This window comes from methane-oxidizing endosymbiont of Gigantopelta aegis (assembly GCF_016097405.1).
Classification (GTDB): domain Bacteria; phylum Pseudomonadota; class Gammaproteobacteria; order Methylococcales; family Methylomonadaceae; genus Methylomarinum.
Genome location: NZ_JAEHGD010000001.1, coordinates 115344 through 171312 on the forward strand (window position 1 = coordinate 115344; position 55969 = coordinate 171312).

The following is a 55969-nucleotide window of genomic DNA, read 5'->3' on the forward strand; positions in this document are numbered from 1 at the left end:
TTGATAATGTTGTTGTAAAAACCGAGCTATCCGATCGGGGACTTCAATGCCCATCGACTGGGCTTTCAGCCGAAATGCAGCGATCATTTCAGCATCTGACAGGATTTTTAGTTTCAGGGTCAGACCCCAGCTCATGCGGGTTTTCAGATCATGCAGCATAAAAGGTAGGTAGCGCGGTGGACAGCTGGCTGTGAGCAGCAATTGGTGTTCACGTTCACGCAGACGGTTATAAAAATTGAACAGGGCGTGTTCCCAGTCGGCGTTGCCGGCAATCTGATCGACATTATCCAGGCAAACCAGTTCGATGGCGTCCAGGCCTTCTAGAATTTCAGGGTTGGCATCAATAAGGTTTAAATAGAATGCCTGGCGGCCGATGTGTTGCGCCTGTTGGCAGCAGGCCTGTAATAAATGGGTTTTACCCAGACCGGTTTCGCCCCATAAATAAAGCTGTAATTCCTGTTTATCGTGGATAAAACGCTGCAAATGTTCCAATAGTTCCTGATTGCTGGCCGGAAAAAAGCTGTCGAAATTATTTTCGCTTTGAAGATCAAATTGCAGCGGAAGTTGGACGGCCATGCTTAGTTTTTAGGTGCGGTGTACACATAAAATCCGGCGCTGAAACACAATATCAGGCTGAAAACGACTTCGGCCAGTCCTAAATGGCGTTCGAGCGGATTGGCGTAGGCTTCGATGACGCCATGGACAAAATAGAATAGACTGAGGTAGCTAAGCCAAGTGCAGCTTTTCAGGCGGCCATCGAGCAAGCCACGAAAGGGGAGCAGCAATGGCGTGATGCTGACCAGCAGCACCAGGGCGACCGGAAAGCGGGTAGAAGGGGCTAGCACGGTATTCCAGGCCATCAACAAGGCAAACAGGCCAAAAAAACTGAAAATAGCGAGTGCTAATAAAAATTTTCGATTCATGATAGGCGAGAAGCGGTGTACGCCAGTCGTTTGCCAAGCGTGTGGCACAGTGTTTTTTCGTGATCGCTCAAGGTTTGCGTGTCATTCGCCAGATGACTGGCACCATAAGGTGTGCCGCCACTACGGGTTTGTTGCAGGGCGGGTTCATCGGGTGGAATGCCGACAATCAACATACCATGATGCATCAACGGATAAATCATCGACAGCAGGGTGCTTTCCTGGCCACCGTGCATGCTGCTGGTGGAGGTAAAAACGGCTGCTGGCTTGCCGGACAGGTCGGCTGAAAACCACAGACCGGTCGTGCTGTCGATAAAATATTTCAATGGGCTGGCCATGTTGCCAAAATGTGTCGGGCTGCCCAGTGCCAAGCCATCACATTGGCGTAAATCATCCAGCGTAACATAAGGTGCGCCACGTTCGGGGATAGTGTCGGCAGTTTTTTCGCAAACCGTGGAGATTTCCGGGACAGTACGCAATTTGGCTTCACAGCCGGGTGCCATTTCCACGCCACGGGCAATGTGTTGTGCCATCTTTTCGGTACTGCCATTGCGGCTGTAATAAAGCACCAGAATGGTCGTCATGACAAAATCGCCAGCACATTTTCCGGTGGACGGCCAATGGCTGCTTTATTATTAGCCAGGACAATCGGGCGCTCGATCAAGCGTGGAAACTCGACCATGGCGGCAATCAGTTGTTCTCGGCTGAGAGAGGTGTCGTCCAGGTTGTTTTCTTTGTATTCCTTTTCTTTTTTGCGCATCAGCGCGCGTGGATCATCCAGACCCAGTTTATCCAGAATATCAGTTAATTCTTCGGCGGAAGGCGGGGTTTTTAGGTATTCGATAATTTCGGGTTCGATACCTTGTGTCTGTAATAACTTCAGCGTTTCGCGTGACTTGCTGCAACGCGGGTTATGATAAATTTTTACAGTCATGATGTGATTCGATAGCTAAAAAGTGCGATTATAATGTTTTTTTTGTGGCGGGTCTGATTTAATCGCTGAAACTTATGTTACGTCCCGTAGGAACGGCTTTAGCCGCGACTGGAGGCGTTAACGGAGTTTGATCGTGGCTGAAGCTACTCCTACAGCGAGGATCAAAACGAGTAGCAATCTGCTTAAATGATGGGTTTCGCTATCCTACTTGCTGAGTAATTTAAGACGAGAGATAACTGGATAATGATGAATGTGAACACTATAAAAGACAGGCTTTGGCAATATTGGTTATTGTGCCGTTTCGATAAACCGATCGGGATTTTGATTTTGTTATGGCCGGCGCTGTGGGCATTATGGATTGCCAGTCACGGCCAGCCGAACCTGTTGGTGTTCGTGGTGATTTGTGCCGGTGTTGTGCTGATGCGGGCGGCAGGCTGCGTTATCAATGATTATGCCGATCGTGACTTTGATCCCTATGTCGAACGTACCAAACAACGGCCGATTGCGGCAGGAAAGGTCAGTCCTAAAGAAGCTCTGGTTGTTTTTATGGTGTTATGCCTGACTGCGTTCGGGTTGGTTTTGTTGTTGAATATCAAAACCATTTTGTTGTCTTTTATTGCCGCATTTCTAGCCGCCAGCTATCCTTTCATGAAACGCTACACGCATTTGCCGCAAGCTTATCTGGGTATTGCCTTCGGCTTCGCTGTGCCGATGGCGTTTGCGGCACAAACCAACACTATTCCGCCGGTGGCCTGGCTGTTGTATTTAGCCGTGATGCTATGGGCCTTGGTGTATGACACCATGTACGCCATGGTCGATAAGGACGATGATTTGAAAATCGGGGTAAAATCGACCGCGATTTTATTTAGTCCATATGAGCGCGAAATCATGGCCGTATTGCAGATTATTATCTTAGGCTTGTTGATTTGGGTTGGGCAAATTGAGCGATTGGGTGGATTTTATTATGCCGGTGTCGGCGTTGCCGCTGTTTTGTCGGTGTATCAGCAAAAACTGATTTTTCATCGCAATAAGGCCGATTGTTTTAAAGCCTTTTTAAACAGCAATTGGTTTGGCATGGCGGTTTTTATCGGCTTGTTGCTGGATTATGGGTTGCGTTAATCCGTAACCGTTCACAGGGTTAAGCGGTCAAGTAAATTTATATACTCTTCGCAAATGAGAATTTAGCATAAAAAGATGACGTAATGGAGTGAAATATATAAAATAAGGCCATGTCGAATTACACCCTTCCAGAGACTGAATTAGCCGATTTGCGCGAAGCCATGGTGAGCTTCGAGAAAAACGTGATGCAGACCGAGTTAAAGCCATCATTCTTTTAGGTTCAGGCTGGTCAGCAACAAACGTTGCCGAAGCACTTCTCATTGACCGCAATACAATCCGTACCTACTATCGAAAATATAAGAAAGGTGGTCTTGCTAAACTCCTACAAACTCAGCATGTTGGAAGTGCCAGTTTCTTATCGGTTTCAGAAGCGACCGAGTTGGATGAATATCTGCAGAAAAATCTTCACTTAACCGCTAAATCGGTTGCAGCTTACATTAAAGAGCGTTGGCAGGTTCGCTATAGTGAACGCGGTGTGACAGCCTTGCTGCATCGCTTGGGTTATGTCTATAAAAGCCCAAGCTGATACCCGGCAAAGCTAATGCAAAAGCCCAACTGGAGTTCCTTGAGAAATATCAACAACTAAAGGAAGACAAGCAGCCCGAAGACTTGATATTGTTCATGGATGGTGTTCATCCACAACATAATCCTGTAATGGCTTGTGGTTGGATTAAGCGTGGTGTGGAATTCACGATTCAGAGTAATACCGGGCGTCAACGTCTCAATGTCAACGGTGCAGTCAATATCGATTCTCTGGATACTGTCTGCCGCTTCTATGACACCATCAATGGCGAGGCAACGATTGATCTTTGTAAGGCGATTGAAGAACGTTACCCGAAGGCTGGGACTATTTACATCATTTGCGATAATGCACGCTACTACCGATCAAAGGCTGTCAGACAATTTCTTGAAATGTCGCGAATTGAATTAGTGTTTTTACCGCCGTATGCGCCGAATCTTAATTTGATTGAACGGTACTGGCGATATTTCAAGAAAGAAATCTTATATGACCAGTATTATGAAACATTCAAAGAATTCAAAATAGCCTGCGAGACATTCTTTTCTGAGCCAGAAAAGCATGTCGACAATTTGCGCTCACTTTTAACTGAGAATTTTCAAATTATCGGTGCATGATGGTTTGCTCTATTTTCATGTGCGGAGAGTATACCAAGAAAAGGGTAACGGCTCACCCGGTTGTGTTTTAGCCGGAGTAGGTCATTGATTTATCAGGACACGTGAATACATCCATGTAGTTCTGCATAACATCCCTGTTATGCAAGCCTGATAAATCAACAACCTACACCTGCTTTTCAGAGGGGATGAGTAGATACAGAAAAGGTTTTTCAGGCTGATTTTTGCTCAGCCTGGGCGAGTAACATCTGTTGATAATGCCGTTCTCGGCGTGTTGATAGAATGTTTACAGCAATATTTGACCATTACAAGTGGGCTAAAAAGTCATTGAGTTGAATAACGCGAATTGAATGAACAGAGGCCTGTTTTTTATCTTCAGCTGTGTTGTAACCCCAGGCTGCAAAAAAGAGTTGGGTGGTTTTTAATTGCGCGTGTTGTTGTACGTCAAGTAAAGGTGGTAAACGGTCTTCGACAAAATAAAGGGTTTGGTCGGGGTGTTTTTGTTGCAGCATCAGTAAGATGGCGTCTTTTTTCAGTTTGCGTTCCAATCCAAAAATAGCCTGATCGGGAATCTTAATGTCATTCGCCGAAAGAATTTGCTGGACAAAGCGTTCTTGTTTCGTGGTGACGATATAGCAAGGATGGTTTTGCAAGATAACAGCAGAAAGCTTGTCTTTAATACCGGGAAATAAGGGATTGTTTTTGATCCAGTCATCGGCTGCCGATTTGATCCACTGGTCACGGGTTTCGCCAAAGAGCCGTTTCAGTTCATCCTCGTTGAGAGTCAATTGCTTTTGCAGTGTGATTTTAAGCGCTTCAAAATCAGCAAGGATGCTTTTAGCGCTTATATTTTCAAACAGCAGGCGAATGACAAAAATAGCTTCATAGCCGGTTTCCAGTACGGGGCGAGCGCGACAAAATTGCTCGACAATAGCGTCTGGGCAGGACTCTGGCATATCCGGCCAAATTTTCCTTGCACTTTTCCAGCCTGCAACGCCAGTTTCTACGGCGCTATCACAGATTACACCATCAAAATCCAGGGCATAAACGATTGATTGATTCATGGTCGTTACTTCGATAAATTGGGCTGATGATTATATCATTCCAAATTGGCTTATTCTGATGGCTTCTTCAAGCTTTCAATAACTAAGTTCACGACGATAATGAGGTCAGTCGCTGTAGCGCCCAGTGAATATGTTCGGCAACGAGTTCAGTGCAATCGGATAGGCGCTGACTTAAGGCTTGGATGACAGCTTCGCTTTTTTGGCCATTGCCGAGCGCAACGGCAATATTTCTAAGCCAACGTTCGTGGCCGATGCGGCGAATGGCTGAGCCTTCCGTATTTTTTAAAAAGGTTTTTTCATCCCAAGCGAACAATTCAACTAATAGCGCACTATCAAGTCGATGCCGTGGTGAGAAGTCTTTTTCACAGCTCAAATGAGCAAAACGATTCCATGGGCAGACGAGCTGACAATCATCACAACCATAAATACGATTACCGATTAAGGGACGCAGGGACTCTGGAATGGCTGTTTTAAGTTCAATGGTTAAATAGGAGACACAAAGCCTGGCATCGACTTGATAGGGAGCTATGATGGCTTGTGTCGGACAAATATCGATACATGCTGTGCAATGACCGCAATGGTTTGTTGCTGACGAGTCGGTAGGGAGGTTTAAGTCGGTGTAGATTTCACCTAAAAAAAACCAGGATCCGGCTTTGCGATTGATAAGGTTGCTGTGTTTTCCAATCCAGCCTAATCCGGCTTTTTCGGCAATGGCTTTTTCAAGCACGGGGGCGCTGTCAACAAAGGCACGATAGCCAAACGGCCCCACTTCGTGTTCGATTTTATGCGCCAGTTTTTGCAGTCGATTACGCATCAGTTTATGGTAATCCCGACCGAGGGCATAACGCGAAATGAATGCTGTTGCCGGGTCATGCAATCTTTTTTCTATAGTCGGCTGGGGTTCTGGTAGGTAGTCCAGGCGGACAGAAATAATACTGCGTGTGTTTTCAACCAGTAGTGCAGGGCGACTCCGTTTCAGGCCATGTCGGGCCATAAAAGCCATATCCCCATGATAGCCCTTGGTCAGCCAATGCTGTAAGCGTTGTTCAGCCTCATGGAGATTGGTGTCGGTGATGCCCGTTTGCTGGAAGCCCAGTTCTTGGCTCCAGCGGTGAATTTTGTCGGGAAGTCGTGCTATATCTGAAGACATAAAAGGCCGGCGTTACCCGGGCAGTAATGTTGACTAAAAAATCAATAGATGATTTTTTTGGATTTTAACGACTCATAAATGCTATCGAGTTCGAGCTGGTCGGTGTTAAAGCTTAAGTCAGCCTGCTCACCGGCGCAGTTTATGCAAAGCGAGATCAGGCCGGCATTTTTAATGACAGGCAGTAAAATACTCAGCAGATTGTCTTCTATTTGATCCAGAATGGTCGTCGCGTGGCCGGTATCAAATAGTTTGCGTTCCAGTTGTTCGGCGCGGGCGGAGGCTTGCTCGCCTGATAAATGAATAACAGCCGCTTGCTGGCTAAAACGAGCGGCGCGTTCTTCAGGCGATACCGGGTGGCGTTCTTCATTATCCGCCGCGCCGGTAATCATGCCGGCGCCAACAGTCACATTGGTCAGCCGATCAATGATGATAAAGGCACCTGTGCCTTTGATCTTTTTGTATGGATCAAACACCAAGGGAGCATTGACAGAAACTTTACAAGAACCAATTTCATTGAGTTTTAGTTCGCTGGCATCATGATGTTCCAGAGTGTTCACATCGATACGATAATGGATGTTGGATACAGAGCCTGATACGCTGCGTGTCGCCAGTTTTATGATGTATTGGCGACCGGGAACCATAGACTGTTCAGTCATCCAGACGATATTGGCATCAAATTGATCTGACACGATAGGTTGAGAGCCAGCATCGGTTACGATAATATCGCCACGGCTGATGTCGATTTCATCATTTAAGGTCAGGGTGACCGCCATCGGTGGAAATGCTTCCTGCAAGTCACCATCATAGGTCACGATCGATTTGATAGTGCTGTTTTTTCCCGAAGGCAACACGGTGATGGTGTCGCCCGGATGAAAAATACCGGCTGCGACTGTACCACAGAATCCACGAAAATCCAGGTTAGGCCGGTTGACATATTGCACCGGGAAGCGGGTATCGGTCAGATTTTGATCATGGGCAATTTCGATGGTATTGAGTAAATCCATCATGGTTTTGCCGCTATACCAAGGCATGTGTTCACTGGGGCTGACAACATTGTCACCATTTAAAGCGGAAATGGGGACGAAATGAATATCGTCTATATCCAGCGTTTGAACAAAATCCAGATAATCCTGTTTGATTTTATTGAAAACGTCTTCGCTATAATCGACCAGATCCATTTTATTGATGGCGACGATGATATGCTTGATACCCAGCAATGAGGTAATGAAGCTATGTCGTTTGGTTTGTGTCTGAACACCATAACGCGCATCGACCAAAATAACCGCCAGATCGCAGGTTGAAGCACCTGTTGCCATGTTTCGGGTATATTGCTCGTGTCCCGGTGTGTCGGCGATAATGAATTTACGTGTCGATGTGGAAAAATAGCGGTACGCAACATCAATAGTGATGCCTTGTTCGCGTTCCGCTTGTAATCCATCGACCAGCAAGGCCAGGTCTATTTTTCCGGCACCGGTGGTGCCGGATTTGACGCTGTCGGCCTGTACCGCGGCTAATTGATCTTCATAAATCATTTTGGAGTCATGCAACAGTCGCCCGATTAGGGTACTTTTGCCGTCGTCGACATTGCCGCAGGTTAAAAACCTGAGAAGTTCTTTTTGTTCATGTTGTGCCAGATAGGCGTTTATATCGGTGCTGATCAGTTCAGATTGGTGTGACATAGTGGTAATTTACTCAAAAAGTGTGCTGGAAAAACGTGTTAGAAATATCCTTCCCGTTTCTTTTGTTCCATGGAACCTGCCTGATCGTGATCGATCAGTCGGCCTTGTCGTTCCGAGGTTGTCGTCAGCAGCATTTCCTGAATAATTTCAGGCAAGGTTGTTGCCGTTGATTCGACAGCACCTGTCAACGGATAGCAGCCCAAGGTGCGGAAGCGCACCATCTTCATTTCTATCTTGTCATCTGGGCCAAGTGGCATACGATCATCATCCACCATAATCAACATGCCATCTTTATTGACTACAGGGCGTTCTTTGGCAAAATACAGCGGTACGATTGGAATATTTTCCAGATGAATGTATTGCCAGATATCCAGTTCAGTCCAGTTCGATAGCGGGAATACCCGTATGCTTTCACCCTTGTCGATACGACCATTGTAGATATTCCATAATTCAGGTCGCTGATTTTTAGGATCCCAGCGATGGTTTTTGTCGCGGAATGAATAAACCCGTTCTTTTGCGCGTGATTTTTCTTCATCGCGACGCGCGCCACCAAAGGCCGCATCAAATTGATATTTGTTAAGTGCTTGTTTGAGTGAATCAGTCTTCATCACATCGGTATGTTTTTTACTGCCGTGTGTGAAAGGGCCGATGCCTTGTTTTACCCCGTCTTCATTGATATGAACCAACAATTCCAAGCCTAAGTCCTTGACTAATTTGTCTCGAAACTCAATCATTTCCTTGAATTTCCAAGTCGTATCTACGTGTAATAATGGGAAAGGCGGTTTGCCTGGGTAAAATGCCTTCATGGCAAGATGTAACATGACAGCAGAGTCTTTGCCGATTGAATAGAGCATGACGGGTTTTTCGAATTCGGCGGCGACTTCACGAATGATATGAATGCTTTCAGCTTCAAGCTGTTTTAAATGAGTGAGTTTGTAATCTGTCATCAAGGTGTCCAAGGTTGCCAGAGCTTAACAAAAGCTCATATTCTAAAGTGAATTGGGGGCTAAGGCCAGAAAACAATATATATAATAAAATATTAATATAATGAAAAAGTTACACGGAATAGATGTATTATTTAAGCCTTGCCAGCGAGTACTGACTGATCGTCGTATCGCTGATGTGTTATTGAAGGATTTGGCGCATTGTCGTTTTTATATTTATGGCGACTATAAAGGTGAACACATTATCTTGGCCGAACTGGTTTTGCAGGAGGAATCGTTGCAATACGAACCGTTTGATAAACGGATTGATTTGAGTATGGCGGGGGTGATCAAGCGAACGGATAGTGTGCCGCTGACCTATCGTTTGCAAGGAGAGGTATTCGGTGTCAGCGGACGCTGTTCGGTTATCCCGAAAGTGTGTGGTGTCGATTTTTATATGGGGCAAAGCTATTCTGGGAATGTGGGTGAGCGCATTCAGATGAAATTTAAAATCAAGCTGGCGGACATTAAAAAACAGCTTAAAGCTTTGAGAGAGTAGGTTTTAGTTTGGATTGGCTCTCGCTTAACCCAGCTTTGCTAACAAGTACAACAATGGCAAGGCTGGGTTAAGTGTCAACTTAATTTTTGGCGTTTATTTTACGAAACACATTCTTTCGGCATAGGCTTCGGCTTCCTTTAAGCGTTTTTTCAAAGATTTCGATTGCTCAGGGTCGCGAAATGCGGCGCCATTTTCGCCGGGTGTTTTACGCATAAAGCCAAAAGTGGTCGCCGCTTCGTACTCTTTGAAGGTTAATTTCTCGGCAATTTTGTCGATTTTACAGCCGCAGGCATATTGCGTGATATAGGTCAGACCGCCGTGTTTAGCGACACACTGTAAAACATATTCAACCCGGTCACGGGTAGGATACTGATCAATATAGCTTATCGTTTCGTCTTCAACTTTAGTCTGATTGGTTGTGCAGGCAGCACTGAACAATAAAAGGAAAAAACTGATAAGGACTTTGTTATTCATTTTTTTGATGTTCACAAGTTTTGGTAAAAGAGTATTGTAACGAATTGATTTATTCTTCTGCGGCAAAATCGACAATCGCTTTCAATTTTAAATTCATTTTATGGGCAAATTGATTGAATTTCGGGTTGTCGGTATTTTCAGGTAACAAATGGGTTTTAATGAGTGTTTGGTTTTTAAATTGGTAAACCACAACATTGCACGGCATATAATGAACGGCATGCGGGTCCAGTTCTAACAGGATTTTTGCATGGGATAAATTGCAAAACTGGACGGTATCATATTCGGGAAAGTTTTGTGTGCCACGGTCACGAATGACTTTGCCAACCCGACTATGGCCCGTGATTCTGAAATTATGTTCTGCAATTGCGACTTCTAGCTCCGCTAGCACATCATCATACGGTTTATCTGTTCTGGCCTGATAATAATAGACTGTTTCCTTATGAATAGGTTCAGGTCGTATTGCACTACAGCTTGCAATAAAAAATAAGGCTGCGACAATGATTAGTGGCTTCATCTTATTAGCATATCATTATGAATCAGCAAAACAAAGTAACCGGTGTGATATTAGCAGGTGGCTTGGCCAGGCGCATGCAGCAACAGGATAAGGGCTTGATTTTGCTCCATGACAAACCGCTGGTGAGCTATGCTATTGCTGCAATGGCACCAGTAGTCGATGCATTGGTGATTAATGCCAATCGCAATCAAGCTGAATATCAGCAGTTTGGCTATCCTGTTGTTTCAGATCAAAACTTGACATTTGCCGGGCCGCTAGCGGGCATATTGGCCGTCATGACTGTGGTGCCAACCGATTTATTACTGGTGATGCCTTGCGACTCGCCCCTGATAAGGCCTGAACATTTACAGAAAATGCTAAAAACGCAGGCGGAACAGGATGCTGATTGTGCGGTCGCCTCTGATGGCGAACGCTTGCATCCGGTTTTTTTGGTACTGAAAAGTTATCTGAAAACCAGTCTTGAACAGTATTTGGAAGCCGGTGAACGTAAAATTGATCGTTGGTTGATGCAGCATGACTGGGTACAGGTCGACTTTAGTGATCAGCCCGAGGTGTTTCAGAATATTAATACGCCGGAACAGTTGAAACAGGTCGCCGAGGTGATGCATGAAAAATAATAACAGGCCTCTATTAACCCAATCTGGCCTGGCTCATGCGGTGGTGGAAATAGCGGTCGATGAAAATGGACAGAAAAGACCTATTCATTTAGTCATGGAGCGGCCATTAACCCTTTATGTTGATAAGCAGGAAATCGTGACTTTAATGACAATGGGCGCAGAACCTGAGCTGTTGACACTAGGTTATTTAAAAAATCAGGGCTTTTTTGAGGATATTTCCAGCATAAAACAGGTGCAGGTCGATTGGGAAACGGATGCAGTCGCTGTCGTGACATATCAGCAAAACAGTGATTTCAGCCAACAAATGCAGCAGCGCACGGTGACGACAGGTTGCGGACAGGGAACCGTTTATGGTCGATTGATCGATAAGCTGAAAAATATCAAGGTGGCGCAAGCCGGCTTTAAGCAAAGTGAACTTTATGCTTTATTGAACGCATTAAGACAGCATAATGAAATCTATAAAAAAGCCGGGGCTGTTCATGGTTGTGCGTTGTGTTGCAATCAAAATATCGAATTTTTTATCGAAGATGTTGGACGGCATAATGCAGTCGATGCAATTGCAGGCTTTATGTGGCTTAACAATATCAATGGCGCCAATAAAGTTTTTTATACCACTGGACGTTTAACCTCTGAAATGGTTATCAAGGTTGCTCAAATGAATATCCCTGTTTTGGTTTCACGTTCCGGGGCAACTCAGATGGGGCTGGAAATGGCGCGACAGGCCGGCGTAATGTTAATTTCTCGAGCGAAAGGCCGTCATTTTCTGGTATTAACAGAAGCAGACCGGTTTTTATTTGATGATTTGGTTCAGAATAATTAAAAGAATACTTGAATTCACTGGGATTCAGTATTGTAATAACCTTGATCCGATATTTTTCAATAAAGAGGATGGGTATGAAAAAAGAAAAAAAATTATTTGGACCTTTTAGTGTTATTGTCGCTCTCTGTTATAGTAATTTAGCCTGGGCGGCTGAAGATGTCGATTTTGAAATTTCAATATGGCCCTTTGTGTTGCTCATTGCTGTTTTGATTGTCTTCAGAAAAAAAATCATTGCCGAATCAACTGTACACCATGCTGAGGGCGAGGGGGCTGAGGTTGCGAAAGCAGTTGCGCCGTCTCAGGCATCGGTCGCTGACAATACTGTTACATCAACTGTTGAGGCCGACAATATTATTGATTTAACTCAGAATGTGGAACAATGTCAGGGGACAACAGCAAAAGGTACGCGCTGTAGTCGAACTGCAAATTTGGAGACGATTGTGGTTAAAGTCGATAATAAACAATACCGGTTTTTGACCTGTAAGCAACATAATAATGAAGGCTTTACCCCTTTTCATTTTAGATAAACACCAGGAGAATAATGATGGATATTAAAAAAGAATTTGAAGAAATTGCCGAAAAATTAAAACAAGAGCGTGATGAGTTAAAAGTCCAATTACATTTAGCCTCAATGGAGGTTAAAGAAGAATGGGAAAAGGCCGAGAAAAAGTGGGAAAAGGTGGCTGACGTGATTGAAGATGTTGCCGATGACACCAAAGAAACCGCTGAGGACGTGATTGAAGCGGCTAAAGTTATCGGTGATGAATTGAGTGCAGCCTATAAACGGATTACCGAACGATTAAAACACGATTCGTAATGAAAAAAAGGCTGGTATCACCACACCTTTTGCATAATGCCGAAGGCGGGAATGATACCAGCTCATACTATCTCCGTTCGATTTGATCCAGATAAAAACCAGTAAGTTCCCCGCCAAGCTTTTTTCAGATTTAAAAAATGACTTAAATTTTAAGGATCATGCTATGAAAAACTACGAAAGTATTGCACGTCTAATTGGCAATACCGCATTAGTCAAATTAAACAAAGTCGTTCCCAAACACGCCGCCGATGTTTTTGTTAAGCTGGAATCTCGTAATCCGGGCGGTTCAGTTAAAGATCGGATTGGATTGGCGATGATACAAGCGGCCGAAAAATCGGGTCAGCTGAAGATGGGTGGGACAATTATTGAACCGACCTCAGGCAATACCGGTATTGCGTTAGCCATGATCGCCGCGCAAAGAGGGTATCGATGTATATTGACTATGCCGGAAACCATGTCGATTGAAAGGCGGCGCTTATTGGCCTTATTTGGTGCTGAAATCGTGTTAACACCGGGAGCGGATGGGATGAAAGGCGCTATTGCCAAGGCAGAGCAACTCTGTCAACAAACACCTGCAGCGTTTATGCCGCAACAGTTTGAAAATCCGGCTAATCCCGAAATTCATCGCCAAACTACTGCCCAGGAAGTTTGGTCAGGGACGGATGGTAAAGTCGATGCCTTCGTGTGCGGTGTAGGTACGGGCGGAACGATTTCAGGCGTTGCCGATGTCATCAAAAAACGCAAAGCCAGCATTGAAATTGTTGCGGTAGAGCCAGAAGAATCTCCGGTTATTTCAGGGGGTAAACCCGGGCCACATAAAATTCAGGGTATTGGCGCTGGATTTATTCCTGAAAATCTGGATGTTGAGTTGATTGATAAAGTTGAATTGGTTCATACTGAGCAAGCGTTTGCCATGCGAAAACGTTTGTTTGAAGAAGAAGGCATTATGGCTGGCATTTCATCGGGAGCGAGTGTTTTCGCGGCTATTCGGGTGGCGCAGCGCTTAGGTGCAGGGAAAACGGTTGTGACTGTTATTCATGATACAGGGGAACGTTATTTAAGTATGGCTGAAGAAGGTTAACTTCTCACTCGGCTATATCTCCACGTTTGAACAATACCCCATCCCGTAGCTCTCTTGTTTTACCGATGATGGTGTTGAAACGCCATCATCAGCAAAAAATAAACCTCGGCATGCCAAATTTCATTGGCAAAAAGTATAAATCGGCAAGTAGTGCGGCTTCGTTTTTGAATCGTAAATAAGATCGGATTCTGTAAGTACCGGAATTTAAAAAAGACCATCGTTTTTTTGAATAAAGAGAGCGATGGTTTTTTTATATTTTTTTGAATGCATGCAAAAAATACTATATATTGTGTCTACGTTCTCAAAAATACACTATATGTAGATAACATCGTTTTTTTGTTTTGGCGATGTAAAGCTTTGTATTCTCTGAAAAACTCTGGAAAAAAGGATCTAAATCAATGACCGCACAGCTTCATGTGGTAAGAAATACCGTCACTGAAATTCCGTTGCAAGATGCATCTTTGGATATTTGGGATGCAAAATATCGATTGAAAACCAAAGATGGACAACCGGTTGATAAAACGATTGATGATACTTACAAACGCGTTGCCAAAGCGCTTGCCGGTGTTGAAAAAACCAAGGCTGAACAGGAAAAATGGTACAAAGAATTTCTCTGGGCATTGCGACAAGGTGTGATTCCAGCGGGGCGGATTGTATCCAATGCTGGTGCTCAGGAGCATAAGCCTGCAACCTCGACCATCAATTGTACGGTTTCCGGTATCATTCAGGATTCAATGGATGATATTTTAGCTAAGGTACACGAGGCGGGCTTGACCCTGAAAGCCGGTTGCGGCATCGGTTATGAGTTTTCAACGCTGCGTCCGAAAGATGCCTATGTTTCAGGGGCCGGCGCGTACACCTCCGGGCCATTATCGTTTATGGATATTTACGACAAAATGTGTTTTACCGTATCGTCGGCCGGCGGTCGCCGCGGTGCGCAGATGGCAACTTTTGATGTAGCTCATCCAGATGTTGTTGAATTTATTCGAGCTAAACGTGAAGATGGGCGTCTGCGTCAGTTTAACCTGTCCTTGTTGATCACACGGGAGTTCGTTGAAGCTGTCAAAAACGATAAAGACTGGCCGCTGTCTTTTCCGGTGACTGAAAAAGAAGTTAAATTAGACAAACTGGATTTAAATGACGCCCAACAGATTGTTTGGCGCGACCTGCCTAATAAAGCCGGCTACATCGTCAATGACAAGGGCCTGGTGGCTTGCCGTATTACGAAAACACTGCCTGCGCGTCGGTTGTGGGACATCATCATGTCTTCGACCTACGATTATGCTGAGCCCGGCTTTATTTTGATTGATAAAGTCAATGAGATGAATAATAACTGGTTCTGTGAAAATATTCGCGCGACCAATCCCTGTGGTGAACAGCCCTTGCCGCCTTATGGAAGCTGTCTGTTAGGTTCGATCAATCTGACCCGTTTTGTGGAAAAACCATTCACGGCGGAAGCTGGGTTTGATTGGGAAGGTTATCGTAAAGCCGTGCGTATTTTTACCCGCATGCTGGATAATGTCGTCGAAATCAATGGACTACCTTTAGAGAAACAACGTCACGAAATCACTCATAAGCGTCGGCATGGCATGGGCTATTTAGGACTGGGCTCGACCGTCACTATGCTGGGTATGAAATATGGCGATGAATCTTCATTGGAATTCACCGAAGAAGTCACTAAAATCATGGCGATAGAAGGCTGGAAGATGGGGTTGGCTTTAGCGCAGGAAAAAGGCCCTGCACCCATTATGGATGAGGTGTTTACGGTAACCGGTGAAATGTTGCATAAACGGCCGGAAATGGTCAAAGATGGCTATAAAGTCGGCGATAAGGTTCCGGGCAAGGTGCTGCATGCAAAATATAGTCGCTATATGCAGAAACTGGCCGAAGCCGAGCCTGAATTGGTCGAAGCATTAAGCGAAGTCGGCAGTCGTTTTACGCATCACAGCTCGATTGCACCAACCGGTACCATTTCCCTGTCGTTGGCGAATAATGCCAGCAATGGTATCGAACCGAGTTTTGCGCATCATTATTCGCGCAACGTGATTCGGGAAGGGAAAAAATCGAAAGAAAAGATTGACGTATTTTCCTTTGAATTACTGGCGTATAAAGAACTGATCAATCCAGATGCGATGCCATTCAGTGAAGATCCTGCACAGAAACTGCCGGATTATTTTATTTCGGCTGATGATGTTACTCCTAAACAGCATGTCGATATTCAGGCGGCAGCGCAAAAATGGATAGACTCGTCTATCTCTAAAACCGCTAATGTGCCGACCGATTACCCTTATGAAGATTTTAAAGATATTTATCAATATGCCTATGATCAAGGCCTAAAAGGCTGCACCACATTCCGGTTTAATCCAGAAGTATTCCAGGGCGTACTGGTCAAGGAGAAGGATTTGGAAAATACCACCTATCAATTTACTCTAGAAGATGGGCATGTGGTTGAACTGAAAGGCAATGAGGAAGTGGAATATGATGGCGAAGTGCATACCGCCGCGAATTTGTTCGATGCTTTGAAAGAGGGTTATTATGGAAAGTTCTAAGGCAGATATAAAGCAGGATGAAGAAGCCATGACACATAAGATCACTAAAAAAATCGTTAGCTATAAAGTTTTGACCGACGAGTCGAAAGCAAATGCGGCGAACAATGAAGTACTGCAGCCTGAATTGGAAAGCATGCATGAAAAAATGGAACGGCCTGAAGTATTACTTGGCTCGACCTACAAAATTAAAACCCCCCAGTCTGAGCACGCTTTGTATATCACGATAAATGATATGATTTTGAATGCAGGTTCGGAACATGAAGAGCGAAGACCTTATGAAGTGTTTATTAATTCCAAAAATATGGAGCATTTTCAATGGGTTCTAGCCTTGACGCGGGTTATTTCTGCCGTCTTTCGCAAGGGTGGTGATGTGTGCTTTCTAGTGGAAGAGCTGAAAGCTGTATTCGACCCGAAAGGCGGCTATTTTAAAAAAGGTGGCGTTTTTATGCCTTCACTGGTGGCTGAAATCGGTTGTGCGATTGAATCGCACATGAAACATATCGGTATGATTAAGCCCGATGAACTGTCCTCCAGCCAAAAAAAGTTTTTGGCCGAAAAACGGAAAGAATTCGAAGCCAAACATGGCACAAGCGGAGGGGAAGACAATAGTTTTCCAGAGCAGGCTGTACTTTGCGCAAAATGTAATACCAAAGCGATGGTATTGATGGATGGCTGTATGACCTGTTTGAATTGTGGCGACAGTAAATGCGGATAATGTGATGGTGGCTGGCATTATCTTGCAACAGATGTTTGTTTATCCTGTGAAATCGCTGGCCGGTATCGAAGTATCGACCTGGCCAGTCGATAAAACGGGCTTTCGGCATGATCGACAATGGATGCTTATCGACCAGGAAAACCGTTTTTTGAGTCAGCGCCGTTTGCCAAAAATGGTTCTGATTAAACCGGAGTTGTCTGATGCTGCCTTGCAATTATCCGCGCCTGGAATGACGCCGATTCAGATTCCGTTACAACCTGAAACGGCTGACACAGTGGCGGTGGAAATATGGCATGATCACTGTCAGGCTGTTCTGCTGGAGCAAAAGGTCAACCAATGGTTTAGTGATTTTTTAAAAATCGACTGCCGGCTGGTTTTCCATCCACAGCAGGCCGTACGGCCGGTGGACCCGGCTTATGCAGCGCCTACAGATCAAGTCGCCTTTGCCGATGGCTTTCCGTTTCTTCTATTGTCACAGGCCTCATTAGATACCTTGAATCACGCCATGGGATTATCGTTACCCATGATCCGGTTCCGACCTAACTTAGTTATATCCGGTTGCAGCGCCTATGCTGAGGACAGCTGGCGTAAAATTCAGATTGGTGATATTAGTTTTCGTTTACCTAAGCCGTGTTCGCGTTGCGCTGTTCCCACCATTGATCCAGCCACGGCAGAACGTAGCTCGGAGCCGATGCAAACTTTACAAAAGACTAGAAAATGGCAAAAGCATGTTTACTTTGGTCAGAATGCGCTGCATGACAAAAGTGGGCGATTGACGGTCGGCATGCCGGTCGATGTGATAAAAACAGGCCCGGTTCAGCCACCGCTGACAATATAAGCACTTAAAATACGCATTATGCTATGCTTTAACGCATGGATAAGTATCGATTATTCCCCCCACTTTTCAAGCAAACGCCGGCCATTAATTATTCGACCGCAATCGGCTTAGCGCTGAGCATTATTTTATTGCTGTTTATTGTCTATTATGCCGCCAATACGCCAGAAATCTTTATCAATATTTCAGGGCTGGTGATTGTCCTCGGGGGGACATTGGCGGCTGTTTTCCTGAGTTATCCCTTGCGTGACATCAAACAGGGCATTAAATCCATTCGGCAGATTATTTTTTATGAAAGCCTGAACCCCCAGCGCGAGGTCGATGAAATCGTCGCTGTCGCTAGAATGTGGTTTCAGCGCGATAAAATCGCCATCGAAAATACCATCGATACGATTCAGAATCCCTATCTGAAAACCAGTTTTCAACTGATTGTCGATAATGCGCCGCTGGATGATATTTTAGCCTTATTGAAATGGCGGATTGCCAGATTGCGTGCGAAAGAAAAAGCCGAAGCCAGCATATTTCATAGCCTGGCCGCCTTCTCGCCGGCCTTTGGTATGTTGGGTACGTTGATTGGGTTGATCAATATGCTGGAAGTTATTGAAGTCAAAGAAATTCATTCCATTACCGCTAATATGGCTATTGCCTTGACGACAACGCTCTATGGGCTGTTGCTGGCTAATCTTGTGTTTAATCCGATTGCAATTAAATTGGAACGGCGTACAGAGCAACGCATCATGATTATGAGCATGATTATGGAAGGTGTCGCCTTAATTGTAGAAGGGCGTACGCCTTCGTTTATTCGAGAAACCCTGAACTCTTTTGTCGCCCAATACGATAACGAATTACATCAGGACAGCTTAGATTTTTATGATGACTGAATCGGACAAACAACATCATCTTGCTTCTGCCTTGGCTTTGGATGACTGGCTGGATGAGCCGGATGGCCGACCTACCCAAAACTGGCTGCTGACCTATATTGATGTGTTTGTGCTGATTGTCATGTTGGTTGTCGTGTTGATTTCCTTAAGCCACTTCGAGACACAAACGAAAAAACCTGAAAAAAAATTTATAAAACAAGGCGCGACGGTTAAAAAACACCCTGAAACGACAATCAAAGGTGTTAAAACTAAATCTCTTGTTGCTAAGAATAGCGTGCAACCGGATCACAAGACGCCGAAACGCGAAACGACAACGCAAAGATCTCCAAAACCGTCGCTAACGATTAAAAAACTGCCTGTAGCTACTGTGCCGGTTGTTAAGCCAATGAAACAGAAGACTGCGCAGGCGATTAAGGCCGTTGAGACACCAAAGCCTGCCAAAAAAGTTAACGCACCAGCACCCATTAAAAAAGCGGATACGGATAAAACTCAAAGGCGTTTGCAGCAAAAACTGAAGAAATTGGGTTTAGAAGATAAAATCCAGATGACGGTGTCGAAAGGGTATGCGCAGTTAAGAATACAAGACAACATCTTGTATCAATCATCCAATGCAGAATTATCGGAATCGGGTAAAGTCGTGTTAAAGCGGCTGACGCCTTTATTGCAACAATCGAAAGGGTTGATTTATATCGAAGGGCATACCGATAACCGGCCGATCAAGACAGCAAAGTTCCCATCAAATTGGGAATTAGGTGCAGCCAGAGCGACCAGTGTGCTGCACTTCTTGGCGAAACAAAATATTGACCCAGCAAGAATGCGGGCGGTTACCTTTGCCGATACACAGCCGATTGCCGATAACAGCACCGAAGAAGGCCGGCAAAAAAATCGGCGGGTGAATATTGTTATCAAGGTTTCAGATGAGGATTAAGCCCGTAATGGCTTATGTGATTGTTGGGCTAATCCAGATCAATAATTGCGTAACCTCTTTCATTCCAGCGTAGATATTGCCCGGATGCAGCTGTCCAGTCGGCCAGCACAAAACGTTGTGCTGTTTCGCCATCAAGCATTATTTCGTGGACTGCGGGGCGATGCGTATGACCATGAATCAGGCGTTGGCAATCGAAGCGTTTAAGTGTTTCTATTACCGTTTGGGGGTTGACATCCATGATGTCGTCGTTTTTTTTTCGTTTATGCCAAAAACTGCGGAGGCGATACCAACGTGCCGCCAGCAATCGAAGCCAGAGCGGCTTGGATAAAACATTGCGTTGCCAATCAGGCTGGCGTGATTTTTGTCGGAATGCCTGGTAAGCCACATCATCGCTGCATAGCAAGTCACCGTGGGTGAGCAATGTTCTGACACCAAACAAATCAATGACATGGTAATCGCCCAGTAATGTCACGCCGGTTTCTCGGGCAAATGCCTGTCCGATTAAAAAATCCCGGTTGCCGGCCTGAAAATACACCGCAACGCCGGTGTCGGTCAGTTTTTTTAAGGCTCTTTTGATAGCTGGGTTGGGAGGAAGATTATCATCATCGCCGATCCAGCTATCAAATAAATCGCCGAGAATATACAACGCATTGGCTTGGCTGGCGGTTTCCTGCAAAAATGACAGAAACCTGCGCGTAATCTCTTTTTTTTCTACGGCAATGTGTAAATCGGAAATAAATAAAATATTCGGGTTCAACGGCTTATCCGGAAATTGGGTGGAAACAAAATAATGCTTGGCACGCCTGCCCGGGAACTGCCATTAAGTCAAGGATGGGTGGTTCGACTGCCTGGGTGCAGAACAACAGGCTGTTGCAGAGAGGCGATAGCTAAAAAACCGTCATTCAAACTCAAAGCCTTCCTTAACAGTATCTACTCACCCCCTCTAAAAAGCAGGTGTAGGTTGTTGATTTATCAGGCTTGCATAACAGGGATGTTATGCAGAACTACATGGATGTATTCACGTGTCCTGATAAATCAATGACCTACTCCGGCTAAAACACAACCGGGTGAGCAGTTACCCTTAACATTAAAAACACTTGACTTAATGGCAAAGTCAAAACGGGAAAAAGCAAAGCTTACTCAACAATTTCAGCTTTCTCAATAATAATGTCTTCAACCGGAACATCCTGATGCATTCCCCGATTGCCGGTTTCAACATCTGCCATTTTATCAACCACTTTCATGCCTTCAACGACTTTACCGAAGACCGCATAGCCCCAGCCATTTGGTGTAGGGCTGCTATAGTTTAAAAAGTCATTATCTTTTAAATTGATAAAAAATTGTGCCGTTGCCGAATCAGGATTCGGTGTGCGCGCCATAGCGATGGTGCCACGTTCGTTTTTTAAGCCATTATCTGCTTCATTTTTAATCGCTTCATGGGTGCTTTTTTGCTCAAAATTCTGGTCAAAGCCGCCGCCTTGCGCCATAAATCCGGGGATGACGCGATGAAAAATAGTGCCGTCATAAAAACCTTCTTTGACGTAACGCAGAAAATTGGCGACGGTTTCCGGCGCTTTTTCCTGGTCTAGTTCGATGACGATTGCACCAAGGTTTGTCGTGAGTTTTACTTTAGGTGTGTTGTCTGACATTTGAATTTCCGTTGCGAATGAAAAGGTTGAAAACAGGCAAAACATTAGAGAAAAAATCAAAATACGCATGCAAATCCTCCAATGAATATGCAAAAGATAAGATTCTATTGGTTTTCTGCTTGAAAGAGAAGCCCGAATCTTGGTAAATTGGTGAATTATTTTCGCTGCAGGTAGTAAAGCTCAGATGCTGAAGATTTATAACACCCTTACGCGTCGTAAAGACGTTTTCACCCCGCGTGTTCCAGGAAAGGTTGGCATGTATGTGTGTGGTATGACCGTTTATGATTATTGCCATATCGGTCATGCTCGGGTCATGGTTGTGTTTGATGTGGTGGCGCGTTATTTTCGCTATAGTGGATATGACTTGACCTATGTGCGTAATATTACCGATATCGACGATAAAATCATTCAGCGCGCGCATGATAATCAGGAGGATTTTACGCAGCTAACCGAACGCTTTATTCAAGCCATGCATGAAGATGAAGCCGCTTTAGCAGTTTTGTCGCCAGATTTAGAACCCCGAGCTACTCAATCCATGGATGATATTATTCGCATGATTATGCAATTGTTCGAGCAAGGTTTGGCTTATATCGGTACGAATGGCGATGTGTTTTATGCCGTGGACAAGTTTAAAGACTATGGTCAACTGTCGGGCAAACGACTGGAAGAATTGCAAGCAGGAGAGCGGGTGGAAGTTGATACCGCTAAACATAATCCATTCGACTTTGTACTGTGGAAAAAAGCCAAGCCTAATGAGCCAGCCTGGAACTCGCCTTGGGGCCGGGGGCGGCCAGGCTGGCATATTGAATGTTCGGCCATGTCCACCTGCTGTTTAGGCAATCATTTCGATATTCATGGTGGTGGTATGGACTTGCAATTTCCGCATCATGAAAACGAAATTGCCCAGTCAGAAGGTGCGACCGGCGAAAAATTTGTCAATGTATGGATGCATAACGGTTTTGTTCGCGTTAATGAAGAAAAAATGTCCAAATCGCTGGGTAATTTTTTCACCGTGCGCGAGGTGCTAAAGCAATATCGCCCCGAAGTCATTCGCTTTTTTATCCTGAGCAGTCATTACCGCAGTCCGCTTAACTATTCCGATGAACAGTTAGACGAAGCGCAAGCTGCATTGACTCGGCTTTATACCGCTTTGCGTGGTATTGACAGCGATGCCAGTACATCATTGGATGATGAAAAAGTTGAACGCTTCAAGCAGGCGATGGATGATGATTTTAATACGCCGGTTGCCTTATCGGTGCTTTTCGATCTGGCACGGGAAATCAATAAATCGCATGATTCAAGCGAAAAACAAAAACTGGCGCATACCTTGAAGCATTTAGCTGGCGTATTGGGAATTTTGCAGGAAGAGGCAGAAGCTTTTCTGCACGGTGGGCAGACAGATTCTGCCTTGAGCGAGCAGGAAATTGAAGCCCTCATTCAACAAAGACTGGAGGCTAAGCAGGCTAAAAATTGGGCCGAGGCCGATAAAATCCGTGATCAGCTTAAAGCGCAAGGTATTGTACTGGAAGATGCACCGGGTGGAAAAACAACCTGGCGACGTGAACGATAATGGAAAACACAAATATGAATGAAATTACGCAACAGACCTTAAGTGAGTTTTTAGACAAACTGGCCAGCCGCGATGCAACGCCAGGCGGTGGTAGTGCGGCGGCCATTATGGGTGCGCAATCAGCGGCATTGACCAGCATGGTTTGTAACCTGACGATTGGAAAGCCGCAATACGCTGAAGTTGAAGCCGATATGCAGGCGTTATTACAAAAATCGGAGCGATTGCGCCAGCAATTGACCGATATGATCCAGGCCGATGTCGATGTGTTCAATGAATTGATGGCATGTTACCGGCTACCAAAAAATACCGAAGCTGAAAAAAACGAACGCAGCCAAAAAATACAGGCTATTTTAAAACAAGCGACACAAGTCCCACTCGATTGCGCTAAGGCCTGTGCCGAGGCTATTGAGATCAGCCAGATCGCTGCTGAAAAAGGTAGTTTAGGGGTCATCAGTGATGCCGGTGTTGCGGTTATGGCCGCCTATGCCGGCCTGAAAAGCGCGGCTTTGAATGTTTATATCAATATTGGCAGTTTAAAAGATCAGGATTTTGCACAACAAAAAAAATCGGAGATGGAAGCTATTCTTGATAGCGCTTCGATTAAAAGTGAAGAAATCTATCAATTGGTCAAAAATAAATTATAAAAGGGTATTGACGATAAAGAGCATATGGCGTATTATAGTCGCTCTTCACAGGGTGGCCTTGGGGCCATCCTCTTTTAGGAAGGTTCATTTCGGGGTATAGCGCAGTTTGGTAGCGCGCCTGCTTTGGGAGCAGGATGTCGGGGGTTCGAATCCCTCTACCCCGACCAAGATTTGCGCTTGTAGCTCAGTTGGATAGAGCAACGGCCTTCTAAGCCGTGGGTCGCAGGTTCGAATCCTGCCAAGCGTGCCAAAAAAATCATTATGGTGAGCGTAGCTCAGTTGGTAGAGCCCCGGATTGTGATTCCGGTTGTCGTGGGTTCGAGCCCCATCGTTCACCCCATCTTTTCCATTATCCTTTTTCTTCTTTTTCATAAAAGTGACAATAAACTATCGAGCTGAATATATTTTAGTTTCGCAATAGTTGTTTGTGTGCCGTCTTGAGCAGTACTGCATATGCGTCGATTATCCTTAGCATCATTGAAGGTGTGGGATATTTATTTCGGCATCTTTCAGCTTAATCTGTAAATTAATCCCATTCTCCAGCTTGATCATCGGCTCTTATTTTAGCCGCTGTGTCTTATGTCCGTTTTCGAGCCTTATGTCGGCTGCGCTGGCGTGACTTTTTGGGATTAAAATCGGTGTACTTGGTTTTGAATGGGCGTGTTTTTTGCGTACGTGACTCACCGGTTTTGGGTTGGAAGGATGGAATCAAATGCTGTTTACCATTGCCAATAAGGTCGGCGCGGCCCATTTTCTTTAAGGCTTCTCGTAATAATGGCCAGTTTTTGGGGTCGTGATAACGTAAAAAGGCCTTGTGTAAACGGCGTTGTTTAATGCCTTTGGGAATACTGATATTTTCCGCATTGTGGCTGACTTTGCGCAGCGTATTTTTCTCGGAATGGTACATTGCCGTCGCAACCGACATGGGAGAGGGCAGAAAGGCTTGGACCTGATCGGCGCGAAAACCATTGCGTTTCAGCCATAAGGCCAGGTTGAGCATGTCTTTGTCTTCGGTGCCAGGGTGGGCGGCGATAAAATACGGAATCAGATATTGTTCTTTACCGGCCTGTTTGGAAAATTTATCAAACATTTGCTTAAAGCGGTCATAGGTACCCATGCCTGGCTTCATCATCTTGGATAATGGGCCTTGTTCTGTATGTTCAGGGGCAATTTTAAGATAGCCGCCGACATGGTGGGTGACCAGTTCCTTGACATATTCCGGTGATTCGACCGCCAGGTCGTAGCGCAGGCCGGAGGCAATAAAAATTTTCTTGATGCCCGGCAGTTTTCGTGCCCGACGGTACAGTTTGATTAGGGCAGAATGGTCGGTGTTCAAGTTTGGACAAATGCCAGGATAAACACAGGATAGCCGACGACAGGATGATTCGATTTCAGGGTCTTTGCAGGCCAGTCGATACATATTAGCTGTCGGTCCGCCCAGGTCAGAAATGTGACCGGTAAAATGGGGGGATGTGTCCCGGATGGCTTCAATTTCACGGATGATTGAGTTTTCCGAGCGGCTTTGAATAATCCGCCCTTCATGTTCCGTAATAGAGCAAAAGGTGCAGCCACCAAAACAGCCGCGCATGATGTTGACCGAATGCTGGATCATTTCAAACGCCGGAATATTCGCTTCGCCATAGTGCGGGTGTGGCAAGCGGGAATAGGGCAGGTCAAACACGCCATCCATTTCCTTAGTAGTCAGCGGTATGGCCGGTGGATTGACCCAGATTTCGCGGCTGCCATGTCGTTGAATCAAGGGGCGTGCATTGCCTGGATTGGTTTCGCCATGCATTACGCGTGAGGCATGGGCATACAGTACAGGGTCCTGTTTGACCTGATCATAATCGGGCAGGCGAATGACTGTTTGTGCCCGCTTCTGATTGGGGATGACGCGGTGAAACTGAATGACTTTTTCACCGTTTTCGACGGCATCCGTTTTTTGGCTGCACGCTGGTTGCGCCTGATACGGGTTGATTTGTGACGACAGCGGACCAGGTTTGTCGATTTGGCTTGAGTCTTTCACAACCCAGCCGGTGGGGATTTTTTTGACAAAATGTACCGTGCCCCGGATCCCTTTCAATTCCGATACGGCTTCACCTTGAGCTAAGCGGTGGGCGATTTCGACAATCTGGCGTTCGGCATTGCCGTAAACCAGTAAATCAGCCTTGGAATCCATTAAAATGGATTTACGCACTTTATCTGACCAGTAATCATAATGCGCAATCCGGCGTAGGCTGGCCTCAATGCCACCAATGATGATGGGGACATCCTTAAACGCTTCACGGCAACGATGTGAATAGGCATTGACCGCACGATCAGGCCGTTTCCCCGCTGCGCCATGGGCGGTATAAGCATCGTTAGAGCGAATTTTTTTATCCGATGTATAGCGGTTGACCATGGAGTCCATGTTGCCGCCGGTGACGCCAAAAAATAGGTTAGGGCGTCCTAAGCGGCGGAAATCATCGGCGCTGTGCCAGTCGGGTTGCGAAATAATACCTACCCGAAATCCCTGGGCTTCCAGTACACGGCCGATAACAGCCATGCCGAAGCTTGGGTGGTCGACATAAGCGTCGCCGGTAACCAAAATAATGTCACAGGCTTCCCAGCCCAGTTCTGCCATTTCATCCTGGCTCATCGGTAAGTGTGGGGCGATACCAAAACGTTCTGCCCAGTATTTACGGTAGCCAAAAAGATAAGGCGCGGTCTGTGTCATGGTGTAAAAACCCGATTAAAAATTTTAGTATTGTTGCGTTTAATATCGTGAATAAAGGTTGGAAACTCCAGTTGATACGTGAGTTCCAATTGCAAGGCTTTTTGTTGGGTCGCCTTAAAGCTGGGCTTGGTCATGCCATCATTGAACGCAAAACCAATGATATTACCGCGTTTGCGGACAGGCAGAAATACAATACGCCAGTCGAATACGCGGCCAAGATTCCAGGCCACTTGCTGGAACAGGTCCTTGTTTGTACCCCATAAATTGATGGCCAGCATACCCTCATGGGTAAGCAATGTTTTGCAGCCATCAAAAAAACGTTCGCTACTGACTTCAGGTGCCATACCTTCATGATCAAAGGCGTCAATCATGATCAGGTCATGCTGTTGCGCATTTTCGAGGCTTTGCCGACAGACATATTCGGCACCACAGCCTATTTTAACTTTAAGGCGTGAATCAAAGGGCAAGCCAAAGTGACTCCGGGCAACTTTCAAAACGCCGCGGCGATATTCCACTACCTTGATTTTGCAGTCGCTAAATTGTTGCAACAGATATTTGGTTAAGGTGCCACCGCCTAAGCCTATCATCAAAATATCGCGAGGCGCATCATTAAACAACAGCAGTCCCATCATGGCACGGGCGTAAAGCGAGTGCAGCCGGTCGGGGTCTGATAATAATTGCGTGCTTTGGCGGGAAGGCGAACCAAAATGCAGAGATCGGATGCCATCAGTATCGACAACTTCTATAACGCCTTCTTCATCGTGTATTTGATACACCAGTTGGCCGTTATATTTATAAGACATAAAACACAATCATTCGTTTCAAAACGGTGTTATACTTTGTTTCCTTAAAACAACGGGGTAAACATTGCAACATCGGTCTATTTTGCGATTAGCTGCGCCGATTATTCTTGCCAATATTTCTACACCTTTGTTAGGGCTAGTGGATACGGCAGTACTGGGGCATTTGGATTCCGCCCGCTTTTTAGCGGCAGTTGCCCTGGCTGGGGTGATTTTCAATTTTATTTATTGGGGATTCGGTTTTTTACGCATGGGTACGACCGGAATAGTGGCGCAAGCGGCCGGTCTTGAGCAAACATCGGAAGTTAAGGCCTGTTTATTGCGCGCCTTGATGACTGCATTGATGCTTGCAGGGATTATACTTTGGTTCCGGCATGATTTGGCGCGATGGGGCTTTTATTTGTTGCATGGTCCGGTGGAAGTTGAAGCGTTGGCCGGGCAATATTACCAAATTCGCATCTGGAGTGCGCCGGCCACCTTAAGTCTTTATGTGTTGACCGGCTGGTTTTTGGGGTTGCAGAATATGCGTGCACCATTATTGATCGTATTGGTCACGAATGGAATTAACATTATGCTGGATTTTATGCTGGTCTATCATTGGCAACTGGGCGTCAAAGGCGTTGCTTTGGCCTCTGTGATTGCAGAGTTTTGTGGTCTGCTGACGGCGCTGGCAATATTATTGTCTTACCGGCATTATTTGGCCATCAGATTGAGCCGGGAAATATTGTTCAATACGCAAAAACTTAAACAATTGCTGCGTATTAATTCTGATTTATTTATTCGCACCTTATGTTTGATTTTTGCCTTTGCATTTTTTATCGCACAATCGACTCGATTGGGTGAAATCGTTCTGGCGGCCAATACGGTGTTGATGAATTTTCAGACCTTTATGGCCTATGCATTGGATGGTTTTGCGCATGCCGCAGAAGCCTTGGTCGGTCGTGCCATAGGGCAGAGAAACAGAGCAGCGTTTCGAGCTGCGGTCAACAGTGCGGCGCTTTGGTCTTGTGCCGTCGCCTTGGGGTTTTGTTTCGTTTATGCCATATTTGGCGATAGCATCATTCAATTATTGACCAGTTTAAGTCCGGTACAACATGCAGCAATGGCTTTCTTGCCTTGGGTGGTGCTCATGCCCTTGCTTGCATTTTTAAGCTATTTGTTTGATGGCGTTTTTGTCGGTGCAACCTGGTCGCGGGCGATGCGGAATATCATGTTGTTTTCGGTGTTTATCGTTTTCTTGCCTGCTTGGTATTTCAGTTGGGATTATGGCAATCAGGGCTTGTGGGGCGCGATGAGTGTTTTTATGTTGAGCCGTTCGCTGCTGATGGCCTTTGTTTATAAACGCTTTGGTTTGAAAACAATACACTGAAATCAAGGCCTGATTATGGCAAAATAGCGCCTTTTTAAAATCTGCATGAGAGAAAATAAATGGAACAGGCAATTGCATTGATCAAACGTTATTATCAAGCTTTCAATGATGGCGATATGGCGACTTTCATCAGTCTTTTAAGTGATGATGTTATTCATGATATCAACCAGGGTGGCCGCGAATGTGGCAAAGAAGCCTTTGCGCGTTTTATGGAAAAAATGAATTATCATTACAAAGAGCAGCTCGTGGATATGGTTATCATGGCAAATGCAGGCGGAAGTCGGGCTGCGGCTGAATTTGTGGTGTTAGGCGAATATTTGAATAGCGATGAAGGCTTACCGGAAGCCCGTGGTCAAAAATACCGCTTACCAGCGGGCGCATTTTTCGACATACGCGACGGTAAAATCGCGCGTGTGACCAATTATTACAATCTGCAAGACTGGATTGCCCAGGTTTCACAATAAGGATTAAACAAATGGCTAAAGTATGGTTTGTCGGCGCCGGCCCTGGAGATCCGGAATTGATCACCTTGAAAGCGCAAAAGCTGATTGCTGATGCTGATGCCATCTTGTATGCCGGCTCCCTGGTTTCACAGGCAGCCACCCAATGGGCGAAAACAGATTGTGATATCGCCGATTCCAAAGGTATGACGTTGGATGAAATTACCACCTGGCTGATTGACAAGGCGCAAGGGGATGCCTGTGTTATTCGGCTGCAAACTGGCGACCCAGCCTTGTATGGTGCTTTGATTGAAATGGTGCAACCTTTAGACAAGGCAGGTGTTGACGTTGGTGTCGTTCCTGGCGTGACTTCGGCGATGGCGTCCGCTGCCGCCGCGGTGGAAACGCTGACACTGCCTGAAGTGACTCAAACCGTTATTTATAGCCGGGTTGAAGGGCGCACACCGATGCCCGAGGGTGAATCCCTGCTTGAATTGGCGAGGCATCATTGCACTTTGTGTCTTTATCTTTCCATTACCTTGCTGAAAAAGGTTCGGCATGCCTTACTCGAAGCCGGTTGGTCTGAGGATGCGCCAGTTTTAGTGGTGCATAAGGCTAGCTGGCCTGGTGAAGAACAGATTGTGCGGGGGACAGTAGCGGACATTCAACAAAAATGCCGGGATGCCAAAATTAATGCTCAGGCCATGATTATTATCAGTCCGACGCTTGGTGCCCGGCACTGGCCTGAGCTGAAAAAATCCAAACTCTATGATGCCGGTTTTTCACATCGTTTCCGCAAAGCGGTACGGTCATGAAATACGCCATTCTGGTTAACGCCAATCCAGATACCAGCGCCAGCGCAATTAGCGCTTATCGGTTTGTAAAAGCTGCGTTGGAAGCCGGGCACAGCATCTCGCGGGTATTTTTTTATAAAGATGGCATTTATCATGCGTTGCATTATCGCACTGCACCCGATGATGAATGTCATCTGACTCAGGCCTGGCAAACATTAGCGCAAGCGTTTGAACTTGATTTAGTGGTGTGTGTTTCAGCCGCACAGCGGCGGGGGTTACTGAATCCTGACGAAGCCAAACGCCAGGGCAAGCAGGATGATGATCTGGCGGCAGGTTTCAGAATTGGTGGCTTGGGGCAATGGCTGGAAGCCATGCTGGCGGCTGACCGAGTGATTGAATTTTAATTGGGTCTTTACCATTATCAAGCCATAAACCTGTTTATTTCTTCTTTACCTGCCGGGTTTAACCATGAAAAAAATACTCTTCGTTCTGGAAAAACCGCCTTTTCAAGGGATTAAATTACAGGAAAATCTGGACATGATTTTAACCGCCGCTGTTTTTGATCAGCAGGTGGCGTTATTGTTTTTAGGGGGTGGCGTACTGAGCATTAAATCCGGACAAAATCCTACCGACTTAGGGCTGAAAGACACTGCCGCAATTTTTAAAGCACTGGAAATCTATGATGTTAAGGATTTTTATGTTGAAGTTGAATCATTACAGGCATTCGGCTTGAAGCCCGGCGACTTAATTTTTCCAGTACAGGAAATTTATCGTAAAGATGTAAATGCGATGATAGTAGAAAGTGATGTCGTGTTATCCGCCGGCTAGATAGATAGCGGCTTTTTTAAGAGCAGGATAATGGCGGAGAGGCAGGGATTCGAACCCTGGGAGGGGATAAACCCTCAACGGTTTTCAAGACCGCCGCTTTCGACCGCTCAGCCACCTCTCCGTAAGAGCCGAATATAATACATCAAGATTTTTTTTATTTCCAGCTTTTTATTGAAAATAGGGCAAAAAAAACCGTCTGACGCCTGTTTTTTTAAAGCAAGCGTCAGACGGTATTACTATCTCCGAGATAGATTATAGGTAAATGCTTACCTTGATTAAAGCGGTAATATGTTTATAAACTATAAACCAATGGGTTTATAAAAGGTGATGCCGATGGATCGATTTTATCAAATACGGGTGTTTTGCAGGATTGTCGAGCTAGGGTCATTTTCGGCCGTTGCCAAGGAGATGGGTGTTTCGAAAATGCAGGTTAGTAAGATTATGGCGCAATTGGAAAAGTCATTGGGCGTGGTGTTATTGAATCGAACAACACGTAGCCTGAACGTTACTGAGGCCGGGCGATTGTATTACGATAAGGGCAAACAGATCTTGGAAACATTGGAATCGTTGGATGAGGAGGCGGCTCAATTAAGTGACAGTGTCAAAGGTATTCTAAAGCTTAGTGCGCCGATTGATTTTGGCAGTTTTTTTATGGTGCCGGCCATTGAGCAATATCGGCGTCAATTTCCCGATGTTAAGGTGTCGTTGATATTGGACAATAAATTCAAGAATCTACGTGAAGGTGTTTATGATATTGCGATCCTCGTGACCGATAAACTGGATCAAGGAGTGGTGGCGCGAAAGATTTATTCGACTCGACTGGGGACTTACGCATCGCCAGATTATCTGGAAAAGCATGGCGAACCGACAACACCGGAGGATTTGTTGACGCATCAATGTTTGCATTATATCGATACGCCACATGCGGAATATTGGATATTTCAGGAGGATGGCAAGACGGTTAAGTATCGAATGGATTGGTGCTTTGCCTGTAATAATGGTCGGGCTCTGTCACATGCGGCCGTTATGGGAATGGGGATTATTCGGGCGCCAGAGCTGTCGGTTGCAGATTATTTACAACAAGGAAAATTGGTAGAGATTCTGACCGAATATCGTTTGACTGACTTGTCGGTTTATGCAACTTATTTGCAAAGAAAATTTTATCCTGCGAAGTTATCGACCTTTATTGATTTCTTGATTCAGTATTTTGCAGAGTACGGCAAAGGAATAAGTGCTGTTTCATGAAATATTCTTTACCTATGCAATTGCGGCTTCTTGACTATACTTGAGTATTACAATTAATCCGAATGCGGTTGTCCTGAGGTTGTATTGAACAGGGCACGCGTTATTGACTCTGATTTAAGCTTATGCAAACAATTCAAATCACAGATTTATCCATTCTGATCATTGAGCCTTCTACGACACAGTTGAAAGTGATGATCAATCATTTGCAGGCCGAAGGTGTTATTAATATTGAGGGTGCTTCAAATGCAGCGGATGCCAAAAAAAGTTTGGCAAATTATGCGCCGGATTTGATTATCAGTGCGATGTATTTGCCCGATATGATGGCGACAGATTTGATTGTCGAACTTAAAAGGAATGAGGCCTTTAAGGATATTCCATTTATGCTGGTGTCTAGTGAATCGAATCCAGAAATTCTTGATATCGTGCGACAGGCTGGGGCTGTGGCCATTTTGTCCAAACCGTTCAGGCATGATGATCTGAAACAGGCTCTGCGTACGACAATCGAATATATCGATCCGGAAGAGCTGGAACTGGAATATTATGATATTGAAAAACTGAAAGTGCTGGTTGTCGATGACAGCGCGTTGGCGCGCAAGCATATTTGTCGAGTGCTGAATAACATGGGCATTACACAGATTGCAACGGCTAAAGATGGTGCCGAAGGGGTGGCCTTGTTTCAAGGCGAGTCGGAAGCCTTCGATTTGATTGTAACCGATTACAATATGCCGGAAATGGATGGCCAGCAGTTGACGCAATATATTCGGGAAGAGCTGAATAATACTTTTATTCCGATTTTAATGGTTACCAGTGAGCATGACGAGGCCCGCCTCAGTAATATTCAAAAAGCGGGCGTGTCGGCTATCTTTGACAAACCATTCGAGCCTCAAACGGTAAAAGAGGTGCTGTATCGGGTATTAGATCAGTAGTCTGGCCCGAATGCTGTCTAGCGTAGACTGATAATCGGCCAGCCTTTTTGCTCGGCAGTTGATTTCAAAATATCGTCAGGATCGACAGCAACCGGCTTATCAACCTTGTTAAGTAATGGTAGATCATTATGGGAGTCGCTGTAAAAACAACTGTTTTCCAGTGTCTCATTCTGTTTTTCAAGCCAGTCATTGAGTAAATGCACTTTACCATCCTGAAAACACGGAGTCCCCAGGAAACGCCCAGTGTATTGGTCGTTGACAAATTCTGGTGTGGTCGCGATCAAGTTATCGATGCCATAGCATTTTACGATGGGCTCGGTGACGAAGCGATTGGTTGCTGTGATCACGAGTAAGGTATCGCCTTGTTGACGGTGTTTGTCCACAAGTGCTTGCGCTTTTTCCAGTAAAATCGGTTTTATTTTTTCTTCCACAAACTGTTGTCGCCAAGCGAATAATTGTTGTGCATCATGTTGCGCCAATGGCGCTAAGGAAAATTCCAAAAAAGCGATAATATCCAGCTTTCCTTGTTTGTAGTCTTCGTAAAATTGGGCATTACTCTGTTCGTAATAATCCTTATCCACAATCCCTTGATCCACTAAAAATTGGCCCCAAAGAAAATCACTGTCTCCGGCAATCAGGGTGTTATCTAAATCAAAAATCGCTAAACTCACTATTAAACCTGTTTTTTAAGAAGAAAAAGACGGATGGTATGGCATCAGTCGTATATTTATGGAACAATGATGGAAATTTTTAATCACTGTTAATTCCCTCTATTTTAACATTGACCGAATAGAGACAACAGACAGTTTGAAGACAGGTTTTTTAACATGATTGATTCAAAAGGATATCGACCCAATGTCGGTATTATCCTTTGTAATGATGAAGGTCGTGTTTTCTGGGCAAAACGAAAAGGTGCCAGTTCGTGGCAATTTCCGCAAGGTGGGATCGATGGGGATGAAGATCCGGAAACAGCCATGTATCGTGAGCTTTATGAGGAAACAGGACTGAAACGAGAGGATGTACAACTGATTGGGCGGACCCGTTATTGGCTACGTTATAAATTGCCGGAGCGTTATATTCGCAAGCATTCGATGCCGTTGTGTATCGGCCAGAAACAGATATGGTTTATTTTGCGTTTGATCGGTGATGAATCCAGGGTGCGATTCGATTGCGGTCACAAACAAGAATTTGATGGCTGGAAATGGGTGGAGTACTGGCATCCACTAAATGATGTGGTGTATTTTAAACGTAAGGTTTATCAAAAGGCGATGACCGAGCTTGGCGCCATGCTAATGGCTGAAGGCGTGCCTATTAGTGCATCCGGATTTTTATCTGGCCAAAACCAAGAGAAGTCTGAATAATTGAGTCAGCTAGTCCTCAAGCGTCAGTAACCGGCTAAGCTGAAATCGAGTCCAGGGTCTTGTTGATCCAACCAGTAAACCTGAGTTTCAAAATGACCATCGGGGTGTAAATTCAGCAGGCGATAACCCGGCGGCAATGCGTCGAGCGCAAATTGTGGGCTATGGGCTTTAAATTGAAAACAACTAGCCGGTGTCCCCAGAATGGCAATGTCTCGATGACGTTTGTCCATGATTTGATGAATATGACCACACAGTACCAGCTTGACTTGCGGGTATTGCGCCAGTAGCGCTAAAAAAGTGTCATTATTTTCAATAATCATCGTATCCATCCAGGCACACTCGGTTGGCAAGCAATGGTGGTGGATGGCAATCAAGGTGGGACGTTGAGGGGCAACATTGAGCTGTTGTTGCAAAAAATCCAGTTCATTTGGCGCGAGTCGTCCTGCCTGGCTGCCTGGGATCTGACTATCAAGGCAAATCAGTTGCCAATGATCAGTGCTCCAGATTTTTTCGCTGGACACCGGTGTTTGATTGAGAATGTGCCGTAGCAATAGTGCATCGTCGTGATTGCCGGGCAGACACAAAGCGGGCGTTGCATAGTCTGACAGAATTGTATGAATGCGCTGATAAGTTGTTTCAGTGGGGTCTTGTGCTAAGTCGCCCGTCAATAAAATCAAGTCGATGCAGTCGTGCTGTGTGAAAGCATGTTCAAGGACACGTTTGAAATTATTTTCAGTGTTCACGCCCATTAATGTTCCCTCAGGGTCTGGGAGAAGATGAAGGTCGCTTATTTGTAGAATATTCAGCATGAAGAAAGATCCTTGCACAAGACTTTGGAATTTCTGTCTTTATTATAGAAGCTTTTCATGGCAGGGGGCAGTTCAGCAAGGGTTACAGGTTTGAAACCACGTTCAATAAACCAATGCATGGTTTGTGAGGATAAGGCGTATAGTTTTCGTAGCTTTTTTTTGCGAGCCTTTTTGACTAAAAAATTCAATAAATGCTCGCCGCGATGGTTTCTGCGGTAATCTGGATGCACGGCGAGGCAGGCGATTTCAGCCGCGTTCTGATCCAGGCAATGCAGGGCGGTACAGCCAATAATCAGACCGTCTCGTTCGATGACAATATAATCATTAATGTCCGTTTCCAGTTTTTCGCGTGAGCGTTTGACCAGAATACCACGTTCTTCCAGCGGTTTGATCAATTCCAAAATACCGCCAATATCCTCCAGCGTGGCGTGTCGGATTTCTTCAAACGGGCTCGCGCTGACCAGGGTGCCAATGCCGTCGCGGCTGAATAATTCCAACAATAATGCGCCATCGGTATGGCGGTTGATTAAATGAACCCGTTCCACGCCGTGTTGACAGCCTTTAATCGCAGCTTCCAGAGAGTGTGCGATAGCCTGGGGCAGGGTGTTTGTCTGCTCAAGTAAGGCTTTAGCCTCTCGCGTTGTCATTTGCCGGATGATCCGGCGGTTTTCGCTTAAACAGTCGTGCTCGGTCAGCAAAATCAGTTTTTCGGCATTCAGGGCGATGGCAACCTCAGTTGCGACCTGTTCTGCTGCCAGATTAAAGACTTCGCCGGTCGGTGAAAAACCGATGGGTGAAATCAATACAATATTATTTTGATCGAGTTGCTGACAGATGGCGTGATGATCGATGCGTCGCACCAGACCTGTGTGGCAATAATCAATGCCATCTATGATCCCTAGTGGTTTCGCTGTCACATAGTTTCCAGAAATGACCCGGATTTTAGCGCCAGCCATTGGCGAATTGGCCACACCCATTGATAAAAGGGCTGATATTTCGAGTTGTAACAACCCTGCGGCTTGTTTAACAAAAGGCAGCGTTTTTTCATCGGTAATCCTAAGATTATGATGATAGCGGGGTTGAATATTGTTTTGTTTTAAATATCGATCAATTTGAGGTCGAATACCATGCACCAGCACCAGACGAATGCCTAGGCTTTTGAGTAAGGCAAAATCATGAACCAGAGTGTCCAGTTTTTCATTGATAACTTCGCCGCTAAAAAAAATGACGAAGGTACGGTTACGGTGCGCATGGATATAGGGAGAGGAGTCTCTGAACCAGCGGACAAATTGGTTATCAGGCGATGAAGAAGCTGAAGTCACAGGTAAGATGATGCCGCCTTTTTAGGCGGCATCGTAGATTGTTTATTCAAAATTATCGGTCACCGCACCTTTGGAGGCAGAGCTGACTAGCTTGGCATATTTAGCCAACACACCACGGGTATAACGTGGTGCAGGTTGCTGCCATTTGTCCAGACGCCGGGCAATTTCATGTTCATTGACATGCAGTGTCAAAGTTTTGTTTTCGGCATCAATGGTGATTTTATCGCCATTTTTGACGATGGCCAATGTTCCGCCAACCTGTGCTTCCGGTGTGATATGGCCGACAACAAAGCCATGCGTACCACCGGAAAAACGGCCATCGGTAATCAAGGCCACATCTTTACCTAGCCCTTTGCCCATAATGGCTGAGGTAGGCGATAACATTTCCCGCATGCCGGGGCCGCCTTTAGGGCCTTCATATCGAATGACAATCACATCGCCCTTGACGATATCGCCATTCAAGATGCTTTGTAGGGCTTCTTCTTCAGCATCAAAAACTTTGGCAGAGCCGGTGAAAACCAGACCTTCCTTGCCGGTAATTTTGGCAACCGCGCCTTCGGTGGCGAGATTGCCGTATAAAATGGCTAGATGACTGTCTTTTTTAATGGGATTGTCCAGAGGGCGAATCATATCTTGATTATCTGGATAGGGTTCGACATCAGCCAGGTTCTTAGCCAGAGTTTTGCCCGTTACGGTCAGGCAGTCACCATGTAACAGACCGGCGTCCAATAACATTTTCATCAAGGGTAAAATGCCACCAATTTCGATCAATTCGGCCATTTGGTAACGGCCGCTCGGTTTCAGATCGGCCAGCATGGGAACACGTTGTCCAATGCGGGTAAAGTCGTCTAGCGACAAATCAACATCACAGGCATGGGCCATAGCCAGTAAATGTAATACGGAATTGGTGGAACCGCCTAGTGCAATAATGACGGTGATAGCATTCTCAAATGCCTCTTTAGTCATGATATCGCGAGGCTTGATGTCGTTTTTCAGCAATTCCAGCACGGCTTCACCCGCACGCTCGCAATCTAGGCGTTTTTCTTCGGACACGGCGGCCTGTGCAGAGCTGCCAGGCAAGCTCATACCCATGGCTTCAATCGCAGAAGCCATGGTATTAGCCGTGTACATGCCGCCGCAGGAGCCAGCCCCAGGAATAGCGCGTTCTTCGATTTCGTGTAGTTCGGCATCATCGATTTTATTGTTCGCACGCGCACCGACCGCTTCAAAAACCGAAACCACATCAAGTTTACGGTTTTTGTAACAGCCGGGTAAAATCGTGCCGCCATAAACGAAAATTCCGGGGCGATTCAGTCGTGCCAATGCAATCATGCAGCCGGGCATGTTTTTATCGCAGCCGCCAATGGCGACGACACCATCAAAGCCTTGGCAGCCGGTGACTGTTTCAATCGAATCGGCGATGACTTCGCGCGAAACAAGCGAATATTTCATCCCTTCGGTGCCCATGGAAATACCGTCGGAAATAGTGATCGTGTTATAGATAACGCCTTTGCCGCCAGCGGCATTCACACCTTGTTCGGCATATTTCGATAAATCGTTTATATGCATATTACAAGGTGTCACCATGCTCCAGGTGGATGCAATGCCGATTTGTGGTTTTTGGAAATCTTCGTCTTTGAAACCGACCGCATGCAGCATAGCGCGGCTAGGCGCGCGCTCCATGCCATCGACGACTTTCGAAGAAAAAAGGCGAGTTTTTGGGTCACCAGTGTTTGCCATATCAGCGATTCCTGTGAGATAGAATGAATTAAAAAAGGTGTGGGATTTAGAAGGTATCCCAGTTACTGACCTTACGGCGCCAACTCAATTTTGGCAAAATAAAGCCCAGAATAACACCAAATAGTGCCAGTAATCCGCCATATAAAAACCAGTCTTGGTTAGCGCTGTCCTGTAAAGCCTGATTCTCGCGCTTAAGTTGTTGTAATTCGCGTTCGACCGTAATGACACGTTCTTGTAATTGATCACGTTGGTGTTTCAATTGGACAGCGTTGGCAGCGGTTTGTTTGAGTTCGTTGAGTTCGTTACGCAGTTGATCGCGTTCTGTCGTGATTTGTTGCAAGCTGCTTTGTGCTGAGCTGGTGTTGGTTTTTAGTAGTTCTAATTCTTTTTTAATCTGCTCGTTTTCACTTTTTAAGGCGGCCAGTTGTTCATTGGCTTTTTTTAAATACCAGCGACTGATGGGCTTTTCTTGCGTATGCCGAGTCAATATGTAGCCTTCAACGCCAGAAGGCGTACGGACTTTGCTGTATCCTGAGCTTTTTTGTTGAATAAGCGTTAAGGGTGTGCCACTAGGCAGCATTTTTAGAATTTTGCTGCGATTATTTTCACTGCTGCGTAGCGTGAATTTAATATTGTCGGTTACATAAATTGTTTTGGCTTCTACGCTGGCGGTTATAAAAGCTGATAATGCTATCAGTAGGGTCAATAATTTTTTCACGTGCGGCTCAACTGTGGCTAAAAGTGTTTAAATTTTTCTATGTGCAATAAAAAAACAGAGTTAGATATAAGGTATTTACTGATGTTACGCGGAAAAGCTTATATGTTTTTAACTCGTTGATTATTATTCAATAGTGATTGTAGGATGGGTAGAGCGATAGCGAAACCCATCATTCAGGCATGTCTCTATTTAAAGCCAATATGTTACATTATTTCTAAATTTTTTATTGCTACAGAATTTAATTTTATATGCTTAAACGTTGTTTTCTAAAGTATATCTAAGACCCGCGCTAAAATCCATTTACCGGGCCTAGCGCTTTATGTGTTCGGGTGCATCAGAAATTCCAGCAAGGCTTTTTGGGCGTGGAGTCTATTTTCGGCTTCCTGAAAAACCACGCTTTGCGGCCCATCAATTACGTCGCTGCTGACCTCTTCGCCACGGTGAGCTGGCAGACAATGCATGAACAAGGCATCAGCTTTGGCGGCTTTCAGTACCTGGCTGTCGACCTGAAAGTCTTTGAACGCTTGTTCGCGTTTTTTCTGTTCCTGCTCTTGACCCATGCTGGCCCAGACATCAGTGACAATCAGATCAGCATTGTCGGCTGCCGCTTCTGGACTGGAGAAAAAGTCCACCTTATCAGCCGCGTTGTTCACAATAGACGCCTCAGGCTGATAGTCTTCAGGGCAGGCGATTCGTAAATTAAAGTCAAATTGTTTGGCAGCATTGATATAAGAATGACACATATTGTTGCCATCACCTATCCAAGCGACGGTTTTGCCTTGTATGTCGCCGCGGATTTCAAAGTAGGTTTGTATATCTGCCAGCAGTTGGCAGGGGTGTAATAACTCTGTCAAGCCATTGATGACGGGAACTTGAGAATGCTGGGCAAAAATTTCAACGGTTTCATGCTTGTGGGTCCGCAGCATGATGGCATCAACCATACTGGAAATGACGCGAGCGCTATCGGCTAGAGGTTCGCCTCGCCCCAGCTGGGTATCTTTAGGCGATAAAAAAATCGCGCTGCCACCAAAATGTGTCATGCCGGCTTCAAATGAAATACGGGTACGGGTGGATGATTTTTCAAAAATCATGGCCAGCACCTGACCTTTTAAAGGTTGAAATTCAGGATCACGGTTGTTTTTTAGTTCTATCGCTCTGTGGATCAGTGTATGTAATTCATCCGGAGTAAAATCCAGCAGACTGATAAAGTGTCTCGGTTGCATGCGGTAAGTGCCTATGTTTTTTAAGCTATAATCAGGGTCGATAAAGTGTCGGTTAATTGTGCAATGTGGCTGTCGTCTATAATCAATGGCGGTAACAGGCGAATGGTTTTTTCGGCGGTAACATTGATCAGCAGTTTTTGTTTCAGGGCCTCTGCCACCAAATCAGTGCAAGGATCGGCCAGTTCAATGCCAATCATCAGGCCTTTATGGCGCATACTGACGATGCGGTCACTGTGGGCGGTTTTTTGCTGCAGTTGCTGACAAATATGGCGGCCTTTTTGCTCGGCCTGAGCGATCAAGTCAGATTGTGTCAGGGTGTCGATAACCGCTAACGCTGCACTACAAACCAGTGGGTTACCGCCAAAGGTAGAGCCATGTTGGCCGGCTTTAAGCATATGTGCTGCCTTACCTTTTGCAAGACAGGCGCCAATCGGTACACCGTTGCCCAAGGCTTTAGCCAGAGTGCAAACGTCAGGAGTGATGTTGTTATGCTCAAATGCAAACAAGCGGCCGGTTCGCCCCATGCCAGTTTGTACTTCATCCAGCATCATCAGCAAATCATGCTGGTCGCAGAGCTTACGAATCTGGTTTAAAAAGTCTGCATCTGGAATGTTGACGCCACCTTCGCCTTGAACCGGTTCGGCCAGAACGGCAACGACATTGTGAGTGTTCTCGATAGCCTCGGTCAAGGCTTCGATATCATTGTAAGGGATATGAATAAATCCTGGCAGCAGGGGTTCGAAGCCGTTTTGAATGTTTGCATTGCCGGTCGCACTCATTGCGCCAAAGGTGCGACCATGAAAGCTCTGTTCAAAGCTGATCACAACGGGGGTTTGTATGTTTTTCTGATGCCCCCACTGGCGGGCAATTTTCAAGGCGGCTTCGTTGGCTTCAGCGCCGGAATTACAGAAAAAAACATTGTCCATGCCGCTCAACGCCGTGAGTTTATCGGCCAGTTGCTCCTGCAACCGAATGCCATATAAATTCGAGGTATGCACGAGTTTCCGGCTTTGCGCACAAATGGCTTCGGTGACAGCAGGGTGGGCGTGGCCAAGGTTGCACACGGCAATGCCTGATAACGCATCTAGATAACGGTGATTATCCGTATCCCAAAGCCAGATACCTTCACCTTTTTCGAAGCAGACGGGTAAACGCCCATAGGTTGGCATGATATGCGTTGTCATAATACGTGAGTAGCCGTTTGAAAAACCCTCAATTATAATTTTGATAGTCGAGCATGGCAATTAAATGTTTCAGAAATGAAGCTTTAAACAGTGTTTAAAGCCTGATAAGATTACTAGGTATTTTGACTGATCAGGACATAAAAATGGATGCAGAAGTAAAAAGTAGAATTGAAGAAATATTGAAAAATCCAGTTGTATTATTCATGAAAGGGACACCGGATTTTCCTCAATGTGGTTTTTCAGGACAAGCAGTGCAAATTCTGGAGGCATGTCATGCAAACTATGCCTATTTCAATATTTTTGAAGACCCGGAATTACGTGAGGCTTTGAAAGAGTATTCGAATTGGCCGACTTATCCACAACTTTATATTAATGGTGAGCTAGTTGGCGGCTGCGATATTATCATCGATATGTATAACAAAGGTGAGTTGCAGCAAGCGTTAGCTAGTGTCGATGCCGTTGCGGAAAGTTAACCGGATAGGTGCTGGAAAAATGGTTTTTAGGCCATTTTTTCCAGCGCTTCCAGTTTTTTCCAACGGTTGACCATGATGCAGAACAGCTCTGCAGTTTTTTCAGCGTCGTATAAGGCTGAATGTGCTTTTTCATTATCCCATTTAATGCCTGCAGCTTGCGCTACTTTTGCCAGAACAGTCTGACCATAAATCAGGCCGCCGAGTGTGGCGGTGTCAAACGTGCTAAACGGATGGAACGGGCTGCGCTTTATTTTGCTGCGGGCAATGGCCGCATTTAAAAAAACAATATCAAAAGCCGGATTATGGCCGACTAGAATGGCGCGGGTGCAGTCATTGCGCTTGACTGCTTTTTTAATCGGCGCAAACAGTTTTTTTAAAGCTTCGGCTTCATCGATTGCCATCCGAAATGGATGATATGGATCAATGCCGTTAAATTTTAAGGCGGCTTCATCTAACTCCGAATTTTCAAAGGGAATGATATTGCAGCTATGTTTTTCGGTGATTTGTAATAAGCCTTCAGCATCTGGCTCAACGATAATCGCGGCAATTTCCAGTAATGGGTTTTTTTTGGCATTGAAGCCTGCGGTTTCAATATCGATAACAACGGGTAGATAACCGCGGAAACGCTTTCCTAAAGGGTAATGCTCAACTTCCATGGTATGGTGAGGGCAATGAAAAGTGTGATATGGTACGCGAAATCAAGATGATTTCAAAAAATAATATCTGAATTTGGATTGAAGTAATAGATTTAGGCAATAATTAGACACTGATAATTTGACTTTTGATGATGGAGCAACGCGGATGAGCAAAACCTGGTTACAGATTACAGTAGTACCTCTTCTGATTTTAACGGGCTGTGCGACCACCGGTGATACCAGCACCCGTAATTCAATCGACCCTTGGGAGGGCTGGAATCGTAAAGTTCAAACATTTAATGATAATCTTGATGAATATGCAATGAAGCCGGTCGCAAAAGGTTATCGCTGGGTTATGCCAACATTTGCCGATCAGGGCGTTACCAATTTTTTTAGCAATATTGATGATATTGGTGTCACCATCAATGACTTTTTGCAAGGTAAATTTACACAAGGTGCAGCCGATGCCGGGCGCTTTTTATTGAATACAACTGTTGGTCTGGCCGGTTTTTTTGATGTTGCGGAAACGGTTGACTTAAAAAAGCATAATGAAGATTTCGGACAAACCCTAGGCGTATGGGGCGTTCCGACTGGTCCGTATCTGGTTTTGCCTTTTTTCGGGCCGAGTACACCGCGTGGCGTTGGGGGGTTAGCTGGCGATGCGGCAATGAATCCCATTTCCTATTTAGGCTTGCCTGTTTCAACAGGGTTGTTTGCGCTGAATGCGGTTGATATGCGCGCCGATTATTTGAATATGGAGAAGATTGCCAACGAAGCGGCGATAGATCGCTATACATTCTATCGCGATGCTTATTTATCGCGGCGTAACTATCTGGTAAACGATGGCAAGATACCCGAAGATGATTTTTTTGATGAGGACTTTGATGAAAAAGGTGCTTCCCCGATTAGTCCATATTGAGGTGAATCATCTCGCTGTTTTTAAGGCTGGCGTAAAAACCAGCCTTTTTTATGTGAGTTAGGAAAGCTGTAGGCTAGTGAGACAATAATCTTTTTCAGTCGAGACCAATGTGGCGGGAATAATCTGGTTTTCGATAGTTTCATTTAGGTCAATGTCGCAGGCGACACGTAGATAATTGGGGGTATAGCCGAAAATACGCTGTTGGCCGTTATCCAGCATCTCGCGCTGTCCTTCCCAGAGTACCGTCCAGGTCTGGTCTAAGTTCTGCTGCATAAAATCCTGTTTCATCTTCTCTGCACTTTGGTGCAGACGTTGGCTGCGTTGTTTTTTTATCGTATTAGGCACAGGGTCTGGCAGAGTGGCGGCTTTAGTGCCTTGTCTGGCCGAATAAGTGAAGATATGAATATGGCCAAAGCCGATTTGCTCGATAAATTCCAGACTTTGTTGCCATTCCTGTTCGGTTTCTCCAGGAAAACCGACGATAATGTCGGTTGTGATATTAAAGAAGGGTATAGCACGCCGGGCCTGAGTCACGATATGTTGAAATTCAGCTGTTTTACAGCGCCGGGCCATGCGTCGCAACACGCTATCGGTGCCGCTTTGCAGTGGCAGATGCAAATGTGGCATCAAACGGGCGTTGGAAAACAAGTCGAAAAAAGTTTCCGGCAATTCCCAGGGTTCCAGCGAACCTAAGCGTAAGCGGGGGATATCGGTTTCTGCCAGAATGGTTTTGATCAATGCGCTCAGGTCGCTGTTGATATCACTGCCAAAGCCGCCGAGATGGACGCCGGTCAAAATGACTTCTTGAATGCCTTGTGCATGCAAACGGTTGATTTCTTCAATAATCTCAGACAGTGGACGGCTTTTTTCCTCGCCGCGTGCTACCGTTACGATACAAAAGGTGCAGCGATAACGACAGCCATCCTGAACCTTCACAAAGGCACGTTGACGGCCCCGGGTAAACAGCGCGGTTTCGCCTGGCTCTGTGGCCAATTGTGGCATGGCGGCGATGTTGAGTTGATTCAGGACGATGTCAACCAGTTGGTTTTTATCTTTGTTGCTGACGATTAAATCGACGCCTAATAATTGCGCGGCTTCTTCTTCGTTTAAACTGACATAACAACCGCTGACGACCAGTTTGGCTTCGGGGTTATCGCGATGAATGCGCCGAATCAGTTGCCGCGACTTTCTGACCGCTTCTTGAGTAACGGCGCAGGAGTTGAGGATGATACAATCTGCCTGATGGCTATCACGGCAGATTGTGTGGCCAGCCTGCTGAAAACCTTGTGCCCAGTTTTCAAGTTCCGCTTCGTTAAGACGGCATCCTAATGTTTTTAGATGAATCTGCATGCGTTTTTATCCGAAAAACCAGTAAGTGACCAGGATGGCGGCTAAAATACCGGCAAAATCAGCTATTATCCCACAAGCTGCCGCATGCCGGATATTTTTGACCCCAACGGCGCCAAAATAAACCGCCAGCACATAAAAGGTAGTTTCGGTACTGCCCTGAACGATGGCGGCCATGTGGCCTGCAAATGAGTCTGCGCCGTGTGTTTTCATGGTATCAATCATCATGGCACGGGCACCGCTGCCACTGAAGGGTTTCATCAACGCCGTCGGCAGGGCATCAATAAAACGGTCATCCATGCCTATAAATAGAACCAGATGACGAACACTCTGCTCAATCAAATGTAATGAGCCACTAGCGCGAAAAACGCCAATCGCAACCAACATGGCCACTAGATAAGGAATGATGGTAATGGCTGTGCTAAAGCCTTCTTTGGCGCCTTCGATAAACGCGTCATAAGCATTGACGCGCCGGTAAACGGCGCCCGCCAAGAACAATATGATCAATGAAAATAAAATAATATGACTGATAAGCGCGGATTGTTGCAGCATCTGTGTTTTAGTCAGTGTTGAAAAATAACCCAAGATCAGCGCAATAATCAGGGTGAAAAATGAAAAATAAGCCAAAATAACCTTATCCAGAAGATTTATTTTTTGTACGCGGGCAACGGCCAAAATGCCTGCCAGCGTTGACATATAGGTGGCAATCAGAATGGGAATAAAGACATCGGTCGGGTTGGTCGCACCTAATTCTGCCCGGTAGGTAAAAATAGTGATCGGGAACAGGGTGACGGCCGAGGTATTGATGACTAAAAACAAAATCTGGGCGTTGCTGGCTGTTTCTTTATTGGGATTTAAACTCTGTAAGGCTTGCATGGCTTTAATGCCGAGCGGCGTAGCGGCGTTATCTAGGCCTAAAGCATTGGCCGAAATATTCATCACCATCGCGCCTAAGGCGGGGTGATTGGTCGGAACATCTGGCATTAGGCGTTGAAATAGGGGCGTCAAAAAGCGAGTCAATAAATGTATAAAGCCACTACGTTCGGCGATTTTCATGAGGCCGAGCCATAACGATAGAACGCCGGTTAAGCCAAGAGAAATTTCAAAAGCAGTCTTAGACGATGAAAACAGTGCAGACATGATTTGGCTGAAAACATCTGTGTCGCCAAGCCATAAAAATTTATACAGCGCCGAAACAAAAGCAGTAAAGAAAAAAAACAGCCAGATGATGTTGAGCACGGAAAGCAGCTAAAGAGAATAAAAGCCTCATTTTATCGGGCTAGACAGTTTTTGTCTGGTTAGTAGGCAAAAAAAAGCTGTATCAACTGATACAGCTTTAAGTGGATTGCTACATCACTAACGTGGGAGAAAAACATGAAATACTCAATGTTTGGTCTCAAGTATGGCTGAGTTACGCGGAAAAACTTTGAGTTACCTCACAAAAATGCCAATAGTTGTTATCAGGGAAAGTTTATGTGTCTTGAAAGTGAGGGCGATGCTGTTGTGATAGTGTGCTGAAATAGATTGATAAGGGATAGAGCAGGTATAATATAGGGATTTTTCAATCAAGCTGGGGCGGATGATGAATATTGAAACATATATGGAGCAATTAGGGCGTAATGCGCGTCAGGCCAGTCGAGAAATGAGCCGGGCAGAGACCGGTCGGAAAAATCAGGCACTGATTAATATAGCCGAAGCATTACAGGCCAATCGTGAAACATTGCAGGCTGAGAACCGGAAAGACCTTGAAAATGGGAAAAAAAATGGTTTGGATAGCGCCTTATTAGATCGCCTAGCGCTTAAGGATGCAACCATCGATAGTATGATTGACGGCTTGAAACAGGTGGCGGCCTTAGCTGACCCTGTCGGCAGCATTACCGATTTGAATTATCGTCCCAGCGGGATTCAGGTTGGACAAATGCGGGTTCCATTGGGTGTTATTGGTATTATTTACGAATCGCGGCCTAATGTGACTGTCGATGCTGCCGCCTTATGTCTGAAATCGGGTAACAGCTGTATTTTACGGGGTGGCTCTGAAGCGATACATTCGAATCAGGCCATCGCAGCCTGTGTTACCGAAGGTTTGAAACAGGCCGGTTTGCCGGAAGCGGCGGTGCAGGTGGTTGAAACCACCGACCGGGAAGCGGTGGGCGCATTGATTACGATGGATCAATATGTCGATGTCATCGTGCCACGCGGCGGTAAGGGCCTGATTGAACGGATTTCTCGTGACGCCACCATTGCCGTGATCAAGCATTTAGATGGTATTTGCCATGTGTACATTGATAATGATGCGGATATTGATAAGGCAATCAATATTGCATTGAATGCAAAAACACACCGATATGGTGTTTGTAATGCGATGGAGACGCTGCTAGTGGCCGAAACCATTGCCGCCCGCGTTTTGCCATCACTTGCGCAGAAGTACCGGGAAAAAGGCGTCGAGCTTCGAGGCTGCCTTAAAACCTGTTCGTTAGTGCCTGATTGTATTAGAGCTACAGAAGAAGATTGGAAGACCGAATATCTGGCGCCGATCTTGTCTATTCGGATTGTTTCAGGGATTGATGAAGCGATTGCACATATCAACCAATACAGTTCAGCGCACACCGAAAGCATTGTTACAGAAAATTATACGCTGGCGCGACGTTTTTTAAGGGAAGTCGATTCCAGTTCAGTTATGGTGAATGCGTCAACTCGTTTTGCCGATGGCTATGAATATGGCCTGGGGGCTGAAATTGGTATTAGTACCGATAAACTTCATGCTCGGGGGCCGGTTGGGTTGAACGGGCTGACGACACTGAAATATGTGGTGTTGGGCGATGGTCATATTCGTCAATAATGTTGGGCGTTTACGGGGGAACCTTTAATCCGGTTCATTATGGACATTTGCGAACGGCGTTTGAGGTCAAGGAATTTTTTCGATTGCATGAAATTCGCTTGATTCCGTGCCGTATTCCCGCCCATCGCGAAGCGCCTGCCGTGTCCGCCGAGCTTCGCTTGCAATTGCTGCAGTTGGCGATAGCCGGGTTACAGGGATGGATTGCCGATCGCAGGGAGATCGATCGGCCAGGCCCTTCGTATATGGTGGATACACTGGCTTCGTTACATGATGAATTTCCAGAACAATCCATCGTTCTTTTTATGGGGGCGGATGCCTTTGAAGGGATTGAAACCTGGCATCGATGGGCAGATTTATTCTTGTTTGCGCATGTCGTTGTCATGACCCGGCCGGGTTACAAAACAGGAATGCTATCGTCAAAATTGGCATCTAAAATAACTGATGATGCCGATCGGCTGCGATGCACGAGAGGTGGCACGCTCTATTTTCACGATGTTACGCCACTTGCGATATCATCATCAAAAATTCGCCGCCTGATTGCGGCAGGGTGTGATCCAAAATTTCTAATGCCGGATGCAGTGATCCAGGCAATTTATCAACATAATCTTTATCAACAGACAGGTCCTTGAATGCAAGCCGAACAATTATTGAAAACCGTTACCGATGTGATTGACGAACATAAAGGAGAAAATATTACCACTCTCGATGTGCGTGATAAAACCACGGTAACCGATTACATGGTCATCGTGACTGCAACATCAGAGCGCCATGCTCGTGCGTTATGTAGTTATGTTTCTGAAAAAGTGAAAAAACTAGGTATCAGCCATCCTGGCTTCGAAGGAGAGCAGGGTTCAGACTGGGTGTTGCTGGATTTGGGTGATGTTATTCTGCATGTGATGACAGCGCAGGCGCGGGAGTTTTATCAATTAGAGAAACTTTGGCGTATGGATGCTAGTCAGGATGATGAGAGTGCGGTGAATCGGTAAGCTGTCGTTTCGTATTTCTGCCTCAGCCTGGTTTGAATGGTAAGAGGGCTGATTTTTGTTTAATAGCTTAAGATAAATGCAGGTCGGCCGATTAAGACAGTATTGAAACAGGAGCCGATAATGAAGCAAATCAGCATACTTTTAGGGTTGTTACTGGTCATGTTTGTCTTGCCGGCCTGTACGGGGATGAATAAACAGGCGCAGTCAGACGTTATTTTGACGGCGAGTAGTCAAGCACAGATACAGTCTGTGGCCGGGTTGACAGCATTGCAACGGCGTTATAAAGCCGAGCAGACAGCTGCAATCGATGCGTATCGACAACTGGCGGCATTATTGTTTCAACAAACGTTGCCGGATGGCGCGCGTGTCGGTGAAAAAGTCGTACAAGATGAGTCATTTCGTTTTTATGTGGACAATTATTTGCGTGAAGCCAAAGTACAAAGAATGCATGATAAGCATTTTGCCCGTGTCAATTTGCATTTAACACTGGCTGATCGTTTTAGGCAGTGCATGGAAAACCCACTTACGGTACAGCACTGTTTGTCGGAAGACAATAAGCTGTTATTCAGTCGCATTGGTTACCGGCAGGCGACGAAAAAAAGTGTTAATTTAAACTGTATGTCGGCCGATTGTCGTGGCCAATTCTCCATTGCCGGCTTCAGTCGGGAAAAACATGTCGTCGACAGAGCGTTATTGCAAGCCGGTTTGTATGATAGTGAATGGTTGTTAAATACGTCGGCTAAAATTGCTATGCGCTATTTTTTATTGACTGAGTTTCCACCTACACATAGATGATGACTGTAACACGATTAATTTTTTTGAGTGTTATCGCCTTGATGATACAAGCTTGTGCAACAACACCGGCTAACAAGCATACGAATGAAACTGCCCCGGAGGTTATTAGTAGCCAAGGTCAGGCGGAAATTCAACAGGGCGCTGTCATCGAAGCTCGCCTGAAGGCGATTCAACAGGCGATTCGGCAAGCGGCAAAAACTGCTGGCAGGCATTCGTCAAGGGATTTGATCGCTAATACAAAGGTCGTCGATGAATGGCGCGAAAATAACCACTATTTTGTACAGATTGTCGCCGTTGTCGGGCAGCAGGAAGGGTGTCAAGCGAGCTATAAAAAAAGAATTGTTGCAACTGCATTCCCGATTGTAACGACAGGCCAGATCAGCGGTAATGAATCACAGGATTTATATGGCGGTATTCCGCGCGAAATCATGAATCAGCTAATGGAGACTGGGGATTTTATCGGTCGAAATCAAACTCGAACAGTTTTATATGCCCGGCCTGATTTAGCACCCGAGATTATTTCCACTAGTCAATACGGCAATAATACGATTCAACAATTAGCCCGACAAAATAACAGTCAGTTTGTTTTATCCGGTGTGATTCGTGATTTTGAAGTGGAATCAACAGATTATATTCGTGGTGCGGGTCTGTTGGCACAGGCTAAATCGGTCTTACGCGATGTTATCGTTCGGCGTGGTATCACTCTGGATGTTTATGTTCATGATGGCTTGAGTGGCGCCTTGTTATTTCAGCATCGCTATTCAGACTCTATTCTGGGGGATGTGTGGATTCCTGTTGGCTACTCCGTTGGCAGCGCACGGTTTAAATCGACACCGGCGGGGGACAAAATTTCCCGTATCATCAAAATGGCAACACAAGATATTCATCGGGTTTTCAGTTGTTATCCATTCACCACACGCATCGTAAAAATCAATGATAACGGGCTTGTCATTGCCGCCGGGGCGCAGGATAAATTAAAAGTCGGTGATAAGTTTGTGGTTTATGGTAATAGTCGTAATCTGTATGGCTTAGGGAATAGTCAGGGTAATAAACAGGCCATCGGTTTATTGATACTTGATGCGGTCAATGTTCAGTTTTCAACAGGACATTTGGAAGTGCCAACCAATATTCGTAAAATCAAGGTGGGCGACTGGGTCAAAAGCTGGTAATCAGCGGCTTTATTGATAAATGGGTAAGGCTTCGATGCGTCGGTCGATAATGCTTATCATTTTTTTATACGCCGGACTGTTCACAGAGCCAAATCGCGTTGTGAATTCCCATAGTGTCAGATTTTCTGGTAAGTACTTAATATCGGGCATGAAGGCACGGTAATCCTTGATATTATGCATGGCTTTCTGAATTTTGCGCGCCATTTTGGGAGATTCTGTTGCTGTTTGGCCTAATTTAAGGCCAGCGCGGTCGGCCGCTAAATCGGTAAAACTGAAGCCGCTAGATGTTTTTAAGTCGGCCAGTTCTTTATCTTGTCCCAGCATTTCCGTCAAGCTCACAACGCCGGTAGCCGCTAATGCGGCAGAACCTGTGAAATGTTTAGCCAAATCAGTGCGGTGGTATAAATACACTGGATAATATTTCGAGGTTGATAGTTGGATCGGGATAAAATTACGCAACTCTTTCTTATTGACATAACTGCTGGCCGCCAACAGTAAAGCCCGGTTTTCTTCAACAGCGTTACCTAATGTGGAGCGTTGATAAGCGGCTAGAAACAGGGGTTGCAGGATGTCTGCCAAGGACAGGCGTTTGACTGGGTCATGCTTGTCAATAACGTGGTTGATGATCTGCTGGTAAAACAGCAGGGATTGATTTTCGGTATTTTTGGCTTGCGTATTCGACGTTTTAAAATGGGTCAGATAGGTGACGGTCAGTCGTTTGGGTTGAATCTGGATAGCGCGAATATGTTGGGCGGCAAGAATATAATATTGTTTTAAATCGGTATGTTGAATAACGCTTTCGATGATGTGGCCGGCAAACTCATCGGCGACCGCAATACGACCAATCTGGAGCTGATCAATGGCTGGAAAGCCATTGATTTGATGAAGTTTGAAACGAATATTGATCACCGGGCCGAAAACGTTTTTAGGCAAAAACAGGCTGATTCGAAAATGCATGGCATTATCTGTGAGCGAGACCATCGCAGCACTTTTGATGAGATGGTTAAGCAGGTAATTGATCGCAATATTCAAATCCTGCTCGCTTAACTGCAGCGTATGAATTGGTTTTTGACTGTTGCCACTAAAATTGAGTATTTGTTTGGCGCGGGCGATATGTTGTTGGTCGAGAGGTTGCAGGTGAGTGACTGCCGGGCGTTGTTCAATCGCAAAAAACAGCACGACCGCCAGTAAAATGGGCGGTAGTGTAATAATGATAAAGAGTAGCCTGACGCCGTTTAGCATTTAGATGAAATTGAGGTGAAAATTGGCGTCATCCAAATAGCGTGCTTCCTGTTCTAGGTCGGCTCGGGTTAATGGCGCTTGTTCCAGCCAATGATCTGAAAAGTTCAGATAAATATGCTTTTTTTCCAGTTTAAAATTAAATTCAGGTCGCTGGCTATAACGGTTTCGATGCAGCAAAACGGCCAGTCGCAAAATAATCGTCATCAAAATGCCTTTTCGATCCCAGGGGCTGTGTAACTTTTTAAATCGCGATTTGGCAAAGCGCTTACGGTGCGTTTTGATCATTGCCGCCAGCAGAGCCTGGTCTTGACGGGAAAACCCGGCAAGATCGCCATTTTCAATGATATAGGCGCTATGTTTGTGATAGCCGCTGTGTGCAATGCTTTGACCGATTTCATGCAGTTCGGCGGCCCAGTGTAAAAATTGCCGGGCTTCTGCATTTTGATATAGGGCTGAATCGCAGGGCAGTTGATTGAGCATATAGTCGATCGTTTGCTTTAGGTTTTCAGCATGGTGCTGGTCGACGTGGTAATACTCGGCAACGGTGCGGCTGGTTTCGGAGCGGATGTCATGGTTGTAAAGGCGGCCTAACAGGTCATGAATCAGGCCTTCCCGTAAGGCGCCATCAGAAACTGTCATTTGCTCAATATTGAGCATTTGAAAAGTGGCGTAAACAATAGCGACAGCCCCGACAAAGACAGGGCGGCGTTCATCACTGAGCTCGGGTAATGGAACGTCATCAATATGCTCATATTGGAATAAGGTTTCGACCAGTTTTTCAAGTCCATCCCAGGTAATGCCGTTATTGCTCCAACCTGCGGCATGCAGGACATTGCGTATTGCTTTCAGGCTGCCAGAAGCACCAATCGCTTCATCCCATTGGCTGTGGTTAAATTTCTGTTGAAAAGGTTCCAGCCGTTGTTCGGCCAGTAATACAGCACTTTTAAAGCGTTTTTTTGACAGTTTACCGTGTTTGAAAAAGCGCTTGCTGAAGGTTACGCAACCCATGTGCAGACTTTCTTTATCCAGTGGCACATCATTTTGACCAATAATATATTCGGTGCTGCCACCACCGATATCCATTACCAGACGCTTGTTGGCATGGCTGCCTAAACTGTTGGCGACACCTTGATAAATCAGTCGAGCTTCTTCAATACCGGAAATAATATGGATAGGGTGCCTTAAGGCTTTTTCAGCGCTGACAATGAACTGGCGTGCATTTTTGGCCGTTCTGAGCGTATTGGTGCCAACGATGCTAACACGATCGGGGGGGAAGTTCCGAATGCGTTGACCAAAGCGCTCAAGACATTCGAGTGCACGTTTTTGTACGACTGGGTCAAGATAACCATCTTCATCGAGTCCTTCGGCCAGCCGCACCATTTCCTTTAAGCGGTCGATTGTTTGCAATTTGCCATCGGTGAGGTTGCAAATAATCATATGAAAACTATTTGAGCCGAGGTCGATGGCGGCTACGTTAGTGGGCTGTAAATTGTCAGACACGGTAAGTCCTGTATTTAGTGAAAATCAATAAAATCTGATAAAATTACTAAGTTTTATTCCGCTGAATAGGTGTATGGTATTGATATATTTATGACAACCGTATTTTAGCGGTTTAATTTGAATGGTAAACAGTTTTTATGGGGTACAACGGTTGTTCACAATAAAATGACAGCATTATTGATTGAAAATTTGAAAAAAACCTATAAAAACGGTTTTGAGGCATTAAAAGGCATTGATCTTTCTGTCAAACAAGGCGATTTCTTTGCTCTTCTAGGCCCTAATGGGGCAGGTAAATCAACGACCATTGGGATTGTCAGCTCTATGGTGACGAAAAGCAGTGGTCGAGTCAAAATTTTTGAATATGATTTAGATAAACAAACCAATCAGGCTAAAAACTGTATTGGCCTGGTACCACAGGAAATTAATTTCAATCAGTTTGAAACGGTGCGAAATATTGTCATCAATCAGGCTGGCTATCACGGCATTCCACGAAAAGAGGCCAAAATTCGTGCTGATCGCTGTTTAAGGCAAATGGACTTATGGGATAAGCGTGATACTGTTTCCAGGCGGCTTTCCGGTGGCATGAAACGGCGGGTCATGATTGCCCGCGCCTTGGTACACGAACCCAGGTTGTTGATTTTAGATGAGCCGACCGCGGGTGTTGATATTGAAATTCGTCATGCCATGTGGGAGATGATGCGAGAGGTTAACCAACAGGGCACCACAATTATTCTGACGACACATTACCTGGAAGAGGCCGAAAGCTTGTGCCGTAATATCGCCATTATCAATCACGGTAAGATTGTCGAGAATTCCGATATGCTGTCTTTGTTGGACAGAATTGACAAAGAGTACTTTGTTTTAAATTTAAGCAAACCGCTGGAAACATTACCGGATATTGCGGATTTTTCAATGGAATTGACAGGGCCGCGCAGGGCAATCGGGTTTAAAAAAGGGTTGAAATTATAATTTAGATAAGGTATTGGTTTTATCATTTTGATTATAAATGACAGTTACCCCAACGGCCTCAATTATCCACCATTTTTCAACGATTGCTGATCCAAGAGTAGATCGGCGAAAGAAGCATCAACTCACTGATATATTTTTCATCACCTTGTGTGCGACTATTTGTGGAGCCGATAACTGGGTGGCCATTGAAAAATTTGGAAAGGCTAAAGAAAGCTGGTTCACTGAACAGCTTGGTTTAGAAAATGGAATCCCTTCACATGATACGTTGGGTGCTGTTTTTGCCGCCATAGATACGGAACAATTTAGTCAATGCTTCTCAAACTGGGTGGCCGATCTAGCGGACTTGGTTGAAGAAGATATTATTGCAATGGATGGCAAATGCTTAAGGCGCAGTATTGATAAAGCCTCAAATAAGTCAGCCATCTATATGGTGAGCGCCTGGTCGCGGAAAAACAGTTTGGTTTTAGGTCAGGCGAAAGTGGATGATAAATCCAATGAAATTACGGCCATACCCAAACTTCTGTCGCGTTTGGATATTGCAGGCGCTTTGATTACAATTGATGCAATGGGGTGCCAAAAGAAAATAGCCAAACAGATTATCGACCAAGGCGGTGACTATGTTTTGAGTTTAAAAGGAAATCATGGCACCTTACATGAGGATGTAAAGGCCTATTTTACATCCGCTTTATCGCCAGAAATTGCCACAAAAACCGTCAATGGTGAGCATGGGCGAATTGAAACGCGTTCTGTTCGTGTCACGGATGAGATTGAATGGTTAAAAAAGGAGCATTCCTGGTCAGGATTAAAAAGTATTATTGCCGTCACAGCCACAAGAGAAGTGGATGAAAAAAATAACCGAGGAAACACGCTATTTTATAAGCAGTTTAAGCGCAAACGATCCAAACAAGTTAGAGCATGCTGTTCGCGCTCATTGGGCGATTGAAAATAACTTGCATTGGGTTCTTGATCTTGCTTTTGATGAGGATAGCAACCGAACCCGCAAAGGATATAGTGCTTCAAACTTAGCTGTCATTCGACACATGGCCTTAAATTTAATAAAAGCCGAGGAAACGGCCAAAGTCGGTGTAAAAACCAAGCGAATGATGGCAGGGTGGGATAATGATTATTTACTCAAGATTCTTGGTGTAATTTAAACCCGATTGCCCTGCAGGGCCGCGTCTGTTAACCGTCGCTGTACCTAAGCAACGTACCCTAAACGAGCTGTTTCAGAGCTTGTCGGCGGCGGGTATTGAAGTGTCCAGTCTGAAAAATAAATCTAACCGCCTTGAGCAATTATTTATGGATATTGTGCGATGAAGACTTCTGTTGCTTTAACTACCATATTAGTCAAGGAAATTCGCCGCTTCACCCGTATTTGGCCGCAAACCCTATTACCCCCTGCGATTACCACGTCTTTATATTTTCTTATTTTCGGAAAACTGATCGGCGATAGAGTAGGGCTGATCAATGGCATCAGTTATATGGATTATATTGTACCTGGCATTATTCTGATGGCGGTGATTAGTCATTCTTATGCCAATGTCGTGTCGTCGTTTTACTCGACCAAGTTTCAACGGCATATTGAAGAATTGCTGGTATCGCCGGTGCCCAACTGGGTTATTCTTGTCGGTTATACCGGTGGCGGGGTGGCTCGGGGTATGCTGGTCGGCTCAATTGTAGCGGGTATTTCAACCGTATTTTCTGATTTTCATGTGCAAAACTGGCCGGTCGCAATCTGTATTTTTGTATTGACAGCGGTGCTGTTTGCACTAGCCGGTTTTATCAATGCCGTGTTTGCTGATAGTTTTGATGATATTTCGATTATTCCAAATTTTGTACTGACACCCTTGAGTTATCTCGGTGGTGTGTTTTATTCGGTCTCCATGTTGCCGGCGATATGGCAACAGGTTTCATTGGCCAATCCGATTTTATATATGATCAATGCCTTTCGGTATGGCCTGATCGGTGTCAGCGATGTCGGGATCGAGAAATCTTTTTTAATGACGGGGGGCTTTATTTTAAGTCTGCTGCTGTTCAGTTTATGGCT

At 45.4% G+C, this 55969-nt stretch carries 60 protein-coding genes, 4 tRNA genes and 2 pseudogenes (2 of these 66 only partly in view); 39 read left to right on the forward strand and 27 right to left on the reverse strand.

Features of this window, described 5'->3' with window-relative positions; all coding sequences use genetic code 11:
* The 4 genes in view from hda to arsC are tightly spaced (at most 2 nt apart) and all read right to left on the reverse strand, a layout consistent with a single transcriptional unit that may run on beyond the window.
* Positions 1–576: the 5' portion of a DnaA regulatory inactivator Hda gene (hda, locus tag JEU20_RS00585; protein ID WP_198243035.1), read on the reverse strand. The gene continues 120 nt to the left of window position 1, outside the view; the window shows 576 of its 696 coding nt (coding positions 1–576); it begins with the start codon at positions 574–576; its stop codon lies beyond the left edge, outside the window.
* Between the two features lie 2 nt (positions 577–578).
* Positions 579–923 (reverse strand): DUF2069 domain-containing protein, encoded by a 345-nt coding sequence (locus JEU20_RS00590; protein WP_198243037.1) that lies wholly within the window; start codon positions 921–923, stop codon positions 579–581.
* Positions 920–1504, reverse strand: coding sequence for an NAD(P)H:quinone oxidoreductase (gene wrbA / locus JEU20_RS00595; protein WP_198243039.1), 585 nt, complete (start codon positions 1502–1504; stop codon positions 920–922). Before wrbA ends, JEU20_RS00590 begins: the two co-directional genes overlap by 4 nt.
* The gene (arsC, locus tag JEU20_RS00600) at positions 1501–1854 is read right to left on the reverse strand and encodes an arsenate reductase (glutaredoxin) (RefSeq protein ID WP_198243040.1); all 354 of its coding nucleotides are present in this window, start codon (positions 1852–1854) and stop codon (positions 1501–1503) included. Before arsC ends, wrbA begins: the two co-directional genes overlap by 4 nt.
* Positions 1855–2100: 246 nt before the next feature.
* Between arsC and ubiA the strand changes: the two genes are divergently transcribed.
* The 4 genes and pseudogenes from ubiA to JEU20_RS14840 all read left to right on the forward strand — a co-directional run bounded on the left by ubiA (position 2101) and on the right by JEU20_RS14840 (position 4107).
* Complete coding sequence (gene ubiA / locus JEU20_RS00605; protein WP_214657271.1) at positions 2101–2973, forward strand: 4-hydroxybenzoate octaprenyltransferase; 873 nt, start codon at positions 2101–2103, stop codon at positions 2971–2973.
* A gap of 208 nt (positions 2974–3181) precedes the next feature.
* Positions 3182–3250: pseudogene (locus tag JEU20_RS14830) on the forward strand (hypothetical protein); the annotation flags it as partial.
* Positions 3251–3352: 102 nt separating this feature from the next.
* The gene (locus JEU20_RS14835; RefSeq protein WP_245395039.1) at positions 3353–3499 is read left to right on the forward strand and encodes a helix-turn-helix domain-containing protein; all 147 of its coding nucleotides are present in this window, start codon (positions 3353–3355) and stop codon (positions 3497–3499) included.
* Between the two features lie 29 nt (positions 3500–3528).
* Positions 3529–4107, forward strand: coding sequence for an IS630 family transposase (locus JEU20_RS14840; protein WP_245395192.1), 579 nt, complete (start codon positions 3529–3531; stop codon positions 4105–4107).
* 302 nt (positions 4108–4409) lie between these two features.
* Here the strand turns inward: JEU20_RS14840 and JEU20_RS00615 are convergent, their stop codons facing one another.
* From JEU20_RS00615 to cysD, 4 genes are all read right to left on the reverse strand, one after another.
* Positions 4410–5168: an HAD family hydrolase gene (locus JEU20_RS00615; RefSeq protein WP_198243044.1), complete on the reverse strand. Its 759-nt coding sequence runs from the start codon at positions 5166–5168 to the stop codon at positions 4410–4412.
* A gap of 88 nt (positions 5169–5256) precedes the next feature.
* Entirely contained in the window at positions 5257–6318 is a 1062-nt protein-coding gene (gene queG, locus JEU20_RS00620) for a tRNA epoxyqueuosine(34) reductase QueG (protein ID WP_198243046.1), read from the reverse strand.
* A gap of 41 nt (positions 6319–6359) precedes the next feature.
* A complete protein-coding gene (gene cysN / locus JEU20_RS00625) occupies positions 6360–7997 on the reverse strand; it encodes a sulfate adenylyltransferase subunit CysN (protein WP_198243048.1) in 1638 nt (545 codons plus the stop codon).
* A gap of 38 nt (positions 7998–8035) precedes the next feature.
* Entirely contained in the window at positions 8036–8944 is a 909-nt protein-coding gene (gene cysD, locus JEU20_RS00630; RefSeq protein WP_198243050.1) for a sulfate adenylyltransferase subunit CysD, read from the reverse strand.
* Positions 8945–9044: 100 nt separating this feature from the next.
* Here cysD and JEU20_RS00635 point away from each other — a divergent pair, with 100 nt between their 5' ends.
* Entirely contained in the window at positions 9045–9479 is a 435-nt protein-coding gene (locus tag JEU20_RS00635) for a hypothetical protein (protein ID WP_198243052.1), read from the forward strand.
* 93 nt (positions 9480–9572) lie between these two features.
* Here the strand turns inward: JEU20_RS00635 and JEU20_RS00640 are convergent, their stop codons facing one another.
* The gene (locus tag JEU20_RS00640) at positions 9573–9953 is read right to left on the reverse strand and encodes a hypothetical protein (protein WP_198243054.1); all 381 of its coding nucleotides are present in this window, start codon (positions 9951–9953) and stop codon (positions 9573–9575) included.
* A gap of 49 nt (positions 9954–10002) precedes the next feature.
* Entirely contained in the window at positions 10003–10467 is a 465-nt protein-coding gene (locus JEU20_RS00645) for a DUF302 domain-containing protein (protein ID WP_198243056.1), read from the reverse strand.
* Positions 10468–10484: 17 nt separating this feature from the next.
* Here JEU20_RS00645 and mobA point away from each other — a divergent pair, with 17 nt between their 5' ends.
* The 11 genes from mobA (at position 10485) to JEU20_RS00700 (ending at position 19710) form a co-directional block, all read left to right on the forward strand.
* On the forward strand, positions 10485–11084 hold the full coding sequence (mobA, locus tag JEU20_RS00650) for a molybdenum cofactor guanylyltransferase MobA (protein WP_198243058.1): 600 nt from the start codon (positions 10485–10487) through the stop codon (positions 11082–11084).
* Complete coding sequence (locus tag JEU20_RS00655; RefSeq protein WP_198243060.1) at positions 11074–11904, forward strand: formate dehydrogenase accessory sulfurtransferase FdhD; 831 nt, start codon at positions 11074–11076, stop codon at positions 11902–11904. The genes mobA and JEU20_RS00655 overlap by 11 nt, the downstream gene beginning before the upstream one ends.
* 74 nt (positions 11905–11978) lie before the next feature.
* Positions 11979–12431, forward strand: coding sequence for a hypothetical protein (locus JEU20_RS00660; RefSeq protein WP_198243062.1), 453 nt, complete (start codon positions 11979–11981; stop codon positions 12429–12431).
* 17 nt (positions 12432–12448) lie between these two features.
* Complete coding sequence (locus JEU20_RS00665) at positions 12449–12721, forward strand: hypothetical protein (RefSeq protein ID WP_198243064.1); 273 nt, start codon at positions 12449–12451, stop codon at positions 12719–12721.
* A 163-nt stretch (positions 12722–12884) separates the two neighbouring features.
* On the forward strand, positions 12885–13802 hold the full coding sequence (cysK, locus tag JEU20_RS00670; RefSeq protein ID WP_198243066.1) for a cysteine synthase A: 918 nt from the start codon (positions 12885–12887) through the stop codon (positions 13800–13802).
* Between the two features lie 26 nt (positions 13803–13828).
* The gene (locus JEU20_RS00675; RefSeq protein ID WP_198243068.1) at positions 13829–13981 is read left to right on the forward strand and encodes a hypothetical protein; all 153 of its coding nucleotides are present in this window, start codon (positions 13829–13831) and stop codon (positions 13979–13981) included.
* Positions 13982–14200: 219 nt separating this feature from the next.
* Positions 14201–16351 carry an adenosylcobalamin-dependent ribonucleoside-diphosphate reductase gene (locus JEU20_RS00680; protein WP_198243070.1) on the forward strand — a complete coding sequence of 717 codons (2151 nt, stop codon included), beginning with the start codon at positions 14201–14203 and terminating at the stop codon, positions 16349–16351.
* Between the two features lie 28 nt (positions 16352–16379).
* On the forward strand, positions 16380–17066 hold the full coding sequence (locus tag JEU20_RS00685) for a TSCPD domain-containing protein (RefSeq protein WP_198245752.1): 687 nt from the start codon (positions 16380–16382) through the stop codon (positions 17064–17066).
* Positions 17044–17904: an MOSC domain-containing protein gene (locus JEU20_RS00690; RefSeq protein WP_245395040.1), complete on the forward strand. Its 861-nt coding sequence runs from the start codon at positions 17044–17046 to the stop codon at positions 17902–17904. Before JEU20_RS00685 ends, JEU20_RS00690 begins: the two co-directional genes overlap by 23 nt.
* 35 nt (positions 17905–17939) lie before the next feature.
* The gene (locus JEU20_RS00695; protein ID WP_198243072.1) at positions 17940–18782 is read left to right on the forward strand and encodes a motility protein A; all 843 of its coding nucleotides are present in this window, start codon (positions 17940–17942) and stop codon (positions 18780–18782) included.
* On the forward strand, positions 18772–19710 hold the full coding sequence (locus tag JEU20_RS00700; RefSeq protein WP_198243074.1) for an OmpA family protein: 939 nt from the start codon (positions 18772–18774) through the stop codon (positions 19708–19710). The genes JEU20_RS00695 and JEU20_RS00700 overlap by 11 nt, the downstream gene beginning before the upstream one ends.
* A 28-nt stretch (positions 19711–19738) precedes the next feature.
* Here the strand turns inward: JEU20_RS00700 and lpxH are convergent, their stop codons facing one another.
* Both lpxH and JEU20_RS00710 read right to left on the reverse strand, forming a co-directional pair.
* Positions 19739–20467, reverse strand: a complete 729-nt coding sequence (lpxH, locus tag JEU20_RS00705; RefSeq protein ID WP_198243076.1) for a UDP-2,3-diacylglucosamine diphosphatase — start codon at positions 20465–20467, stop codon at positions 19739–19741.
* Positions 20468–20846: 379 nt separating this feature from the next.
* Positions 20847–21428 (reverse strand): peptidylprolyl isomerase, encoded by a 582-nt coding sequence (locus JEU20_RS00710; RefSeq protein ID WP_198243078.1) that lies wholly within the window; start codon positions 21426–21428, stop codon positions 20847–20849.
* 115 nt (positions 21429–21543) lie between these two features.
* Between JEU20_RS00710 and cysS the strand changes: the two genes are divergently transcribed.
* The 5 genes from cysS (at position 21544) to JEU20_RS00735 (ending at position 23913) form a co-directional block, all read left to right on the forward strand.
* On the forward strand, positions 21544–22929 hold the full coding sequence (cysS, locus tag JEU20_RS00715) for a cysteine--tRNA ligase (RefSeq protein ID WP_198243080.1): 1386 nt from the start codon (positions 21544–21546) through the stop codon (positions 22927–22929).
* Positions 22930–22943: 14 nt separating this feature from the next.
* The gene (fchA, locus tag JEU20_RS00720) at positions 22944–23573 is read left to right on the forward strand and encodes a methenyltetrahydrofolate cyclohydrolase (protein WP_198243082.1); all 630 of its coding nucleotides are present in this window, start codon (positions 22944–22946) and stop codon (positions 23571–23573) included.
* Positions 23574–23663: 90 nt separating this feature from the next.
* A tRNA-Pro gene (locus JEU20_RS00725) sits at positions 23664–23740 on the forward strand.
* Between the two features lie 6 nt (positions 23741–23746).
* Positions 23747–23823: transfer RNA gene (locus JEU20_RS00730), tRNA-Arg, on the forward strand.
* Between the two features lie 14 nt (positions 23824–23837).
* Positions 23838–23913 (forward strand) — tRNA-His (locus tag JEU20_RS00735).
* Positions 23914–24150: 237 nt separating this feature from the next.
* Here JEU20_RS00735 and JEU20_RS00740 read toward each other — a convergent pair.
* The gene (locus JEU20_RS00740) at positions 24151–26289 is read right to left on the reverse strand and encodes a YgiQ family radical SAM protein (RefSeq protein ID WP_198243084.1); all 2139 of its coding nucleotides are present in this window, start codon (positions 26287–26289) and stop codon (positions 24151–24153) included.
* The gene (locus JEU20_RS00745; RefSeq protein ID WP_198243086.1) at positions 26286–27092 is read right to left on the reverse strand and encodes a spermine/spermidine synthase domain-containing protein; all 807 of its coding nucleotides are present in this window, start codon (positions 27090–27092) and stop codon (positions 26286–26288) included. The genes JEU20_RS00740 and JEU20_RS00745 overlap by 4 nt, the downstream gene beginning before the upstream one ends.
* Positions 27093–27156: 64 nt before the next feature.
* Here JEU20_RS00745 and JEU20_RS00750 point away from each other — a divergent pair, with 64 nt between their 5' ends.
* The 5 genes from JEU20_RS00750 to tusC all read left to right on the forward strand — a co-directional run bounded on the left by JEU20_RS00750 (position 27157) and on the right by tusC (position 30520).
* The gene (locus tag JEU20_RS00750; protein ID WP_198243088.1) at positions 27157–28458 is read left to right on the forward strand and encodes an MATE family efflux transporter; all 1302 of its coding nucleotides are present in this window, start codon (positions 27157–27159) and stop codon (positions 28456–28458) included.
* A gap of 59 nt (positions 28459–28517) precedes the next feature.
* The gene (locus JEU20_RS00755) at positions 28518–28922 is read left to right on the forward strand and encodes a ketosteroid isomerase-related protein (RefSeq protein WP_198243090.1); all 405 of its coding nucleotides are present in this window, start codon (positions 28518–28520) and stop codon (positions 28920–28922) included.
* A gap of 11 nt (positions 28923–28933) precedes the next feature.
* Positions 28934–29713, forward strand: a complete 780-nt coding sequence (gene cobM / locus JEU20_RS00760) for a precorrin-4 C(11)-methyltransferase (protein WP_198243092.1) — start codon at positions 28934–28936, stop codon at positions 29711–29713.
* Positions 29710–30096: a sulfurtransferase complex subunit TusD gene (tusD, locus tag JEU20_RS00765; RefSeq protein ID WP_198243094.1), complete on the forward strand. Its 387-nt coding sequence runs from the start codon at positions 29710–29712 to the stop codon at positions 30094–30096. The genes cobM and tusD overlap by 4 nt, the downstream gene beginning before the upstream one ends.
* A 64-nt stretch (positions 30097–30160) precedes the next feature.
* Positions 30161–30520: a sulfurtransferase complex subunit TusC gene (gene tusC, locus JEU20_RS00770; protein ID WP_198243096.1), complete on the forward strand. Its 360-nt coding sequence runs from the start codon at positions 30161–30163 to the stop codon at positions 30518–30520.
* A gap of 31 nt (positions 30521–30551) precedes the next feature.
* On the opposite strand, the gene JEU20_RS00775 is transcribed toward tusC, so the two are convergent.
* Positions 30552–30641 (reverse strand) — tRNA-Ser (locus tag JEU20_RS00775).
* Positions 30642–30853: 212 nt separating this feature from the next.
* Between JEU20_RS00775 and JEU20_RS00780 the strand changes: the two genes are divergently transcribed.
* On the forward strand, positions 30854–31765 hold the full coding sequence (locus JEU20_RS00780) for a LysR family transcriptional regulator (protein ID WP_198243098.1): 912 nt from the start codon (positions 30854–30856) through the stop codon (positions 31763–31765).
* 122 nt (positions 31766–31887) lie between these two features.
* A complete protein-coding gene (locus JEU20_RS00785; RefSeq protein ID WP_198243100.1) occupies positions 31888–32691 on the forward strand; it encodes a response regulator in 804 nt (267 codons plus the stop codon).
* 17 nt (positions 32692–32708) lie between these two features.
* On the opposite strand, the gene JEU20_RS00790 is transcribed toward JEU20_RS00785, so the two are convergent.
* Positions 32709–33362, reverse strand: coding sequence for a histidinol-phosphatase (locus tag JEU20_RS00790; RefSeq protein ID WP_198243102.1), 654 nt, complete (start codon positions 33360–33362; stop codon positions 32709–32711).
* Positions 33363–33518: 156 nt separating this feature from the next.
* On the opposite strand from JEU20_RS00790, the gene JEU20_RS00795 reads away from it, so the two are divergent.
* A complete protein-coding gene (locus tag JEU20_RS00795; protein WP_198243104.1) occupies positions 33519–34052 on the forward strand; it encodes an RNA pyrophosphohydrolase in 534 nt (177 codons plus the stop codon).
* A 23-nt stretch (positions 34053–34075) separates the two neighbouring features.
* Here the strand turns inward: JEU20_RS00795 and cpdA are convergent, their stop codons facing one another.
* From cpdA to JEU20_RS00825, 6 genes are all read right to left on the reverse strand, one after another.
* Positions 34076–34861, reverse strand: a complete 786-nt coding sequence (gene cpdA, locus JEU20_RS00800; protein ID WP_198243106.1) for a 3',5'-cyclic-AMP phosphodiesterase — start codon at positions 34859–34861, stop codon at positions 34076–34078.
* Positions 34855–36183, reverse strand: coding sequence for an amino-acid N-acetyltransferase (gene argA, locus JEU20_RS00805; RefSeq protein ID WP_198243108.1), 1329 nt, complete (start codon positions 36181–36183; stop codon positions 34855–34857). Before argA ends, cpdA begins: the two co-directional genes overlap by 7 nt.
* 42 nt (positions 36184–36225) lie before the next feature.
* Positions 36226–37923, reverse strand: coding sequence for a dihydroxy-acid dehydratase (gene ilvD, locus JEU20_RS00810; RefSeq protein WP_198243110.1), 1698 nt, complete (start codon positions 37921–37923; stop codon positions 36226–36228).
* Positions 37924–37969: 46 nt separating this feature from the next.
* Positions 37970–38629, reverse strand: a complete 660-nt coding sequence (locus tag JEU20_RS00815; protein ID WP_245395042.1) for a TIGR04211 family SH3 domain-containing protein — start codon at positions 38627–38629, stop codon at positions 37970–37972.
* A 329-nt stretch (positions 38630–38958) separates the two neighbouring features.
* Positions 38959–39864 carry an ornithine carbamoyltransferase gene (gene argF / locus JEU20_RS00820; RefSeq protein WP_198243112.1) on the reverse strand — a complete coding sequence of 302 codons (906 nt, stop codon included), beginning with the start codon at positions 39862–39864 and terminating at the stop codon, positions 38959–38961.
* A 20-nt stretch (positions 39865–39884) separates the two neighbouring features.
* Positions 39885–41048: an aspartate aminotransferase family protein gene (locus JEU20_RS00825; RefSeq protein WP_198243114.1), complete on the reverse strand. Its 1164-nt coding sequence runs from the start codon at positions 41046–41048 to the stop codon at positions 39885–39887.
* A 143-nt stretch (positions 41049–41191) separates the two neighbouring features.
* On the opposite strand from JEU20_RS00825, the gene grxD reads away from it, so the two are divergent.
* Positions 41192–41521, forward strand: coding sequence for a Grx4 family monothiol glutaredoxin (grxD, locus tag JEU20_RS00830; protein WP_198243116.1), 330 nt, complete (start codon positions 41192–41194; stop codon positions 41519–41521).
* A gap of 26 nt (positions 41522–41547) precedes the next feature.
* Here the strand turns inward: grxD and rnt are convergent, their stop codons facing one another.
* Complete coding sequence (gene rnt, locus JEU20_RS00835; protein WP_198243118.1) at positions 41548–42177, reverse strand: ribonuclease T; 630 nt, start codon at positions 42175–42177, stop codon at positions 41548–41550.
* Between the two features lie 145 nt (positions 42178–42322).
* Between rnt and JEU20_RS00840 the strand changes: the two genes are divergently transcribed.
* Positions 42323–43075 carry an MlaA family lipoprotein gene (locus tag JEU20_RS00840; RefSeq protein WP_198243119.1) on the forward strand — a complete coding sequence of 251 codons (753 nt, stop codon included), beginning with the start codon at positions 42323–42325 and terminating at the stop codon, positions 43073–43075.
* Between the two features lie 57 nt (positions 43076–43132).
* Here the strand turns inward: JEU20_RS00840 and mtaB are convergent, their stop codons facing one another.
* Positions 43133–44425 (reverse strand): tRNA (N(6)-L-threonylcarbamoyladenosine(37)-C(2))-methylthiotransferase MtaB, encoded by a 1293-nt coding sequence (mtaB, locus tag JEU20_RS00845; protein ID WP_198243121.1) that lies wholly within the window; start codon positions 44423–44425, stop codon positions 43133–43135.
* Positions 44426–44431: 6 nt separating this feature from the next.
* Positions 44432–45661 (reverse strand): nucleoside recognition domain-containing protein, encoded by a 1230-nt coding sequence (locus tag JEU20_RS00850; RefSeq protein WP_198243122.1) that lies wholly within the window; start codon positions 45659–45661, stop codon positions 44432–44434.
* Positions 45662–46004: 343 nt separating this feature from the next.
* Between JEU20_RS00850 and JEU20_RS00855 the strand changes: the two genes are divergently transcribed.
* From JEU20_RS00855 to JEU20_RS00875, 5 genes are all read left to right on the forward strand, one after another.
* Positions 46005–47261 (forward strand): glutamate-5-semialdehyde dehydrogenase, encoded by a 1257-nt coding sequence (locus JEU20_RS00855; RefSeq protein ID WP_198243124.1) that lies wholly within the window; start codon positions 46005–46007, stop codon positions 47259–47261.
* Positions 47261–47890 (forward strand): nicotinate-nucleotide adenylyltransferase, encoded by a 630-nt coding sequence (gene nadD, locus JEU20_RS00860; protein ID WP_198243126.1) that lies wholly within the window; start codon positions 47261–47263, stop codon positions 47888–47890. Before JEU20_RS00855 ends, nadD begins: the two co-directional genes overlap by 1 nt.
* Positions 47891–48247, forward strand: a complete 357-nt coding sequence (gene rsfS, locus JEU20_RS00865; protein ID WP_198243128.1) for a ribosome silencing factor — start codon at positions 47891–47893, stop codon at positions 48245–48247. It begins immediately after the preceding gene.
* 120 nt (positions 48248–48367) lie between these two features.
* On the forward strand, positions 48368–49042 hold the full coding sequence (locus JEU20_RS00870; protein ID WP_198243130.1) for a hypothetical protein: 675 nt from the start codon (positions 48368–48370) through the stop codon (positions 49040–49042).
* Positions 49039–50211 carry a flagella assembly protein FlgT middle domain-containing protein gene (locus JEU20_RS00875; protein WP_198243132.1) on the forward strand — a complete coding sequence of 391 codons (1173 nt, stop codon included), beginning with the start codon at positions 49039–49041 and terminating at the stop codon, positions 50209–50211. The genes JEU20_RS00870 and JEU20_RS00875 overlap by 4 nt, the downstream gene beginning before the upstream one ends.
* Positions 50212–50220: 9 nt before the next feature.
* Here JEU20_RS00875 and JEU20_RS00880 read toward each other — a convergent pair whose 3' ends face one another.
* Together JEU20_RS00880 and ppx are read right to left on the reverse strand one after the other, a co-directional pair.
* A complete protein-coding gene (locus JEU20_RS00880) occupies positions 50221–51453 on the reverse strand; it encodes a YfiM family lipoprotein (RefSeq protein ID WP_198243134.1) in 1233 nt (410 codons plus the stop codon).
* Positions 51454–52953: an exopolyphosphatase gene (gene ppx, locus JEU20_RS00885; RefSeq protein WP_281066762.1), complete on the reverse strand. Its 1500-nt coding sequence runs from the start codon at positions 52951–52953 to the stop codon at positions 51454–51456. It abuts the gene before it with no gap.
* Between the two features lie 165 nt (positions 52954–53118).
* Here ppx and JEU20_RS00890 point away from each other — a divergent pair, with 165 nt between their 5' ends.
* From JEU20_RS00890 to JEU20_RS00900, 3 genes and pseudogenes are all read left to right on the forward strand, one after another.
* Positions 53119–53922 (forward strand): ABC transporter ATP-binding protein, encoded by an 804-nt coding sequence (locus JEU20_RS00890; RefSeq protein ID WP_198245760.1) that lies wholly within the window; start codon positions 53119–53121, stop codon positions 53920–53922.
* Between the two features lie 37 nt (positions 53923–53959).
* Positions 53960–55076, forward strand: a pseudogene (locus JEU20_RS00895) (ISAs1 family transposase).
* Positions 55077–55235: 159 nt separating this feature from the next.
* Positions 55236–55969 carry the 5' portion of an ABC transporter permease gene (locus JEU20_RS00900; RefSeq protein WP_198243136.1) on the forward strand. 31 nt of this gene lie beyond the right edge of the window, so 734 of the gene's 765 nt are visible here — the first part of the coding sequence; the start codon lies at positions 55236–55238; the stop codon falls past the right edge of the window.

Bases quoted from the DNA above. Each gene is read 5' to 3' on its own strand.
- JEU20_RS00590 (WP_198243037.1), bottom strand. From the start codon at position 923: ATGAATCGAAAATTTTTATTAGCACTCGCTATTTTCAGTTTTTTTGGC.
- wrbA (WP_198243039.1), bottom strand. From the start codon at position 1,504: ATGACGACCATTCTGGTGCTTTATTACAGCCGCAATGGCAGTACCGAA.
- arsC (WP_198243040.1), bottom strand. From the start codon at position 1,854: ATGACTGTAAAAATTTATCATAACCCGCGTTGCAGCAAGTCACGCGAA.
- ubiA (WP_214657271.1), top strand. From the start codon at position 2,101: ATGAATGTGAACACTATAAAAGACAGGCTTTGGCAATATTGGTTATTG.
- JEU20_RS00615 (WP_198243044.1), bottom strand. From the start codon at position 5,168: ATGAATCAATCAATCGTTTATGCCCTGGATTTTGATGGTGTAATCTGT.
- queG (WP_198243046.1), bottom strand. From the start codon at position 6,318: ATGTCTTCAGATATAGCACGACTTCCCGACAAAATTCACCGCTGGAGC.
- cysN (WP_198243048.1), bottom strand. From the start codon at position 7,997: ATGTCACACCAATCTGAACTGATCAGCACCGATATAAACGCCTATCTG.
- cysD (WP_198243050.1), bottom strand. From the start codon at position 8,944: ATGACAGATTACAAACTCACTCATTTAAAACAGCTTGAAGCTGAAAGC.
- JEU20_RS00635 (WP_198243052.1), top strand. From the start codon at position 9,045: ATGAAAAAGTTACACGGAATAGATGTATTATTTAAGCCTTGCCAGCGA.
- JEU20_RS00640 (WP_198243054.1), bottom strand. From the start codon at position 9,953: ATGAATAACAAAGTCCTTATCAGTTTTTTCCTTTTATTGTTCAGTGCT.
- JEU20_RS00645 (WP_198243056.1), bottom strand. From the start codon at position 10,467: ATGAAGCCACTAATCATTGTCGCAGCCTTATTTTTTATTGCAAGCTGT.
- mobA (WP_198243058.1), top strand. From the start codon at position 10,485: ATGAATCAGCAAAACAAAGTAACCGGTGTGATATTAGCAGGTGGCTTG.
- JEU20_RS00655 (WP_198243060.1), top strand. From the start codon at position 11,074: ATGAAAAATAATAACAGGCCTCTATTAACCCAATCTGGCCTGGCTCAT.
- JEU20_RS00660 (WP_198243062.1), top strand. From the start codon at position 11,979: ATGAAAAAAGAAAAAAAATTATTTGGACCTTTTAGTGTTATTGTCGCT.
- JEU20_RS00665 (WP_198243064.1), top strand. From the start codon at position 12,449: ATGGATATTAAAAAAGAATTTGAAGAAATTGCCGAAAAATTAAAACAA.
- cysK (WP_198243066.1), top strand. From the start codon at position 12,885: ATGAAAAACTACGAAAGTATTGCACGTCTAATTGGCAATACCGCATTA.
- JEU20_RS00680 (WP_198243070.1), top strand. From the start codon at position 14,201: ATGACCGCACAGCTTCATGTGGTAAGAAATACCGTCACTGAAATTCCG.
- JEU20_RS00685 (WP_198245752.1), top strand. From the start codon at position 16,380: ATGACACATAAGATCACTAAAAAAATCGTTAGCTATAAAGTTTTGACC.
- JEU20_RS00695 (WP_198243072.1), top strand. From the start codon at position 17,940: ATGGATAAGTATCGATTATTCCCCCCACTTTTCAAGCAAACGCCGGCC.
- JEU20_RS00700 (WP_198243074.1), top strand. From the start codon at position 18,772: ATGATGACTGAATCGGACAAACAACATCATCTTGCTTCTGCCTTGGCT.
- JEU20_RS00710 (WP_198243078.1), bottom strand. From the start codon at position 21,428: ATGCGTATTTTGATTTTTTCTCTAATGTTTTGCCTGTTTTCAACCTTT.
- cysS (WP_198243080.1), top strand. From the start codon at position 21,544: ATGCTGAAGATTTATAACACCCTTACGCGTCGTAAAGACGTTTTCACC.
- fchA (WP_198243082.1), top strand. From the start codon at position 22,944: ATGAATGAAATTACGCAACAGACCTTAAGTGAGTTTTTAGACAAACTG.
- JEU20_RS00740 (WP_198243084.1), bottom strand. From the start codon at position 26,289: ATGACACAGACCGCGCCTTATCTTTTTGGCTACCGTAAATACTGGGCA.
- JEU20_RS00745 (WP_198243086.1), bottom strand. From the start codon at position 27,092: ATGTCTTATAAATATAACGGCCAACTGGTGTATCAAATACACGATGAA.
- JEU20_RS00755 (WP_198243090.1), top strand. From the start codon at position 28,518: ATGGAACAGGCAATTGCATTGATCAAACGTTATTATCAAGCTTTCAAT.
- cobM (WP_198243092.1), top strand. From the start codon at position 28,934: ATGGCTAAAGTATGGTTTGTCGGCGCCGGCCCTGGAGATCCGGAATTG.
- tusD (WP_198243094.1), top strand. From the start codon at position 29,710: ATGAAATACGCCATTCTGGTTAACGCCAATCCAGATACCAGCGCCAGC.
- tusC (WP_198243096.1), top strand. From the start codon at position 30,161: ATGAAAAAAATACTCTTCGTTCTGGAAAAACCGCCTTTTCAAGGGATT.
- JEU20_RS00780 (WP_198243098.1), top strand. From the start codon at position 30,854: ATGGATCGATTTTATCAAATACGGGTGTTTTGCAGGATTGTCGAGCTA.
- JEU20_RS00785 (WP_198243100.1), top strand. From the start codon at position 31,888: ATGCAAACAATTCAAATCACAGATTTATCCATTCTGATCATTGAGCCT.
- JEU20_RS00795 (WP_198243104.1), top strand. From the start codon at position 33,519: ATGATTGATTCAAAAGGATATCGACCCAATGTCGGTATTATCCTTTGT.
- cpdA (WP_198243106.1), bottom strand. From the start codon at position 34,861: ATGCTGAATATTCTACAAATAAGCGACCTTCATCTTCTCCCAGACCCT.
- ilvD (WP_198243110.1), bottom strand. From the start codon at position 37,923: ATGGCAAACACTGGTGACCCAAAAACTCGCCTTTTTTCTTCGAAAGTC.
- argF (WP_198243112.1), bottom strand. From the start codon at position 39,864: ATGCAACCGAGACACTTTATCAGTCTGCTGGATTTTACTCCGGATGAA.
- JEU20_RS00825 (WP_198243114.1), bottom strand. From the start codon at position 41,048: ATGACAACGCATATCATGCCAACCTATGGGCGTTTACCCGTCTGCTTC.
- grxD (WP_198243116.1), top strand. From the start codon at position 41,192: ATGGATGCAGAAGTAAAAAGTAGAATTGAAGAAATATTGAAAAATCCA.
- rnt (WP_198243118.1), bottom strand. From the start codon at position 42,177: ATGGAAGTTGAGCATTACCCTTTAGGAAAGCGTTTCCGCGGTTATCTA.
- JEU20_RS00840 (WP_198243119.1), top strand. From the start codon at position 42,323: ATGAGCAAAACCTGGTTACAGATTACAGTAGTACCTCTTCTGATTTTA.
- mtaB (WP_198243121.1), bottom strand. From the start codon at position 44,425: ATGCAGATTCATCTAAAAACATTAGGATGCCGTCTTAACGAAGCGGAA.
- JEU20_RS00855 (WP_198243124.1), top strand. From the start codon at position 46,005: ATGAATATTGAAACATATATGGAGCAATTAGGGCGTAATGCGCGTCAG.
- nadD (WP_198243126.1), top strand. From the start codon at position 47,261: ATGTTGGGCGTTTACGGGGGAACCTTTAATCCGGTTCATTATGGACAT.
- rsfS (WP_198243128.1), top strand. From the start codon at position 47,891: ATGCAAGCCGAACAATTATTGAAAACCGTTACCGATGTGATTGACGAA.
- JEU20_RS00870 (WP_198243130.1), top strand. From the start codon at position 48,368: ATGAAGCAAATCAGCATACTTTTAGGGTTGTTACTGGTCATGTTTGTC.
- JEU20_RS00875 (WP_198243132.1), top strand. From the start codon at position 49,039: ATGATGACTGTAACACGATTAATTTTTTTGAGTGTTATCGCCTTGATG.
- JEU20_RS00880 (WP_198243134.1), bottom strand. From the start codon at position 51,453: ATGCTAAACGGCGTCAGGCTACTCTTTATCATTATTACACTACCGCCC.
- JEU20_RS00890 (WP_198245760.1), top strand. From the start codon at position 53,119: ATGACAGCATTATTGATTGAAAATTTGAAAAAAACCTATAAAAACGGT.